Genomic DNA, 57,671 nt, shown 5'->3' with positions numbered 1-57,671 from the left:
TCTGAAGAGCCGGCAGGGGTCACTCTATGAGTGGCTGAACCGTGAATATCCCAGATGGGAAGACACGATCGGGAAGGTGATCGACGAGAAGCAGGTCTTGTTCCATACCGGACTCAGTCCGCAGTTGATGGAAAAGATATCCGCTACACTCTACGGTGTCAAACTTGATTTGTCGGGGATCGGCAAAGTGGTGAAGACCATTGGCGAATATGAAGAGGAACAGCAGGAGTTACGGACACAGTTACAGGAACTGAAAAAGCAGTTCAACGATCTGTCTGTCCGCAAAGAAGAAGAGGCTGTCCGTCTCAAAAAGAAATACCAGCCTTTGATAAAAGCGGACAAGGAAGAAGTGATCCGCCTGGATTACCGCAACGAACAACACCAGAAGAAGTTGCAGCAATTGGCGGCAGCGCTGATCACCTGGCAGCAAAAGGCGGCAGACGAGAAGGCAGTCCTGTTACTACAGGTGGAAGAGCAGGTACGCTGTGTCACCGCTCAACGAATGGAGGCGGAAGAGGAATGGCAGAAATCGATTGCTGTCCTGGATAAACGGATCAAAGCCAAAGAGAAAGAGTTCCGGCAACGGGTCAAAGAGGAAACGGAACAGGTGGAAACTGCCACTGCTTTGTTACATGCCGGAATTGCCGCTGCCGGAATAAAACTGAAAGAAACATTGGTTGCCTTGCAACAAGAGTATGCCAAAGAATTGGCCGGTGAAGGCGCAGATACTTCCCGGATAACGATGGTGACGGATCAGATCGGGAAACTGGAAAACGAACTGCGTTTCATAGAAGATAACCGGACGCTGGTGATCGAATATCGCAAAGATAAACGAGAACTGATCGACCGGATGGATGAGTTTCGTAACGACAAGCAACTGAAAGAAAAGGAATTGGCCGGCGAACAAGAGAAATACGAACAGAAACGTTTGTCACTGGTTCGTGAAGCGGGCGAACAGCGGACTGTCCTGGACGACCTAAACCGTTCGTTGGAGGAACTGAGGGAGGATATCCGCCGGACAAAAGAATTCTGCCAGCAGGAGGACTGCCCGGTCGAACTGCTGTCCGGTGCGGAAAAGGAAACGGGGAAGCGTTGTAAGATACTGGTAGAGGACTTGATCCGTAACCATTACCGTATCATAGAATGGGAAAAAGACTTGCGGGAGGCTGTGAACCGCTTCACCGGCAATTTCTCCGAACAGAACACCTTCCATTTCCGTACCCGCCTGACGACTCAGGATGATTTTATGGATTTCGCTTCTGAACTGACTGACTTTATCGACAACGACAAGATCGCCGAGTTCGAGCAACGTTCCAATAAGGCTTACACCGATATTATTCGGCAGATCGGAAAGGAAGTTTCGGATATGATGTCGCGGGAAGGAGCTATACAGAAGGTGATCAACGATATCAACGACGATTTTGTGGAACGCAACTTTGCCGGAGTAATCAAAAGCATCGCCCTTCGTGCCATGCCGAGTGAGAATAAGATCATGCAGTTGATGCAGACCATACGCGATTTCAATGAGGAGCATCTTTTTAGCCTGGGAAGTTTCGACCTTTTCTCCGGCTCTGCTGAGAAACAGGAGGAGAACAACCGGAAGGCAGTCGGTTATCTGCAATCGCTGGTGAAGGAATTATCACTGACGAGCGAGAAGGAGCTAACCCTGTCCGACACCTTCGACCTGCAATTCCGCATCGTGGAGAACGATAACGACAGCGGATGGGTGGAAAAACTGGCCAATGTGGGTTCCGACGGGACGGATGTGCTAGTCAAGGCGATGATTAATATCATGCTGCTCAATGTGTTCAAAGAAAAGGCCTCCCGCCGTTTCAGCGACTTCCGCCTGCATTGCATGATGGATGAGATCGGCAAGTTGCATCCGAATAACATACAAGGTATCCTCAACTTTGCCAACAGCCGCAATATCCTGCTGGTCAATTGTTCGCCTACTTCCTACCGGGCAACGGATTATCGCTATACCTATATATTAAATAAGGACAGCCAGAATATCACAGTCGTTAAACGCTTGATCCGGAAGGAGGCCGAATCATGAAGCTCTCGTTGGCGGATGCCCGTAAATTGCAGCGGCTGGGGAGGGGAGAAAAGCTTCCTTCCAGCCAGTTTAATAATGCACTGTCTGCTTTGTTGCTGGAAGAAGAGGTGTTGCAAATCCTTCCGAAAGGGAGTCGGAAAACTTATTATGTCAGGAATCAAGCTACGCTCGATGACTTTCTTTACAACCGTTTCAATGTAAGTAACCTATCGCTCTATGTCGAAACACTGGAAAAGGAAGACTTGCTCCGTGCTGATTTAGCACGTCAGGTAGGCGATACAAAGATTCGTCCGGTAAGAAGTTTTAAGGGTTTCTGTGTGAACTGTTACCAGCCACTGCAATCTATGCTTAACGAGAAACCGTTTGTTGTCTCACCTGTTGAGGGTAGTTATTTGTTTATTTCCGATTTTGAAACGTTTGTGCCTGATCCGGGAGTGACAGTTGTAGGTATGGAGAATCCGGAGAACTTTCGTTATATCCGTCAGCAAGCCTATCTGTTCAATAACATAACGCCTCTGTTTGTTTGCCGTTATCCTCAGACACAAAGCAAAGACCTGATTCGTTGGCTGGCTGCTATACCGAATCCGTATCTTCATTTCGGCGATTTTGATCCGGCAGGTTTGAATGTTTTCAGTAATGAATACTTACCTTATCTGGCGGGGAAGGCTCATTATTTTGTACCGGATGATATAGAAGAGTGGTTGGATAGAGGAAGCCGGGAGAGATATGATAAGCAGTCGTTCAACTTATCACCCGAATGTCTGGAGTTGCCGGAAGTTCAAAAGTTGGTAGGACTGATCCATAAGCATAAAAGAGGACTCGACCAGGAGGTTTTTATCCGTTTTGAGTGATTTTATAGGTAAATAGAGACAATCTTAATCGGTAATGAGATGATTTTATTACTGAAAAAAAGAATGCCGGAGTATATTTGCAACTCATTCAATTAACAAATCATGAATAAACGAGTATTAAGTTTAACCTTATTATTAGCCTGTCTGGGATTAATGACCATGCAGGCGGAAGGCCGAAAAGTCGAATCATTTAATTCCGGCTGGTCATTTAAAAAAGCTCCGGCGGAAAAGGAACTGGCCATCAATGCCCCGAAATGGGATAAGGGATGGTCGGAAGTTGAAATCCCTCATACCTGGAATGCAAAAGATATGCAGGTACAGGCCAATAGTTTTTATGAAGGGGCGGCTTATTATAAAAAACAATATTTCTTCCCAGCTGAACTGAAAGATAAGCGTGTCTTTTTACGGTTTGAGGGAGTCGGCTCCTGTGCAGAAGTTTTTGTGAACGGCATGCTGGCAACTTCCCATAAAGGCGGATATTCTGCTTTTGCCTGTGAGATCAGTCCGCTGTTGAAGGCTGGAGAGGAAAATGAGATTATCGTGAAAGCGGATAATAAATCACGCCCCGATGTGATCCCGGTTAATCATAATTTGTTTGGCGTATATGGCGGTATCTATCGTCCGGTGTGGCTGGTTGTCACTGAACCGTATAATATAAGTGTGACCGATTGTGCATCTCCCGGTGTTTATGTCACTCAGAAGAATGTATCGAAGAAACAGGCAGATGTAAAAGTGAAGGTAAAGCTCGACAACGGAACTCTGCAACCCGCTCCTGTTACTTTGCAGAATACGATTTACGATCAGGAAGGAAAGCAGGTGGCTACTCATAGCCAGTCTTTCGAACTGTCGGCACAAGGTGAGCAGGCCTATGAATCTTCTTTTACAATAAAGAAACCGACTTTGTGGCAAGGACGTGAAAATCCTTATCTGTATAAGGTTGTCAGCCGTTTGATTAAAGACGGACAGGTGATTGATGAAATGGTACAGCCGTTGGGGTTGCGTAAATATGAAATTGTTGCCGGCAAAGGTTTCTATCTGAATGGTGAGAAATATCCGATGTATGGTGTTACCCGTCATCAGGACTGGTGGGGGCTGGGAAGTGCCTTGAAGAACGAAAACCATGATTTCGATTTGGCTACGATTATGGATGTCGGTGCGACAACCGTTCGTTTTGCCCACTATCAGCAATCCGATTATCTGTATTCTCGTTGTGACAGCCTGGGGTTGATTATTTGGGCGGAGATACCGTTTGTAAACCGTGTGACCGGACAGGAAGCGGAGAACTGCCGTAACCAGTTGCGTGAAATGATCCGCCAGAGCTTCAATCATCCTTCTATCTATGTGTGGGGATTGCATAATGAGGTATATCAGCCGCACCAATATACAAAAGAACTGACCCAGTCTTTGCATGACCTGGCTAAAACGGAAGACCCAGACCGTTATACGGTTTCGGTGAACGGATACGGACATATGGATCATCCGGTTAACCTGGTTGCCGATATTCAGGGTATGAACCGTTATTTCGGTTGGTATGAAAAGAAAATACAGGATATCAAACCCTGGGTGGAGAATCTGGAGAAAGAATATCCGCATCAGAAACTGATGCTGACCGAATATGGTGCAGATGCCAACCTGAACCATCAGACGGAATATCTGGGAGATGCGTTGAACTGGACGAAAGAGTTCTATCCCGAAACATTCGCTACCAAAACGCACGAATATCAGTGGAGTGTGATCGCTGCCCATCCGTATATCATTGCTTCTTATCTTTGGAATACGTTTGATTTCTGTGCTCCGATGTGGGTGCGCGGCGGTGTTCCGGCACGTAATATGAAAGGTTTGGTAACATTCGACCGTAAAATAAAGAAAGATTCTTATTTCTGGTACAAGGCAAACTGGAGCAAAGAACCTGTACTGTATCTGACGCAACGTCGTAACTGGGATCGTGAGAAAAAGGAAACGTCTGTGACTGTTTATTCAAATATCGGTACGCCGAAAGTGTATCTGAACGGAAAGGAACTGACCGGTATCCGTGAAGGTTATACGCCCGTACATTATATTATAGATAACATTACGCTCGATATGGGTAAAAATATCGTAAAAACGGTTGTTGTGAAAGATGGCAAGACGTACGAAGATGAAATCGAATGGGTATATAATGGCGAGAAGAAACGTGATTCGGACCAGTCGGTGAACAAGGAAGAACATGCCGGATTCTGATCTCTCTCTGAACTAAACAATAAATGAAACTCCCGGTGTTTCCTGTCAGACGGCAGGATAGCACCGGGAGTCTTTTTTACCATCCGTTATAGTGTATTTGTTTCTTATTGAATTTGTCTTTGGGCTTTTCAATGCCTGTCGGATAGCCAACCGGAATGACAGTTAACGGAACGATATGTTCCGGTAAGTGTAAAGCCTCCCGAACTACTTTCATCCGTTCAGGATATGGATAAGCGGCTGTCCAGACGGCTCCCAGTCCCAAAGATTCGGCTGCCAGTAATACGTTTTGTGCGGCAGCGGAACAGTCCAGTTGCCAGGCGTTATTGGACTTCGCTGTATCTCCGCAAACGATAATAGCTTGCTTGGTCTCTTTTAACATACGAGCCAGAGGGAGTCCGTCTCCCATTGTATCCAGAATGTCCCGGTCTGTTACGATGATAAATTCCCACGGACGGCGGTCTCTGGAGGAAGGGGCGGCCATTCCTGCACGGACCAGTGTCTCCAGTTTCTCTTTTTCAACCGGACGTTCAGTGTATTTGCGTACGCTTTTACGATTGAAGATTGTCTCCAATGTTTCATTAACCTCTTTACTGTCTTTAGATTCCGTATTGTTATTACAGGCAATCAAAGCAGATAATAATACGATAAAAGAATATTTCCATTTCATATTGCAAACATACGAATTGATTTGGAAAAAAATCTGGAATCGAATCATATTATTACTACCTTTGTAAATCACGTTAATAGTTCATATTATGTCAATCAATTCAATAAACAGACGTCGGGAAGACCTGATAAAACAGATCAGCCAGATAGAAGATGAGGAGTTGCTGATTTCTTTGGAAGATCAGATTTTTACTTATCAGCAAGGAGCGCGTGAGCCATTATCCTGTCCTGAAAGTATGCAAATTCGTTCGGTAGCCCATTTTCGTAGTTTGATAGATCAGGTGTTGGAAGATGACCGGAACGGAAAGATGCTGGATGCCGATGAGGTTTTTGCTGAATTGGAAAAAGAATGGGGCATTGAAGAGGAGGCTAGAAATAGATGAAAAAGTTGAAACGTATCATCTCTCCGTTGGCTAAAAAGCAATTAAAGGAACTGAAAGATTTTAATCAGATTTTGTATGGAACATCAAGAGCCAATCAAATTTACTTTTCGATAAAAGATTGTCTTCAAGTTTTAACTGATTTTCCAGGTTTAGGATATATAGAACCAACATTGCAGGATTATCCTCAATGTTTCCGTACTTTTGTTCAGCATTCGAATTTAAAAATCGTTTACTGGATAGAAGATGGTGCTATAAAAATAGCCATGTTCTTTGGAACTCACCAGAAACCGGAAAAGTTGCGTTATACAATAGAACATACTTCCGATTGGGTGTGTGAAGATATGGAACCTTACGGCTAACCTTATTTCTGACATTCGAAGCAATAATAAATACTTCCTCCTAAATAATTTTCCTTCCGTATATCTTCTCCGCAGACCGGACATGGTTTTCCGACAGTGTCTTTAGATAAGGTGGGAATATAACCTCCTTTCTTACCGAACAGGTCGGTTTCCGAATTGCGGCCGCCGGCTAGATAAATATCCTGAAGCGTATCTTTAACGCAATGAAACAAAGTGTCTTTCTGTTTATCCGATAATGTGCTGATGCGTGTTTTAGGATGGATACGAGCCCTGAAGAGAATATCCTGTAAAACACCGTTTCCCAGACCTGGGATTGTTTGTTCGGTGGCCAGAAATGCTTTGGCTGTTTTCTTTTGTTTTTCTTCGCTGTTTATCAGGCTCAGGAAATAGGTTTTGTTGAAAGCATCGGAAAGTACCTGCGGTTTGCTTCGTGCCCCATCACGATAGGAGGAAAAATTGCATTCAAAAGAATCTGCGGGGAAACACCAGATTCCGCCGTACATTCGGGCAGAACCCATGATACAACTTTCATCCTCGAAGGCAATCAGTAACTGATGTTTTTCCGGCAACTTTTTTCCGGGAGCATAATAACAAATATTCATCCCGTCTCCGAAAAGTAACCTTACATCCTCGATTTCCACTTCAACCAACCCTCCGTAAGCATGTGCTTCTCCGACAGTTTTATGGAGTAACTTTTCACTGTAACCGGCAGGGTCTCCATAATACCAGACAAATTTATGCGGGGTATATCCGGCACTGACAAAAGAGATTCTCTTTCCTTTAATCGTTTGATTTAATTGTTCCGACAGGATCAGGGCTTCCGGTGCTTCTATCATTTTTAATAGGTTAATTTGTTATATATGATTTTTATAGTGTAAATATACGAATATATCTATAACTATTGCCCCATCTGCCTGTACGTTTCTATTTGGGATTTACAGATTTCTTCGGTAATATCGCGCAACCTTTCCACTTTAGGAAATAATGCTTCTATCTCCTCCTTGGTGACAACGAATTTAGAATTATACCTTGCTTCTACATAGGCCAGGCGGAGTAGTTCAAATAATCGTTTTTCTTCCTTCGGCTTTCGGGGAAAGATTTTCTGTAATTCGGGCGAATATTTATGGGTTGCACCTAACAGTTTTGACAGGTTGTGTTGCTTGCTGTTTTTCAGGGTATGAACTAAACGCAATGCATAGAAATAATTCTCACAGGCTTGATGTAAATCGAAAGAAGCTAAATTGTATCTTCCTTTTTCATAATCAAAAGAAGCATGATCTAGGAAATAACCAGCCTTTTCAAACTTCTCGTCAAAATACTCTTGGGACTGTTGCGTGATCTCTTGAAAGTTCAGCTTTCGGGGACGTTCCAGTTTGTAATTTCCACTGTCGTATAACATAATCCCTTGTTTTTGGATGCTGGTATAGAAATATCTTCCTTCCGACAGGTCGGAGTTCAATTTCTCTATATCATCATTTATAAACTGAATGGGAACTTGGTTATCGGGGCGTTTATAATATTTGTCATCCACAGTGTCCAGTAGATGTCCTACCTCACGAACGTCTTCATTACTGGTAACTACCAATAGATCGTAGTCGCTCATAAAAGAAGTGAGGATGCCGAATTCATCCCGTTCGTCATATTCCACAAATGTTCCCCTGGCGTAACTTCCATACAGGATAATCATTTCGCAATGAGGCACTCTTTCCAGTATTAAGGTGACGATCTGTTGCAAATCGTTTTTTGCATAATCAGGTAAGTGGGAATAAGACGTTTTCATTTAGCATTCCAAGTTTTATGTTATACATCGGTAAAGATACATGATTTTTCCGTTTCTTATTCCTACTACCTATATTTATGTATTTTGTGATGAGGGATTGTTGTGGAACAGTTTTCTCCACCAGAGGAGAAAGCCTCCAGTGAATTTCCACCACCATACAGTGATAAGGTGCGGATTACCGTAACCGAGTGCATTGTAAATGTACCAGTACTGGCAATCGTTGAAAAAATAGAACACGTGTCCGGTTCTCAATACAACACATATCTTTTGACCATTATTATTAATGTAGACAATATCGGAAAACCGGATACTTTTCTCATACAGTTTCTCACAACAGGCACAAACATAAATGGCACGTTGTTGATAGCACAGAGGTTGAGGAAAACAAATTTTGTTTTCCGTAAGAGTTAATCCGAATTGTGTGACAAGAGGCTGTAGTTTGCTACATACTTCAAATTTGGTTGGGCTAGGTTGGCTTTGTAAGCGGTTCCATACCCATTTTCTTTCCAATGCATTCATACCAAACGTTTTTATAGATTAATCAAAGTGCTTCAAGCACCAGCAGCCTGAGTGTCTTGAGTAACCCTGTCAACGTTGGCATAATTGCATGTAATCAAATAGATTTAAAGGTTACAGCATTATTGGTACAAAAGTACAAACTTGTCGGAATTATCCAACTTTTTTGGTGTAAATCCATTTTAAACTCGTTTTTTCCGAAAAGAAGAAAAACAAACGTACCTTTGTTGTGTTATTACTAACGATAACAGCAAAGATTTATGAGAAAAAGAAACAATTGGCAACTTATCAAAGGTCAGCCACTTACCGAATTGGATAAAAAGATTCTCTACCTCCAGAATAAAGGTCATTTGGTACCTTCCCGGAAATTGATTAAAACAGAAGAACAGATTGAAGGTATCCGCAGAAGCGGGGTTGTAAATTCAGGTATTCTCGATTTAGTGGGAAAGGAAATAAAAGCCGGAATGTCGACAGCCGCAATAGACAAACTGGTCTATGACTATACGGTTGACCACGGTGCTATCCCGGCCCCACTGAATTTTGAAGGATTCCCGAAGAGCGTGTGCACTTCCATCAATGAAGTGGTCTGCCACGGTATCCCCAGCGAAAAAGAGATATTAAAGGAGGGTGATATTATCAATGTGGATGTTTCGACAATTCTGGACGGTTATTATTCGGATGCTTCGCGGATGTTTATGATTGGCAAGGTTTCTCCTGAAAAAGAGAAGCTGGTGCGTGTGGCAAAAGAGTGTCTGGAAATAGGAATGAAGGCAGCTAAGCCATTCGGTTTTGTAGGTGACATAGGTCATGCTATCCAGAAACATGCGGAAAAGAACGGTTTTTCCGTTGTCCGTGATTTGTGCGGGCATGGGGTAGGACTGGAATTTCATGAAGAACCCGAAGTAACTCATTTCGGACGTAAGGGTACCGGCATGTTACTGGTCCCAGGAATGGTCTTTACGATTGAACCGATGATTAATATGGGTACATATCGTGTTTATATTGCCGAAGAAGATGGCTGGACGGTAATAACCGACGACGAACTTCCTTCCGCCCAATGGGAACACACATTCGTGATGCGTGAAAACGGACTGGAAATATTATCGGACTAAACACCGGTTCAAAGATAAGGGACTTTTGAAATCAAAATAAGGGACTTTTGTACGCAAAGCATATATGTTTCGTAATCAAAGCATATATGTTTTGTAAGTACTATTTATCCGAATAAAAAAAGCGATACAATTTGTATCGCTTCTGCACGGAAGGAGAGGCTCGAACTCCCGACACCTGGTTTTGGAGACCAGTGCTCTACCAACTGAGCTACTTCCGTATTGCGGGTGCAAAGGTAGGTTTTTATTTTTAATATGCAAGGCTTTTTTAGAAAAAGTGCAATTCTATTTTTACTTACCTGATAAAATCCAACGAAAAGCGAAACAACCGTCATATCTTTTTTTATCTTTGAAACCTTATAGAAAATATAATTAAATCTATATTGTATAAATACAATCAACAAAACATGGAAAACGAATTAGAAATGAATTCGAATCTTTTAGTCGAATTTTTGCAGAAACCTTCATCTGAGTTTACAAAGGCGGATATTATTTCTTTTATCCGCGAAAAAGGAATCAAGATGGTCAATTTTATGTATCCGGCAGGAGACGGCCGTCTGAAAACATTGAATTTTGTTATTAATAATGCAGCCTATCTGAATGCAATCCTTACCTGTGGTGAGCGTGTGGACGGTTCCAGCCTGTTCTCTTTTATTGAAGCCGGCAGTAGCGACCTGTATGTAATTCCCCGCTTCCGGACAGCTTTCGTCGACCCTTTTGCCGAGTTGCCGACAATCACTATGCTTTGTTCCTTCTTCAATAAAGATGGCGAACCGTTGGAAAGTTCTCCCGAATATACCTTGTATAAAGCAAGCAAAGCCTTTACGGAAGTAACAGGCATGGAGTTTCAGGCAATGGGCGAATTGGAGTATTATGTGATAGCGGAAGAGGAAGAATTATTCCCGGCAACCGACCAGCGCGGATATCATGAATCCGGCCCGTTCGCTAAATTCAATGAATTCCGTACCCAGTGCATGCAATATATTGCCCAGGCCGGCGGACAGATTAAATATGGCCATTCCGAAGTCGGTAACTTTACATTGAACGGAAAGATATATGAGCAAAACGAAATCGAGTTTCTACCAACCAAAGTGGAAGAAGCTGCCGACCAGTTAATGATTGCCAAATGGGTAATTCGTAATCTGGCTTATAGCTATGGTCTGGATATCACATTCGCTCCTAAGATTACAGTCGGAAAAGCCGGTTCGGGTTTGCATGTTCATATGCGAATTATGAAAGACGGTAAAAACCAGATGTTGGCCGACGGTGCTTTGTCTGAAACAGCCCGTAAAGCGATTGCCGGAATGATGCAACTGGCTCCTTCGATTACTGCGTTCGGAAATACGAATCCAACCTCTTACTTCCGTTTGGTTCCTCATCAGGAAGCTCCGACAAACGTTTGCTGGGGCGACCGGAACCGTTCGGTATTGGTACGTGTCCCCTTAGGCTGGGCTGCAAAAAAAGACATGTGTGTATTAGCTAACCCCCTGGAATCGGAAAGCCATTATGATACGACACAGAAACAGACGGTTGAGATGCGTTCGCCGGATGGTTCTGCCGATTTGTATCAGTTGTTGGCTGGATTGGCTGTCGCTTGTCGTCATGGTTTTGAGATAGAAAATGCGTTGGAGATAGCAGAAAAGACGTACGTGAATGTGAATATCCACCAGGAAGAAAACAAGGCCCGTCTGGAAACATTGGACCAATTACCCGACAGTTGTGCAGCTTCTGCAGAACGTTTGCAAAAGCAACGGGCTGTCTTTGAGAAATATAATGTGTTTAGCCCGAGCATGATAGACGGTATAATCAAAAAACTGAAGTCTTATAACGACTTTACTCTGAGAGATGATTTGAAAAATGACCCCGAAGGAATGCTTCGGTTGGTAAATACTTATTTCCATTGTGGGTAAATTTTATCCTATGTGGATGGATATTATAAAAGAAAACCATTGCATTTTTTGCAATGGTTTTCTTTTATAATATTCCGAGCTCTTCAAACATCCCTCTGTAAACCGCCGCCTTTTCCTCTAATGGTTTCGGATAGGCTCGTGATGAGGAAGGCATACGATATAACCTGAATATCCGATCCAGTAAGGTGAATGTCGAATAAGTTCCGACTTTCGGCTCTTCTGTCGGAGGCAATACCGATAAAATCGTATCCATCGCTTTCTGCCCTGTAACGACAATCGCTTTACATTCGGGTATTTGCGACAGGACTTCTTCCGGATTTATCGGTTTTATCACTTGCAGGAAATTATCGGAAGCATTATTCTTTAACCGGATTATTTCGACAGCCGTATCGCCGATACCGATACCTTTCTCCCGGCAAAAGGCTTTGGCTTTCTCTTCACTGAACGCCTTCTTTGTTTCAAGGAAATATTCTTTATTGCTATAAAACAATAGTCCGAGGATACGCCACATATCGTTCTGTATATTCGGGTAATAAAAGTTCATCGACCAACGTTGCATCGGAGGAGGAAAGCTTCCCAACATCAGCAATTTAGTCTGCTCCGGTAAAAAGAAACCTAACGGATGTAATTCTGAGACCATCGGGATATATGTTATCGTTTTATTGTCTGTTGTTTTTTTGCGTGCATTTCCCTGGCAAAAGCATCATAGCCGATTGCCTGTATCCTTCTGATACAGGCCGGACGGTCGGAACGGAAGAGGATAGAAAATACTTTTCCGATGAAGTTATTGAACTTCTTGCATTCATCGATAGAACTGATTGTGCAGTCGGCACAACTTTTATAGTTATGCTCGATGTTACATGCCCGTATTTTACACCAGTCCGCTTTTTTATTCTCCCAGCATCCGGGGCATTGTCCTTTTACGAATTTACGACAAGCACCGCAATACAGGCCACAAGCTGCAACGTATGCAGCGTCGGGTTGATATGTAAGGTTTTCCATTCCTTTCATATACTCTTTATTTTACAGATTCTTCCCATTCAGCCGCTTTGAAGCCGACCAATACCTGATTCTCGCTTACCAACAAAGGACGTTTGATTAGTTTGCCATCGGAAGCAAGTAGTTCTATCTGTTCCTTTTCACTCATGGAGGGCAATTTGTCTTTCAACTGCATGGCTTTATATACAAGGCCACTGGTGTTGAAGAAGTTCTTCAGCGGTAATTTGCTGCGTCCTATCCATTCCGTCAACTCTTCAGCCGAAGGATGCTGGTCGATTATATGGCGGTCCTCATAAGCAACTTTATGTTCGTCCAGCCATTTTTTTGCGTTCCGGCAGGTACTGCATTTCGGATATTCTAAAAATAGATATTTCATACCTGTCTGATTTTATTTGTCTTTTTTACGTTGGTTTTTGGCATCTTCCTTGGCAAGAAGGACAATGTTGTAAACGAAATCGGTCATCCATTCTTCCGAATAGCCTAATGTCTCTTTGTATTTGCGGATGCTCCAGGCTGTTTTCTGGACACTGACCTCTTTCCATTCCGAACGGGTTACAATCTCATGGATTGTTTTTGCTGTCTGGTTATATAATAATTTTTTTACCAGCATGGAGAAACGGAACTTCCATTGCATCAGGTTATCCAGCAAGGAGAACAGGTCATTACAAAATCCCTGGAAAAGGAAAAAATATGATTTGATGTCGTTTTGCGACTTACAGTTCTTTTTTACTGAGGCTTCTATTTCCTTGAAGAAACTTTCTTTCATGGCATAGTCCTGCATTAATATCTTGCGGACACGTGCCTTTTCTGCGATACCTGGCTTGTTATTTTGGGTAGGAATTTTTAGCATCCGTTTGAAAAGGGCCATATCCGACAACATATTAATATTGGTAATACCCAACTGTACGGCCATTACCGCCTGATAATATACGCGGATTAATGTTACAAATTCTTCAACGGAGCCTTTTGATGTAGCTTCTGTTTCCTCTTTTTCTTTCTTGAATAGTTTAGAAATTATGTTCATGTGTATCTGTTATAAAATGATTACGGGGACAAAGATACTAAAACTTGTCCCCGTTTTAAGAATTTCTATTCAATTCTCTCAACTGTTACCTCCGGAAATTCTTCCATGAAAAGTAGCAGCTGGTTGTCGTCCGTACTTTTCCTGGCCTTTATAACCAGGGTGACAATGAAAGTATCGACGTTTGAATGACTGACTTTTTCCATTTGGTAGGAGACGAGCAGGTAGCCTTTGTCGTTCAGAACCCGGGTTACCTTTTTTATGATATCTTTCTCATTGGTGGAAAAAATAATCATCGAACTTTTCATTCCCAGGCTTTTAAAGATATAACTTAGCAGTTCAAGTCCCATCAGGGTCAGTACGGTTGCCGCAACACCGATGCCGTACATTCCGGCACCGATTGCCAGGCCGATTCCGGCTGTTGCCCATATTCCTGCGGCAGTCGTCAGTCCGCGAACAAATTGTTTTTGTATGATAATGGTTCCCGCTCCGATAAAGCCGATACCACTAACAACCTGTGCCGCAACACGGCTGGGGTCGAGCGAAACACTACTTTCTTGTATAATCTGCTGAAAACCGTATTGGGATACAATCATGATAAGGGCACTTCCCAGTGAGACAAGGAAATGTGTACGATAGCCGGCTTCTTTCGCCCTGTATTCCCGGTCAAGACCGATTACGGCACCAAGAATACCGGCAATAAATAATCTCAGAATAAAATCCCATAACATAATTGTATGCCTCCCTTGTTTATAATCCTAATACTACATTTTGAAGAATATATACTCCTGCACCGGCCAGATATCCGATCAAGGCCAGCAAGGATATGTTTTTCAGATACCAGATGAAATTGATGCGTTCCAATCCCATCACGACAACTCCGGCAGCCGAACCTATGATCAGCATGCTGCCTCCAACTCCGGCACAATAAGCCAGGAATTGCCAGAATATTCCGTCCTGAACAAAGTTTGCCATATAAGTCGGATCTGTTGCTGTTGCGATGATAGCGTCTGTTGCAACCGGATACATGCCGATAGCTCCGGCTACCAGCGGAACATTATCAACTACGGCCGATAAAGTACCGATGATCAGGTTTACAGCATATACATTTCCGACAGTTTCATCCAGCCAGAAAGCGAAATCTGTCAATACACCACTACACCGCAATGCGTCGACAGCCAAAAGGATTCCGAGGAAGAATAATAGGGTTGCTCCGTCTATACGACGCACTATTTTTGACAGACGAAGTTTAAGGTCTTCATTGACAATATTTCGTTTATACATTAATTCTGTATAGATCCATAAAATACCGACTCCCATCAGGATACCCATAAACGGAGGCAAATGAGTGATCGTTTTAAATATAGGGACGAATATAAGACATAATACGCCGAGTATCAGTATTGAGAGTTTTTCTTTGGTTCTTAATTCTTTGAGTAGTTTGTCATTTTCATTATAGGTAAATGCATCGGGCGGAGTCACTTTCCCATGAAGGAAACGCATCATGATGAGAACGGGTACTATCATTGATACCAGACTGGGCAAAATCAGGTGTGGAATAGTTGAGGATGAGGAAATGTTTCCTCTGACCCAAAGCATGATGGTTGTCACGTCTCCAATTGGTGACCAGGCCCCGCCACTGTTTGCAGCAATGATAATCACGCTGCCGAATACCCACCGTTCTTTGTAGTTCCCCAGTAGTTTCCGCATTAGCATAACCATAACGATGGAAGTTGTCAGGTTATCGAGTATGGCAGACATGAAAAAAGTAATAAATGCGACCAGTAGTAATAATTTTTTTTTCTGGTTGGTTTTGATACGGTTTGTGATAAACATGAAACCGCCGTGAGCGTCTATCAACTCCACGGTAATCATCGCGCCAATCAAAAAAATCAATGTTTCTGCAATTTCTCCGATACTGTCCAGTACCTGGTGTTCAACGACGAAGCGGGTACATTGTTCTACAAAAGGAAGATCTGCTATAGCCGGATAGGCATCCAGAAATTCTTTAAATTCTTCGGCTGATGCGGTCGGGATCAGATCAGGTGCAGCAAATGTGTATAAAACCCAAAGTATTGTTCCGGTCAGTAGGGCTGTTCCGGCTTTGTTCACCTTTAGCGGATGCTCTAAAGCTATACATAAGTATCCAATCAGAAAAACAAAAATCATTACTGTCAACATAGCAAATCTTCTTTTTCTTTTTAAATTCAGTTAATAGTCGCAAATGTAGGAATTATATGGAATTAACACTCCTTTTGGATGAAATGTTTTGAATTATATCTCATCCTGCTTTTTGTTTTCCTTATTCAATCGTAATCCGTTTTTTGCATTCAGAGGTGAAATGACTTGTTTTCCGGTTTTTGCCTCTAATTCAAGTCGGGCATTACGGGCAACTTCTCCTCCTTGCATTGCTACATCTATGTGTTCATTGAACGTATCCGGTTCGGTAGCCTCGGAAATTTGTTTGGTAGATAGTTCTGCCAGCATGTTGAGTACAAGTTCTGTGTTTGTCATATTATCCCGCAGATTTTCCTTTTTAAGACCTTTCAGTTGCTTGTATTCTTTAGTCGTGTTTCCTGACCATGTTTTGGTAATTATATCAGTGAGGGTTGCAAATTGTACTCCCTCCTGTAGACCGTGACGTTTCCATTCATCAGTCAGGTCTTTTCGTATTTCAATACTTTTGAGGCGCTGGTTGATCCAATTATCCGAATAGCCGAGACGTTTATAGTCAGTCATAGCCTGATCAATGGATAATTCCGGGTCCTGTAGTTGGTCAAGCCGCTCTTTTGCTACTTGAGCTATCCAAAGTTTGAACGGCTCTGCTTTAGGTGATGGGATGGACTGGATAAGACGAAAAAGTTGTTCAGTTGTGGCGACATCTGTCATGCGCATCTTTCCGTCAGAAGCAGGCATCTTCAACTGGTGACAATTTGTCACCAGTTCACTACCTTCTTCTTTTAGCCTCTGTTTTAGCTTGTTCCAGTATTTTCGACCATCTATGCTTTCGGTCAGAATAGATATTACATCCACTATAGAAAAATACCACTCTTCAGTTTCATCGTCCCAAAGAGTACGAACTTTTTTTTCTTCAAAAATTTTGATTGCTTCTTTCTTTGTCATGTTTCGATGGGTATATAGAGATTATTATTAAGGTCTTGTTTTTAGGGAGCGGTAAATGGGACTCGAACCCACGACCCTTAGCTTGGGAAGCTAATGCTCTACCAACTGAGCTACTACCGCGTTGACAGGTGCAAAAGTATATAAATCTTTTGTTTTTTTGTACCTTTGACGCAAAAATATTTTATCAGATATGAATAAAGAAAAGCTTACGCTGATCAAGGTCGGCGGAAAGATCGTTGAGGAAGAGGAAACATTGAAAAGTTTGCTTCGGGATTTTTCTCATATAGAAGGTTTTAAAGCATTGGTACATGGCGGAGGACGTTCTGCAACTAAACTGGCGAGCCAGTTAGGCATCGAAAGTAAAATGGTGAATGGCCGCAGGGTGACCGACGTTGAAACACTGAAAGTGGTAACAATGGTATATGGCGGCCTGGTCAATAAAAATATTGTGGCCGGTTTGCAGGCGTTAGATGTGAATGCACTAGGCCTCACTGGAGCAGATATGAATCTAATGCGTTCGGATAAACGTCCGGTAGCTGAAGTCGATTATGGTTTTGTGGGAGATGTGAAAGAAGTGAATGCAGATTTGCTGGCTTCTCTGATCCATCAGGGCATTGTTCCGGTATTGGCTCCGCTGACCCATGACAAACAGGGGCATATGCTGAATACCAATGCTGATACGATTGCTGGTGAAGCTGCAAAAGCACTGGCTAAGCATTTTGATGTAACATTAGTTTTCTGTTTTGAGAAAAAAGGTGTATTGCGGGATGAGAATGATGATGAAAGCGTTATTCCGGAAATAGACCGTACGGTATTTAAACAATTGGTAGAAGAGGGGATTATCCAGGGAGGTATGATCCCTAAACTGGAAAATTCATTTCAGGCAATCGATGCAGGGGTGAAAGAGGTTATTATAACCCAGGCTTCTGAAATCCATCAGGGAAAAGGAACGAAAGTTTATTGATAAAATGAAAAGAGGAAAGAGGAAAGTTATATTCGAACTTTCCTCTTTCCTCTTTCCTCTTTTCATTTATTATTTGATGCTTCTTATTTTTACGTTACGGAACCAGATCAGGGAATCACCATGTTTACCCTGTAATCCGATATATCCTTTTGTTGGAAGTTCTGCAAATGGCTTAGGTAACCAACTGGGGATTTCACTGCCGTCCGGGTTGACTGTTCCCGAAGTCCATTTGCTCATGTCCATTTCCGTTACTTTTTTACCATTCAGGATAACATTAATGCGTTGTCCGACACATCTGATGCGCATATGGTTCCATTCGCCGGGCTTTTTTACTATTTTGTCTTGTTTTGCACCCAGGTGGCCGTAAATGGCTCCGCACTTTTCATAAGGTTTGCCGTTTCCCCATTTTTCACAATGATCATCGGCAATCTGTATTTCAACAGAATTGGGAATCCAATCTTTAGTATCGGTGCAATATACTACAACGCCACTATTAGTTCCTACGTCGGTTTTGAAGTCCAGATCCAGTTCAAAGTTTTCATATTCGGTCTTTGTCCAAATGGATTCATCCTCCACTGCTGCAAGTACACCGCCTGTCATACTCCAAACTTCAGGATTGTAGCTGGCATCGGAAAGGTTTTCTCCGAACAGAGGTTTCCATTTGTTGTCGGAAGCTGAAACACTAAGGGTGCTGATGATGCCTAGAAAGAGAATTGAGAAATAAAAAAATCGTTTCATGTTATTGAATTTTAAGATAAAATAATTAGAAATCCAAAGATAGATAATCCATTTTAATAAGCGAGTGAAAACTGGTTAATTTTATATCTGTCTTTCGAATGGTAGCAAAAAAGGTTGATTTATGCGAAATATGTTGTTTTCTATTGCTAATTTCTTTTATTTTATTATTTTTGTTTCGAAAAGGCTGGCGTCTGATTTCTGGATTAAATGTAATAAAATGTAAATACGATAAAAATAGTAAATAGATACGTTAAGTTGAGTAGGAAAATTACAGGCATTAAAATAACTAATTTGTAAGAATTTCATAGACATACCAGGCCTGTATATATAATAAGGGATTGCTCGGGATGAGTGATCCCTTTCTTTTAATAGTTCCTTTTATTCCGGTATGTTTAATTTTATAAATAAACTCTTTACCTTTGGGGGACAAATTAACAACAATGGAAAAGAGTAAAACAATCGTTAATATAAATAATGTAGTAACCCGTTTACCGGAACTGCGTTTTGCAGAGCCATTCAGCTGGAAAATCAATGAAGGGGAACAATGGGCAATAGTCGGACCTAACGGAGCTGGTAAAACATTGATTGCTGACCTGATGCAGCGCAAGTTTGCATTGAAAGAGGGAGAGGTGACGTTCGGTTATGATGACAAAATCAGTAACCTGATAAAAAGTATAGCATTCAAAGACATTTACTCATTAGCTGATTGCCGGAATTCTTATTACCAACAACGCTGGCACTCGACGGAAACCGATGAAGTGCCGACTGTAGAAGATATTTTGAAAGAATATTCCGGTACAACGGATTTACATCAGATACTCTCATTTTTCGGTATTGAGGACTTGCTGCCTAAAAAACTTATTTTTCTTTCCAGCGGGGAACTACGTAAATTTCTTATCGTCCGTTCTTTATTGAACCATCCGCGTATTTTGATACTGGATAATCCTTTTATCGGTCTGGATGCGGCTTCGCGTGATGTGTTGGTTCATTTACTGCAACAAATGGCGAAGCTGGATAATGTACAGGTTATTCTATTGTTGTCGAATCCGGATGACATACCGGAGATGATAACTCACGTCCTGCCAGTCTATAACCGTACACCTTATCCTCCTCAGACACGTGCTGATTTCATGGCTCGGACAGACTTGTTGGCACATTTGTTTCCCGGTTATTCCAGGGATATTTCATTACCCGCATCGGATAAAGAACCCTCTGCCCATGAAGTGACGTTCCGTATGGAGCATGTCTCCATTAAATATGGTAGGCGCACTATTTTAAAAGAACTGGACTGGGAGGTGAAAAATGGAGAGAAATGGGCGTTATTTGGTCCCAATGGTGCCGGAAAATCAACTTTATTAAGTTTGATTTATGCAGATAACCCTCAATCTTACGCAAATACCTTATATTTGTTTGACCGGAAACGGGGATCGGGTGAGAGTATCTGGGATATAAAAAAGAGGATAGGATATGTTTCTCCGGAGATGCATCTCTTTTATATGGAGAATGTGCCCACTTTAAATATCGTCGGTTCCGGATTTTTTGATTCTATCGGATTGTATCGTAAATGTACGGAAGAACAACAGTCTATAGCTTTGGCTTGGATGCGTGTATTTGGGATTGAAGAATTGAAGGACCGTTCGTTCCTGACATTGTCTTCCGGAGAACAACGATTGGCTTTGCTGGCCCGGGCTTTTGTGAAAGATCCGGATTTAATTATTCTGGACGAGCCGTTGCACGGACTCGATATCAGTAATAAACGGAAGGCTGCCCGTATCATTGAGCAGTTTTGTAAACGGCCGGGAAAGACATTGATTTACGTCACTCATTATCCGCATGAATTACCTTCGTGTGTTGATAAACGTTTTGAATTGATTAAACATGCTTAAAATATAATACCATGAAATTGAAAGTCACAGCTTTCTGGTTGGTTGTATTGGCTGCTTTGTTCATTTTTCTTCAGGAATATAGTAAGTTCCATTTCTTTTTTATCGAACAAAGTCAGTTATTTCAATTTACCGGTGAGTATATTTCAGAGAAACTGGCTATGCCTGGCGGGTTTGCGTTAACCTTATCTGAGTTTTTGGTGCAGTTTTTTATCTATCCCTATGCCGGTGCCGGAATTACTGCGGGACTGTTGCTGTTAACCGGATTAGGAATGAGAGGGATTGTTCGCCGGATCGCTCCGGACACGAATTGTTTCCTGCTTTATCTGATCCCGATTGTTTTGATTATGTTCCTCCATTTTGATTTTAATTATCTGGTTTTTGGAACGATAGCATTCAACATGATGCTTTGTGCTTTGTATTTCTGCCTTTGTATATCGACAGACAAATGGCGGATGATAGCAGAGATCATTATAACACCTTTGCTTTATGGACTGGCCGGGTCTGTAGCATGTTTGTTTGCTTTGTCGGTGGTAGTATATGAGTTCTTTAATAAAACTCCCCGGTTTTACTGGTCGTTATTTTCTGTTGTTCTCGCTCTTCTTTGCGGGGTCTGCAGTGTCTATTTCTCGATGCTGGGGGAATATCGTTTTGCTTTCTTGCCGGATGCTTACTATCATACTGCATTGGAACCGAAAACTGTCATCTATTATTCATGGATTTCGTTACCTCTGATCCTGATTGTCGCTTTTCTGTTGAGGAAAAGGAAGAAAGATACCAGTAAAAAACTCCTGATTGCCGGCGGAATCTTTCAGGTAATCCTTTTATTTGTATTATGCTGGTGGGGAATACCTGAATATGGAGATAAGAAATCAGCCAAAGTGAAAGAACTCGACTATTATGCAAGGACGGAACAATGGGATAAAATAGTGGAAAGCAGTCAAGGCACGTTGACTAATTATCTGAATATGTGTTTTTTGAATCTGGCATTATCTCAAAAAGGAGAGTTGGCAGATCGTTTATTCAGTTTTGACCAGAGAGGACCGCAGGGAATAATGGTCGGATGGAATAAAACAGAGCAGATATCCTCTTTATTGAGTGATATTGCTTTTGCCATGGGAAATCCGGCGATGGCTCAGGAAATGGCTTTTGAAGCATATGCAACAGCCATAGGAGAGGGGAATCCCCGTATGTTAAAGAGACTTGTTCAGACAAATATTATTTATGGGGAATATCCGGTGGCGGAGAAGTATCTGAATATATTGGAGAATACATTTTATTATAAAAAATGGGCCGGTGAACATCGTAAATTTTTATACAATGATGCTGCTGTAGAGCAGGATCCGGTGCTGGGACCAAGGCGCAAATGTTTACCGAAAGAGAACTATCTTTCAGAGATAAACTATATCGAAAAAGACATGCGTATGATCGCTGAAGCCAATCCGGAAAATAAAGCGGCCATCGAATATCTGGGAGCCTTTCTTTTATTGGCAAAGAATATGGATGGTTTCAAAGGACTGGTCGAAACTTATTATGGAACGGAGGTGCTCCCTGTGTTGCCGAAGTCTTTCCAGGAAGCAGTGATCACGTTGTCGGAAGCGGAACCGGATTATTGGAAACGTTTTGATATCTCTCCCTCCGTCATGCAACGTTTTGCAGAATACAAGAAACAGGTTCTGGCGAACCGGAATAATAAGAGTGCCCTTCCCGGACTGTTGCGCAGGGCTTACGGAGATACTTACTGGTTTTATTTTATGTTTAAATAAAGGAATGGGATATGAATGGAAATTATAAATATATAGCATTGCTGGCCTTGTTTTTTTCTTGTTCGGATTCGGTTCAGGTGAGTGATACGTTAAGCGAAAGACCTGCTATCTTCCCGGATTACACCGATATAACGATACCGGCAAATATCGCTCCGCTGAATTTCTCTTTGGAGACTCCTGTTGAAGATGCACGTGCTGTTCTGTCATTCTCGGATCAGCAGATAAGAGTGAAGGCGAAGGATAACCAGTTCGTTTTTCCTGTTTCTAAATGGAAAAAACTATTATCGTCTGCGGCAGGAAATGAGGTAAAGGTTGTTGTTCAGGTGAAAGATAAAGGGAAATGGGTGGAATATGCTCCTGTTAAATGGAATGTGGCGGCAGAACCGGTCGATCCTTATATAGCTTACCGTCTGATTGCACCGGGATACACTTTATGGAATAAAATGGGACTTTATCAGCGTAACCTGGAGAATTATACCGAGATGCCTATTATCGAGAATAAGATGAGTGGCAGGAACTGTGTGAATTGTCATTCATTTTGCATGCAGAATCCGGATAAGATGCTTTTCCATATGCGTGAAACATATCCGGGAACTCTTCTGATAGATGGCGATAAGATAGAAAAACTGAACACGAAAACCGAGCAGACAATATCCTCTTTGGTCTATCCTTCCTGGCATCCTTCCGGAAAATATGTGGCATTTTCTGTAAACAACACCAAACAGGGTTTCCATGCCAACGACAGGAACCGTATAGAAGTGTTTGATGAGGCGTCGGACGTTGTTGTCTATGATGTGAAAAAACATGAGATTGTAACTACGGCTAAGTTGTTTTCCAAAGATGCTTTTGAAACTTTTCCGACATTCTCTCCGGATGGAAAAACTCTTTATTTCTGTACGGCTCCGGCACGTCCTATTCCGGAAGAGTTTTCAGAGATTAAATATAATTTATGTGCTATCGGATTCGATCCTGACAGCCGGAGTTTCGGTTCAAAGGTAGATACTTTATATAATGCAGCAGTTTCAGGTCAGAGTGCTTCTTTCCCCCGGGTATCTCCGGACGGGAAATATTTAATGTATACAGTCTCGGGTTATGGAAACTTCTCAATCTGGCATAAAGATGCGGATTTGCAGATGGCGGATTTGTCAACAGGAGAAAGCATACCATTAGATATATTGAATAGCAATGATGTGGAAAGTTTTCATTCCTGGAGTAGCAATAGCCGTTGGGTTATATTCAGCAGTCGCCGGATGGATGGATTATATACACGTCCTTATATCGCTTATATAGATGAAAAAGGAAATGCATGCAAACCGTTTTTATTGCCTCAGAAAGATACCGGCTTTTATGACCGTTTTATGATGTCATATAATATTCCGGAGTTTATTACCGGAAAGGTGAAAGTCGGTGGCAGGGTGTTAGGACTGAAAGCGAAAGAGGATAAAGGGATAGATGTGAAGTTCGCTAAATAAAAAAGCCGCTTTTAAGCGGCTTTTTTATTAGTAATATTAGTTGATTTTCTGTTATTTGGAAGAAAAAAGTTTGTTCTTATTTATCCGAATGACTTTTCCGTATTTCGATAACTCATCCAGATTAATTCGTTTGGGGTCGCCTATTATACCGATAGCAACCGGGCGGCCTTTTACGTTTTGTTGATAGAATTTTACAACATCCTCAAATGATAAATTCTGGATTTTAGGTAATTGTGTTTTGGCAGGATCTTCGGTATAACCCAAACGCTTCCATGCTTCATACACTTGGCTTCTTGAACGGAAATCCGGTTTAGCCGTTTGAAGACCTTCCCTCAAATAATCTTTTATGCCACTGATGCGGTCTGCATATTCAGGCATTTCTGTCAATAGATTCATAAAGACATCAATTGCGTCTATCGTTTTATCTGCCTGGGTACCGATATATCCTTCGAAGTAGGCATTTTTATTAGCCAGAGGTGGCGTGATTTCTCCACCATCTGCGGTATAAGCCATAGAACGGTATTCACGAACTTCCTGCATAACCAATCCGCCGAATCCGCTTCCAAAATATTTGTTGAAAGCTTTGTAATAAACGTCATCTTCAACCTTAAAAGGATTACCTTCGACATAAAAATAAATCTTGCTTTGCAATGCATCGTTATCGGATACGAAATAGATCGTATTTTCTTTATATTGAACACGATCCTTTACAACAGGTGAGTTACTTGTCTTTTCTGTAGCTTTCAAAGGAAGGTTCTTGCTTAAAACATCGTAAACATCATTGAAAGGCATTGAACCCACATAATGAATTTCTGCTTCATAATCTGTGGCCCGATTGAATTCTCCTGTAAGACTGCTGATTGTTAGATTGATAATATCTTCCAATGGCATACGATCCAGATATTCGGATTTGTTTTGATACAGTAAATAGTCATGTAAGGCTCCTTCCAACAAATTTTCATTTTTTTCTTCGATAGCGCGCATCTGATAAGCAGAACCAATCATATTATTTAATTGTTTCTCATCAAGTTTGGGCATAAGGATCTGACGAGTCAGCAAATTACAGGAAGCTTCAAGATTTTCTTCGTAACCAGACATAGAGACATAAAGGTAATTGTCATCTACACCAAAATTACAAACTGCGCCTAGGGCATTGAACTCCTGCTTTAACGCTTGCGGTTCATAAGCTCCCATAATACCGGCATTGTTCATCAAATCGACGGCATATTGCAACTGTGGCATTTCATGAGTTCCGACTCCATATTTCAAAGTCAGTGTAAAAATAGCATTTTCTTTATTTTGTGTATAGAATAGCCGAGAGCGTTCATTGACTTTCTTGACCTGGACAGCATCGAACTTTTCATAAACCGGATCAACTTTACGAACCGGTAGCTTACGGAATTTTTCAGCATATTGTGATATCACTCCGCGTTCCGGATTGATCGGGTCATATTTGGGCTTGGATAACTTTTCAGCTTTAGGTGCTTTTCCCGGTTGATAGTTCAAGGCAATATAATTTTTATTGAAATATTTATTCGCAATCGCCTTTACCTGATCTATACTGATTGTTTTTACTTTTTCCTTATAATTCAATACATTACTAATGTCTTCATTGCAAATGAATGTAGATAATATTTTTTGCGCTTTATTATAGGAAGATTCGAAAGAAAGATCAAAATCACGAATGAGAGTAGCTTTGACAGAGTTAAATAATTCTTCATCAAATTCTCCTTTCTGTATTTTAGAGATTTCTGCAAGCAACATTTTCTCGAGTGATTTTATTGATTCAAAACGACGCTGGTTCACATCGTAATAAGGGATTCCGAGTATTAATATACGACCTTGTTCTTTAAAATTGATCAGGCCTGCATCTGCTCCCAGAACATCTCCGGACAAAGATAATTTATCCAGTAGCCCGGTACGATTGCGGTTGGATAACATATTTACGCAAATAGTAAGAGCCAGTTCGTCTGTATGTCCTGTCGGAACACCTTTAAAAGCTAATCTTAAAGTTGGAAAATCTCCCATTTTAGCACTATATTCAGTGCGACCTTTGATCTCCATCTCCGGATAGCTTTTTCGTTCCGGACTTTTTTGAGCTTCTAAACGGCCGAAACGATCATTGATTAATCCCATTGCTTCTTTAAGTTTGACATTTCCGACCAGAATTAAAACCATATTTTCCGGGACATACCAATTATTATAGAAGTCTACCAAACCTCCTAAACGAGGATTCTTTAAGTGTTCCTGTAAACCTAATACTGACCTGGAATAGGGATGACCGGGAAAAATATGTTTCAACATAAAATCCTGCTGTAATGATCCTTGCATATCCTGACTTCTGTTAAATTCTTCATAAACGGTTTCCAATTCTGGCTGGAATGCACGGAAAACCGGATTGATAAAACGTTCTGAATTCAGATCGAGCCACTTATATAGTTGTGAGGGAGGAAACGAACTAAAATACATTGTCTCATCATATCCGGTCATTGCATTCAGCATCTTACCTCCCATATTTTCAGTCAGTCCTGCAAATTCATTTGGGGCCGTATATTGGGCAGCTTCTACTGTCAGTTTATTAATCTCAAGTGAGATAGCTTCTTTTTTTACAGGATCTGGCTCATTGGCCATTTCATCATATTTGGTAATGATTTGCTCATATAAAGGTTTTTCTTTTTCCCAATTCAAAGAACTGATCGATTGGGTGCCTTTAAACATCATGTGTTCCAGGTAATGTGCCAGTCCTGTTAAGTCTTCCGGATCATTTACCGTACCAACTTTTACTCCGACTAAACCAAACACATCATTTTTCGTACTATCTTCCCATATATATACAGAAAGTCCGTTTTTAAGTTTAAAACCTTTCAAACCTTGTGCTGAAACCGTGAGAGAAGAGGCTACAGCGATTATCAGTAAAACTAATGAATAGAATTTTCTCATTTGTATCAAGTTTATAAATGTTGTTGATTCAATAGAAAACAAAAAAGATACTGTCTTACTTAAGTAGAATAAAACAGTATCTTTTTCATATTAATGTATGTTATATGTTATTCCGGAAATTCCAGTATTTCAACAGCTTCATTGGTATATTGAGCTAACTTTCCATTTAAGTAGACAACAAAGAATGCCGAAATATTATATTTATTTCCAACTTTTTCTGTACCGGTACAATACAAAGAAGTCATACCGTAAGTATCATCTTTATATCCTGTTTCTTGTATTGCAATATTATCTATTTCTCCATTTGCATCTGTTGAGAAGATGATGGGATAACCTTCCACATAACAATCCGGTAACCGATATACATCTGCTTCAGCAGCTTTCTCAATAACTTGTGGCCAGGATTCTCCGAAAATATTGGATGTGAACGTTCCTGTACCTATTGAATTAAAGGTTAACTTGCGTTGAGCTTTTACCGTGATAGAATTAACGTTAGTAGGAGAGGCTTTAGCTTCATCAAATCCTAAAGTTAAAACATATTGGTCTGTTACTCCCAATAAATTGATATCTTTATAAGTAATAACTGCTTCTGCAACAGATTTTCCATCTTCGAACGTCAGAGTTGGATTTTCCAATGTAAACAACTCTTCAATTCCTTCGGCAGGAGTAAAGGTCAGTTCAAGAGTAGAAGTTCCCTGTGTTGTTCCGCGATAGACAGGAACAACGATCTTGTTTCCATCCGTTGCTAACATTTCGACTTTCTGTGTAGCTCCGGCAAAAGCATAAACTGCACTGTCTCCACTGTAAACGACACCATCATGCTCTGAACAACCAACGAATGCCATTGCCATTAGAATCAGCAAGGATAACGATTTGAATATATTTGATTTCATATTTCTATTGCTTAATTATTAAACATGTCATTAGAATGGATTCTGATCGGATGCGTTGATATTGGCATTACCGTCTATTTCCGATTGGGGTAATGTCATTATGAATGCATTGGAACCGGCATTTGTATCTACATTCTTAACCAATTCGGTATGATTAGAACCGCTATAATCACGATCGAAGCCCAGTTTTAAACGTTGCAAATCGAATATACGTCCTACTTCGCCCCATAATTCCACACGCCGCTGGAATAAGATTTCATCCATAAGAGTCTGCAGCGGAGCTACTGTATTCTGATTATAAGAATTAGAATCGGAGAATTTTGCCAAACGAACCGCATAATTGCTGTCGCGTACGCTTCCTAATTGTGAAATTAACTTCCGTGCTTCAGCATAATGTCCTAAGTGACATTCTGCTTCTGCGGCGATAAGCACCATTTCTTCTCCGCGCATATAAATATAATCACCGGTACGGCTGGTTACATTTGCAAACTTGAATTTTACCTGACAATAAGGCAACATGGATGTACCACTCACTATTTCGTCTTCACTCAGGTCACCTCTCCACCAAGATTTCCGTTCATCTGTCTCGGGCATATTGTTGTATAACCAACTGGAAACACATTTTTCTGCACCTGAAGCATACATTCCTTCAGCATCAGCATCCATGTGACTGAACAAGGAGGCGAAATGTTGACTTTGATCTGCTATAACTTCTACACCCCACAATACATCGGCATTTTTTACACTATTAAATCCGGTTAATGAACTAACAGGAAGAACAGCTTGCAATCCCGGCTTTTTCAAAGCCTCTTTGGCAGCAGCTAGTGCGCCTTCATAATTTTGTTGAACGAGGCAAACACGTGCCTTGATTCCGTTCGCTGCATAATAGTCGATATGAGATGGATGTTTTTGTTCAACACCACAATCTTTCAATAGCGAGATGGCTGTTTCCAAATCTGAATTGATCTGTTTATAGACATCTTCCACAGTACCACGCGGTTTACCTTCAGATGAGCTTGTAGTCGGTTCCGTATATAAAGGTACTCCGGGAGCCGATTCATTTCCTTTATAAGTCTGTTGATACAACTGGATCAATTGGAAATAAGAGAGTGCTCTCATGGCATAGGCTTGTCCTACAACGCTGTTTAAAAGATTCTGATCACCTCCGGCATCCGGTGCTTGGGCGATAATGTAATTGGCATTTGAGATCAGCGTATAATGAAGATTCCAGAACTGATATGGACGTCCTTGCTTATGTGTATAATCCTGACGAACATTAAAACGGTAATCTTCATAAAACCAGCCTTGTCCTTGTCCAAGCATCAGGTGGTCTTCTCCCATCAAATCGCCAGCTAAATAGACACCGACAAATCCGGGATTTTCGTCAGCCCAACCTGTACCCCAACCAGCTACATAAGTAGCACGATAAATACCATTCATCGCCGTTTCAGCACCATTGGCATCGCTAAATATAATTGTTCCGCTGACTTTATCGGTCGGATTTGTTTCCAATTGGTCGTTACATGCTCCCAAAGTAAGTAATCCGACAGCAGATAATATATATATTACTTTTTTCATTTTTTTTCGTATTTATATTTTACTGGTTCTGCTTAAAATTTAACATCTACACCGAAAGAAATAGTTCTTGAAGGTGTATAAACAAATGTAGTACCACCGCTGAAGTTATATTGCGGGTCCATACCTTTCAAATGAGAGAATAACACCAGATTATCGGCTGTAGCCGTGAAGCGTATCTCTTTCATGAACATTCCCTTTGTCAATCTGGTCGGCAAAGAATAACCTAATGTGATATTTTTAATCGCCAAATAAGAAGCATTGATCAAATCGGCGTCTGTGATAGGATACGCTTTACCAATTTCAATTTTAGGTATGTCGGTAATATCTCCCGGCTGTTTCCATGCCCTTTCCAGGTTTTTATGTTTGGCTTGTCCGACATAGTTTCCATACATAAAGGTATTATATACGCTATCCAACACTTTACCACCGATCGAATAAGTACACATGATGCTTAAATCGAAACCTTTATATTTGAAATCGTTTGTGAATGATCCGTACAAATTCGGAATACGGCTACCCATAATCTGTTTAGAAGCTGTAGCTTTGTTTATATTGGAAGAGATGTAAGGTTCTCCCGGATTGCCATTTTCATCCGTATCCCAAACCCAATACAATTGGCTACCTGTCGCGGGATCTACTCCGGCAGATTTTGCTGTATAGAATGAGTTAATCGTTTTACCTTCCTTTATGATATAGTTTCCGCTAATGATTTCTGGTTTATCAGCCAAATGCAATACTTTATTCTTGATAGTCGATCCCATCAAGGTCAGGTCCCAGGTAAAATCATTCGTGTTGACCAAACGACCGTTTAACGTAATATCCCAACCAGTGTTGCGCATGCTACCGATATTTTTCAAATAACTGTCGAAACCTAAAGAAGAAGCCATCGGGTAATCGAGCAACATATCCGTTGTTTTACGGTTGTACCATTCGATAGATGCTGAGAAACGATCGAATACTTTAGCTTCGACACCCACGTTCAGATTACCGTTTTGTTCCCACTTCAAATTCGTGTTTTCAAGAGAAGATACTAATGCACCACTCATGGAGGCATTAGGCCAACCTAAATCATAGAAAGATTGCCAAGCATATAATGTACCGACGTTGTCATTACCCTGAACACCATAGCTAGCCTTCACTGACAGATTATTCAACCAGTCCACATCGCTTAGGAATGCTTCGTTATTCATGCGCCAGTTTGCACCGACCGACCAGAATTTACCCCAACGATAATCTTTGTTGAAACGAGAAGAACCATCTGTACGGAAGCTGGCCGACAAATAATATTTGTCCATATAATCATAGTTTGCTCTGAACAAATAAGATTCGATCGTATAAGAATCCTTTAGAGAACTAGCGTCTGTGATAGTAGTAGCACCAGCTAATTCATAGATACCTCCGAATGGGAAACCGGACTTGGTTGCACTCAAAGAACTCACTTCGTAATCATAATATTCGTGACCGGCTAAAAAGTCAATGTGATGTTTGTCATTGAACTTTCTATCATAAGTCAGTAATTGGTTGAATGTGTAACTGAAATAACGATAGTTAGACTTGGCCAGCATACCTTTTACACTGGCTGCATTTCCGAAATAAGGATTATAATAAGTAAAGTTATTTCGGTTCACATAATCAAAACCGAAGTTCGCTGTCAATTTCAATCCTTGAAGAGGACCGTCTTTCAAATCACCCAAACTGATATAAGTACGTCCACTTACGTTATCGTCGTTTGTTCCGTATTTGTCATCAAACAAAGTTGCAATGCTATTAAAATTGGCATTTGCTCCTGCGGGACGAGTTGAACCATAATCAAACATAGGTGCACCATCGGCGCCATACATAATTTGTCCATTTTCATCCAATTGATGTACAGGGAAAATAGGAGCCATCAATTGAGCCGAGTAGAAAATATTTGATGAAGCAGAAGTAGATGTTTGAGAAGTGTTACTCTTCGTATGGGCAAAGTTTGTACTCAAACCAGCGGTCAGCCAATTTTTATATTCTGTATCCACATTGATACGACCCGTGTAACGTTGAAAGTTAGTAGTCTTCAACAAACCGTCTTCATTCAGGTAGCCTAAAGAAAACATGTATTTTGTTTTATTCTGAGAACCGGACATGTTCAATACATATTCCTGACGTAACGGATTGTTTGCTGTAGCTTCATCCATCCAATCTTCATGATAACGTAATGTTGCATCAGAACGGACCTTACCTGTAACCGGATCAATTAGTTCTGCAATAGGAAAGTTAAACGGATTATACATCTGGTTAGTACCAAAGATAGCTTTAGCTCCGCTTCCCATAGCTGTTAATGCAGCAACACCTGCTGCTTCAGGAGATAATCCGTTACTTGCAATCTGATCATTTTTATATGATTGGAAAATCGTTTCCAGATAACCTCTTTCATCCATTGTCTCATATCTGGGGATAGCACGTGAAGCAATACCCCAATTTGCTTTCAAATTGACAAGTAAAGCACCATCCTTACCTTTTTTAGTTGTAATCATCACAACCCCGTTTGCACCACGAGATCCATACAACGCACCGGCAGATGCATCCTTCAATACAGTCATCGACTCGATATCGTTTGGATTGATTGCATTGATATTACCGTCATAAGGAATACCATCTACCACATACAACGGGTTTTGAGAAGCTTTGATAGAACCGAAACCACGAATTACGACAGAAGAACCAGACCCCGGCTGTCCGGAACCCGATGTTGTCTGTACACCGGCCACTAGTCCATCTAATGCTTTACTAACATTAGCAACGGTTCTCTTTTCGATCTTTTCATTTTTGATGATTTCGGCAGAACCAGTAAATGATTCTTTCTTCGCAGTACCATATGCAACTACAACAACCTCATCAAGAGATTGATTATCAGTCTGCATTAGGATTCTTAAATTAGATTTTACTTCGATCTCCTGAGTCTTCATACCCACGTAAGAAACTACCAGAGTCTTTGCAGAACTTAGTCAGTTGTAATACACTGATTAATAGCTATTTACAAATAGTAGACAATTCGGTTATTTTTGCTATAATAAGCTTATTCAATCTCTTTTTATCAAACAAACATATTATAAAATATCTGATTACCAGTTGTTTAATATTTTTTATATACAAAAACAGGTAGAATTTGATATTATAAAACTAATACTCAAATTCTACCTAAAAAAGATAGGAATATCTAATTCCTGTATATAAATCGATAGAAAAAATTACTTGAATTCTCGTAAAAACTTCCGTATTGGAATTTGTTTTATTCCTTCATAAGAACTACCCTCCAGTTCATCCATTGTAATAACCATTTTGGGATAATTGTCTTTAATAGCCAATAGATTTCCGAATTCTCTTTCATGAGTTTTTGGGTCCATAACAGAGTAGGCTACCTGAACGTATATTTTTTCACCATCTTTCTCACCGACAAAATCAATTTCTCTATCTCCATCTCTTCCGACCGAAAGATTATAACCATTGACAAGAAGGTGATGGCAAACGATATTCTCCAATACTTGTCCTATATCGTTAGGTCTGAAAGGACGTATTGCGTGTCGTATGCCCAAATCTTCAAAATAATACTTTTCTCCGATTTGGAACTGGCGTTTTCCTTGAATATCAGCAGGTCGTAATCTTTTTACAAAATAAGCATTGTTTAAATAGGTTAGATATTCTAATATCGTCTTTGGAGGTAAATCAACACGTTGGGATTTAAGATATTCACTTATTTTATTTGCAGAAAACAGATTTCCTATCGTATCAGCCAGATATATGGTTAAGTCTTGCAATTGTCTGACATTTCTGATGTTGTACCTATTTACTACATCTTTAAGAATAATCGTATCATAAATACTTCTGAGATAATCTGATACTAATAACTCATTGAAAGGGAGATTGATCAGATAGGGTAATCCTCCAAATTTGTAGAACTTCGTAAAAGAGTCAGAACTATCTTCCAGTTTGTGGAACTGTAAAAACTCGTTATAAGTAAGGCTGTATACTTTAAATTCAATATAACGGCCACTTAAATAAGTAGCCAACTCACCGGAAAGCATGTTCGCATTACTACCGGTACAATATACATCATAACTACCTTCCGCAAAAAAATGCCGTAGTGCTTTCTCAAAGTTTGTGATATCCTGCACTTCATCAATAAATAGGAAACATTTATCATTCAGATTATTACGTTTTTGAGTTACATAATTTACCAGATCAGAATAATCTTTTAAACCATCAAACTCGAATAATTCCTTATTGATATAAATAAGGTCTGAAGAAGGATATGACAAGCGTATATAGTCCATTAATTGGAATATAAGAAAACTCTTCCCGACACGACGTTGTCCGGTCAGCACCTTTATCATCTGCGTATTTACAAATGGCTTGATACGATCAAGATATAACTCTCTTTTATAAAACTCCGGGATCTTCATAACCCATTACTTATAAGTAAAACTTTTTGCAAAAATAGTGATTTTATTTCGTATAAGGAATAAAAAGATTTCTTTTGAACAGAAAATAAAAAAGCGAGAATGTCATATAGTCATCCTCGCTTTTTATTAAATTATAATATAGATTATTTATCAAACCACATCGCATCCCATATTTTAGGTGAATCTTTTGGAGCATTCGGATTTGTGCTTAATTCGTCTGGAGAATATTCCCAACGACGAATCAAATCTTTAGATGATGCTTCTGCTGGTACAGTCAGAGCAGGAACTTCATTGCCTTGTGTACCGGAACGACGCCATTGAACAAACGCTTCAAGAGGTCTGTCCATCAAATCAATCCACTGTTGCATATGAATTTCGTAAAGAGCTTCACTTTCTGATAATTTAGACAAATCTGGTAATTTAGATAAAAATGTTTTTGTTGCTTCTGTATCTGCTTTATAATAGTTACATGCCGCCTGCACACCAGCCTGGAATAATTCATTCGCTTTAGCCAAATCTTTAGTTACACCGATACCACGGGCATACACTTCTGATTCCAAAAGTAATTGTTCCTGATAGGAATAAAGAACATCCGGACAATCTTTTCTATATAGATAGGAACTGATAGCTGATGAGTAAATATTTCCGTCTTCGTCATCTTCTGCATCCTGACGGGTGTCAAGAGCTCTGAATACACCATCATGTCCCGGATCGAAATAGCGTGGAATACGTGAGTCTGCGTATTTTTCCATTGGTTTAAATACATTGTTATGTGCAAAAAACATAGTATTGATACCTCCGGTATACTTTGCCAGAATTCCATATTTAGGATTTTCATTTCCTGCTGTTTCGGAATATTGGAATTCCATATTTCCTGCTGCAGAAGTGATCATTTTCTTTTCATCCATCATCTTTTTGATATCATCGGCTTTGCTGGGATCTGCATCCACCATAACCATTAATGTACGGAATTTAAAAGAATTAGCAATCGCTATCCATTTGGACATATCTCCCTTAAAATAAGGGTCATATTCGTCAATGCAGTTTTTATCATTGATATCAATCATTGCCAGTGCCTGGTCCAGCATATCAATAACACCATTTAAGACATCTTTCTGATCATCGAATTTCGGATATTTAATTTCTTTCTTCCATGCTTCAGAGAAAGGTACATCTCCATATATCATAGTTGTTTCATAAACCTGCATAGCTAACAGTATTAAACACTGTGCTTCTGCATTTTTATTTTCCGGAACACTATTTTGTGCTTGTTGTATGGCCAATTGAAGGTTGTTACCACATACGGAATAGTAACTAACCCATGTGTTTCCTAAGCTATACGTGCTGATAACATAATAAGCTTCGCCCCAACCACCATAATTGTCACCTCCGTCAGCTTGCGACTGAATGGATTGTGAGAAAGGAATGTAAGAGTCACCTCCAATACGATTACCGGACCAGTTAACAGCAGCATAGTTGAACAAATACCCTGCTTCCACTTTCTCTGCTGTATTCGGATTATTGTTTACATCTAACCAATCACTGCAACTGCTGAGTGTACTGCAAACAACCAGCAATAGAAGTATATATATATTTATTAGATTTTTCATTTTATTTACTGTTTAATTTTAGTTGAAATAATGAATTAATTACAACGTCAGTTTCAAATTAAATCCGAAGCTACGTGTTGCAGGAATACTGTTGAATTCTACACCTTCACCAATTTCAGCCGTACCAAAGAAGTTCGCTTCCGGATCAATATGGGGAACATGAGATTTGATCAACCATAAATTACGACCTTCAAATCCTAGATCCAAAGATTTGATAAAGAAATCCTTAAACCATTTTCTGGGTAATGAATAGGAGAACGTTAACTCTCTCAGTTTTACATAAGAAGCATCAAAAACACAGCCTTCTGTATTAGATGTTTTTGCCATATGACTCCAATAGTCCTGCATATTTTTAACAGGGACATCATTTGGACGGCTAGTTCCATCCGCATTCATAATAACTCCTGATTCAATGTATTGATCTTCACGTCCTACAGCTGTTTCAGCAGAGAGACCGAGTGATCTTAAAGAAGAAACTGTTCCTGAATAAAGACTTCCACCCTGGCGAATATCAATTAGGAAGCTAAGGTTGAATCCTTTATAAGAAAGACTATTATTGATACCCATTGTAAAATCAGGATAGATATCACCTAAACGAACATTGTTTTCTGTTTCACGTAAACCTGTTTTTTCGTTGATAATAAAGTTTCCCTGGTCATCACGTTTCCATCCTGTTCCATACAATCCGAATGACTCGCCAACCTGTGCCTTTACTTGTAAACCACTCCATCCGGAAGTCAATGTATAGTTTGTCATTCCTTCAGCCAACTCATTTACAGTTTGTTTATTAGATGCAAAGTTTATGTCCAAATCCCATTTCCAGTCACGTGTACGGACTGGGGTTAATCCAAGACTGATTTCAACACCATTGTTCGTTAATTTACCAGCATTGATATTATTTGTAAAATAACCGGTGGAACGAGGTACATCTATAGAAACAATCTGATCTGTTGTTACATTACGGTAATAAGTAGCATCTAAACGTACACGATTGTCAAAAAATCGTAGATCGGCACCAATTTCAAATGCAGATTGATTTTGAGGCTTCAGATCTTCCAGAGGGAAAATACGCGGTCCGGTAAAACCAACTAAACCATTATGTGGCAAAGTGTTTACAATACTATACTGCAAAAAATATGTGTTTACAGCTTTATACTGGAATGCCAACTGATAAGGTTTTTCATCGCTACCAACGTTTGCATAGTTTATACGGAATTTACCAAAGTTCAGGATGTCTTTATTTTCCATTAACTCTGTAAAAACAAAAGCGGCACTTACTGAAGGATAGAAATAAGAACGATTGTTGACAGGTAAAGTAGACGACCAGTCGTTACGTCCTGTTACATTTAGGAATGCCATACTTTTGTAACTGAAGCCCAAATCGAAATAAATACCCATAAGGCGTTTGATTTCGTAGTAGTTTACGGGACTTGTTGCTTTTGCATTTGTATAAGTATAAAGACCATCGACGATCAAACCATTTGCCAATGTATTGTTATTAGTCCATTCGCGCTGATTGATATTATGTCCGAAAATACCTTTGATTCCGAAATCATCAAATGTCTTTTCGTATGTAACCATCAAGTCGTTATTAACAATTCTATTAGCCAAGTCCCATGTTTGGAATTTACCTTCCATTTCGCCAACAGTTCCTTTTGCATATATTTTACGTCTGGTTTCGTTATAGAAGTCAGTTCCGGCATTGTTTGAGATAGTCAATCCTTCGAAAGGCTTATATGTCAAAATGATATTGCCGATGACACGATCCATTCTTGTCGTATATTTATTTTTGTTGATAATCCAATAAGGGTTATTACTTTTTCCGTCAGGATCCAGAGTAATTTGTTTTCCGTATTCGTCCACCCAATTGTTTTTAATATCGCGTGTATCAACAGTTCTTGGCAATCCATTTACTAGAGGCACTAACAAGTTCGGGTCGTTTGAACCTTGTGCGGCACGTCCTTTGGAATCATTACGTACGTATTGTGCAGAGACACGGGCTGAAAATTTTGAGTTGAAATCCATTCCGGCATTTACAGAAAAACTATATTTATTATAATCAGACTCCGGTATAATACCTTTCTGGTTAACAGAAGAGAAGCTGGTTCTAAAATCTGCTTTTTCACCACCACCGGCAACAGATACGTTATTGATATAACTCATACCTGTTTGGTAAAAGTCTTTTACATTATCCGGATATGCTTGTAAAGTTACTTTTTCTCCTTTATAGTTATTATATTGCATACCGTCGGCAGCAGCTTTAGCAATGTTCGGTCCCCAACCGTTCAAACTCTTAACGTTGTATTCTCCGTAGTTACCTTGAGCATATTCATTTTGGAATTCAGGTAATTTAGCTACGTTCTCAAATCGCGTAGAAGAATTTACGGTAATGAATGTCTTCATGTTCTTGCTACCTTTTTTAGTTGTGATAACAATTGCACCATCTTTTGCACGTGCTCCATACAACGCTGTTGCAGCTGCCCCTTTCAGGACATTGATAGACTCAACATCATCTGAACTGATGTCGCTGGCACGGTTACCGGCATCGACGTTTCCTGTGATATCATCAGGATTATAAGCGCCATTATCAATAGGTAAACCATCAACAACAAACAAAGGTGAAGAGTTCGTACCAATAGAGGAAGCTCCGCGAATTTGAATTTTTGCAGCTCCGCCCGCAGTACCAGAGGACTGTCCGATACGTACACCTGCAACTTTTCCGGATAAAGCATTTACTACATTACTTTCACGCGCTTTGGTAATCTCTTCTCCTCCTACGCTCGACACAGCATAACCCAATGATTTTTCAGAACGTTTAATACCGATAGCTGTTACAACAACTTCGTCTATATTTTGAGTATCAGAATTTAATCTGATATTCAAAACAGCCTGAACAGCGACTTCCTGAGTTTTCATACCTACGTAAGAAATTACCAGAGTCTTTGCAGAACTCAGTTACTCACAATTATCTGACTATCAATGTATTAGTTTTAAATGAAATGTTTATTTTTCTGACAGTAAACTCCGATTTCAACAATGAAATAAATTGCACAACCAATACATATATCTATAATACAGATTCTTACAGCTCCTGTATATTCAAAAGGTAGAATTTGATATTATAAAATATAATACTCAAATTCTACCTTCTAAATAATGAATTTAACTAAACTAACTAATGTTTTACAAGTCGTTCTTTATCCTTTAAATAGGTATTTTATTATCGTGAGGTTGTATAAATATTTTTCAACCAATACTCAAAAACAGGGTCCTGTATTTCTATTACGTTACCCGGAAGAATATCGATTAAATCTTTTTCCAAGGTGGCTTTTTTTAAGTTTTTGATATTTGCTGAAGTACCTAATTTATATTTTGCTAATACTTCTTTGGATGAAAAGTTGACAACACCGTCTGCCACAGCTAATAAAAAGTTTATCTGTTTAGAACTCAACGTGTCTATTATATTTGCAAATAGCAGACTTAATTGACCTGTCAAACTTGAAAAAGATTCACTGATGATAGCTTCAGTACATATTTGGGGAGTTCTGAGCCAAACCTGCTGGCTTAGCTGCTGGACATAATAGGGATGGTCTTTTACCTTGGCTGCTATGCTGTTACATAAATCTTCAGATATGCTTTTACCCGTATCTGTAAAGCGTGTAGAAATAAACGAAACCCAATCGGCTCTACCTATTTTGTGCAAAAACAGAATATCTCCGAATTTGTAAAAAGGCATGCTGTAATCATTAAAAATATCCAGCAACATATGCCGTTTGCTTCCATAGAGGCAATAGCAGACAGATGTCTGTTTTTGCCAATGAGCGCGTAACTTGCGCTGAAAAGCCAAAGGATCTTCATATTCGTTGATATTCTGGAATTCATCAATACATACGATTATTTTTTTTCCAGAGTCATTAGCTATGGCTTGCGGCAAATCCAGTATTTCATCATAAGTTAATTTATTATCCTTGAAAGTTATGCCAAATGAAAGTTCATAAGTCTGACTGGTATCTGATAATGAAATGATTGGAGCCAACTTTCCCAGATATCTTTTGACACCGGATACAAATTCTTCCCAAGCGGAAGTCGATACCTTTAACAGCGCATTTGCATAAGCAAGATAAAATTCTTCCTCCGTCCGACAATTGAAAATATCGACATGACAGATATAATAATCCTTACTTGAATTCAGTAACAACTGTGCTGTTTTATTGACTAAAGAAGTTTTTCCCCAACGACGGGGAGATATAATGACGGTATTAACCAGGCTGTTAAAATTCTGAGTAAGCAGTTTGACTTCTTGTTCCCTGTCTGTAAAATTTTCTTTGTCTGCTATGCGACCGTAAACAAATGGAGTATTCATATTGCTTCTGTTTTTGTGAACAGAACAAAAGTAATAGAAAAACATCTAATTAACTAATTTGAAATCGATCTATTTCAAATCAATTGATTAGATGCGGACTTTCTTCTCAAAAGTATCCTGTCTATTGGTCAATTTATCCCTATGTCTTTTTGATTACTATGCATACTAATTTAAATTACATCGGCAGGTAATCAATGGTTGATAACCATCAACCGATTGGTTCATAATTATCGGCCGATTGGCTCACAATTATCAACCATACGGCCGATAATTATCAGCCGCTGATTTCGTCAGCTTCCAATATAAGAAATAAAGCAATAAGTTGTTCATAAGCAAAGGAATAAATAATAATGTGTTACAATAAAAAAATAGGGCGTATCGTAATCGCCGATACACCCTATTCCTGTCTTTATTACTTTCTATTCTCAACGGTTTCCGCCTGCCCACCAAACGGGTTCAGTGTAAACATATTGTCCGTCACCAAAAGCTGTTTTTATAGCCGGGTTGGCAAGAACATCGTCTGCACCGTATCCGAAGCGATACGGGAATCTGTTGGTATTTAACGGGTTCTTCAGTTCAACGAATTCTTCACCGGCGCCTTTCATACGGCGGTAATCGCAATATGCTTCGGTAGACTCGCCTGACGCACCGAAGAATGACAGGTATTTCTGAATCATTGTTTCTTTCAGAGGATTGACTGCGAACAGAGGTTTTACGCTTTTTTCGAAATAATCTTCTGCAACATCTGCGCCCAGGTTTACTTCGCCGCCTACCCAATTCTCAGTAGCATCTATCAGCATGTTTTCTGTATTTGCAAATCCGGCAATTACTGCTTCTTTCAATGCTGCTTCCGCTTCGTTTTTTCTTCCTAAGCGGCAAAGTGCCTCTGCTTCAAGGAATTTCACTTCGTGATAACTGATTAACTGCGTAGGAGTAGTGATTGCCCATAAGGCCATAGACATACCATAAATATTCTGTACTTCATCCGGAGTCCCGTTGGGTGCGAAATTGATACTTTCAATATCAGTAGCCTGGTCTCCACCGTATCCGTAAACAATATATCCTGTCGGGTCCGGTTCGATAAATGCCTGAGGTGCTCTCGGGTCATTTCTTTCTACGAACTTGTCTATCAGGCTTTCGCTGGCTGCAAAACTGTTACGGCTATAGCTGAAACCCCATAATGGGTTTACCTGAGAATCTCCATCGTAAATAGTTAATTTACATTCTTCGGCAGCAGACTTGAATGAGTTGTTTACATAAGTAAGAATATCTTCCAAATCTTTTGTCTTATTACTGCTCTTGTTAAGCAGACGCATTGTATAACGTGCTTTCAACGCATTTGCGGCCTTGTACCATGCACTGGCTTTACCGGAATAAATATAGTCTTTTGAACCGACTGCACCTGACAGACCTTCATCTTTGGCATTACCGCCGTCCAGAAGAGTGATGGCTTCGTCCAGATTCTTATGAATTTCAGTGTAAATAAACTCCTGTGTATCTATTTTCGGCTGCATATAAGCCGGAGTTCCGTCAGGATTCAAGATACCGGTTTCGGTGAAAGGTGTATCACCGAAGAAGTCCGTAACAATGGCTGCATTGTAGGCCAGATAAATTTTAGCAATAGCTTCAGTCACCACATTTCCTTGTTCGGAAGGGTCTTCCTGGCATTTCTGAATGGCTATTTTAGCATTTTTAATATTGGAATAAACTGTTCCCCAGACATTGTTATAGGTCGTTGCGATAGTCGGTTCCCCTGTGCGTACTTCCGCTCTGTACATCTGATTGCTGATGCCTGTTTCATGTTCCATGTAAACAGACGAGTAAAGAGAGAAGTCTCCGCCAACTACACCAAATCCGGTACTGACTCCCAGGTCTGTAATCAGAAACTTAGCAGGAGCATCTGTCGGGTTATTCGGGTTGTTATTAACCTTGTCCATCGCATCTTCCGTACAGGAAGTAATGCTGAATGCAGTCAGGAATGAAAAAGCTAACAGCTTTCCTATTTTATTTATTTTCATTTTGCGTACGAATTAAAATTTAACATTGACTCCAAAACCGTAACTGGCTGTTTGAGGCATTGAATAGTCTTCAAATGCACCAGACATGTTGTTGTTACCCTGACTGGCCTCCGGGTCCAAATCAGGAACCTGTGCCCAGATAAGGACATTTCTTGCAAAAACATTCAGAGTAACCTGCATCCAATTGCTTTTGAATACCGGATAACTTACTGCTACTTCGCGAAGTTTAATGAATGAATTATCATAAATTGAAGATTCATCAATATTATTCAGGATACTATAATATTCTTGCTGCGCATTTGCACCTGTAATGCCAATATCATTTTTTGTACCGTCTTCTTTATAACCATCAAAAATGATAGTTCCTTCACGATTTTCAGTTCTCTTGCTTACACCGTAGTAGTCTGCCAGACCGGATGTTCTGCTATACATTTGTCCGCCTTGCTTCCAGTCAAGTACTGCACTGATTGTACAATCCCACAGACGTAATGTCGTGTTGAAGCCCATAATAAAGTCAGGCGATACTTTACCGATAACCTGTGCTTCACCGGCAATAGGAAGACCGTTTTCATCAACCAGACGATTGCCGTTAGCATCTCTCTTATAACCGACACCGTATATTACCGGATATTTTTCGCCGGCAGCAGCACGTACCTGCGGAGTTACATAACCACCCAGGCTGATATTTTCCACTCCCGGAGCAAGTTCGTCAACGTAGTTGTCCATTTTGGTCCAGTTGAAACCGAAGTCCCAGTTTATGTCTCTCGTTCTGATCGGATTAAAAGACAAAGTGATTTCATGTACGTTCGTATGAAGTTTACCACCATTTGTCACTAGCTTGCCGGCTCCGGTCGATGAAGCCAAAGGCACATCGAATATCTGGTCTTTTACATTCTGACGGGAGAATGTATAATTTAATGTTACCAGGTTGTCGAAGAAACTCAGGTCTGTCCCCAGTTCATAAGAACGTGTATTCTGAGGTTTTAGATTCGGATCGTAAATTTTGTAATAAGGCGTATAACCATTACTGCCGTTAATCGGATACAGGATTGGAGTTAAAGAATAGAAACCACCTCCGTATGTCGGTACAGAATAAAAGTTTTCACGGAAATCACCGGCCTGTCCCACTTCTGCATAAGAAGCTCTAATCTTTGCGTGGTTAACGACATCGTTTTTCAACGCATCCAGTTCTGTCAGGATAAAACCTGCAGAAACAGAAGGGTAGAAGAATGCACGGTTTCCGCGCGGCATGCTTGAAACATAGTCCTGACGCCCTGTCACGGTTAAATAAAGCATGTTTTTATAAGAAGCGGATACGTTTCCGAAGAATCCGACAGTTCTTTTCTTCCAGTGTTCGGATGAAGTGGACTGAGTCGTTGCATTGTCGATATGATTCCATCCCGGGAAGTTGTAACCTGTTCCGTATTCATAATATTTACCTCTGTTGCTCTGGATTACTTCGTTACCGGCAACTACATTCAATCCCCAGTCTTCGTTGATATTCCAGTCATAATTAATTGTCAGCAACGAGTTGTAGGTCGCATTGGTCCAACCGTAATTTTCGATTTGGCCTTTACCGCCTCCGGTGTTACTTCCGTAACCGTAGCTATCGACATAGTCTGTTGTATATGAATCGACACCGAACATATATCTTACATTCAATGTATGGTCTGTCGTACCAAACTTCGTTTTGTAGTTTGCATACGCATTACCAAAGAAACGGTTTGTATTTTCAGTAAATTTGTTATTATCCATCGCCCAATATGCCTGGTCGAATGCACCACGGAATGAGTTTTGTGTATAAGGGTCGCCTGCGATATGGCTAGGGATTCCTGCCAGGTCGTAGCTTGGAGGTGCGGAATAAACAGTTCTCAGCAAACCGTTACCCGAAGTAACTGCCTTATCGATTGCCGTAGTAATGTAATTACCGATGAATCCGGTAGTCCAATTGTCATGCAGTTTTGTTTCTGCACTTACTTTTACATTATATCTGTCCATTCCTGTACTAGGAATGATACCATCCTGGTGAGTATTACCCAAAGAAACGGAATAAGAGCTCTTATCCAAAGCCTGAGCGACATTTATAGAATTACTCCAGGTTACGCCGGTATCGAAGAAATCTTTGGCGTTGTCGTATGCCTGCGGTGTAGTCCAAGGGTCTAAACCTGCTGCGGCACGTTGAGGTTGATAATACATACCTTCATGATTTCCATATTCTTTAGTATATGCATTACTTGTATTTCCGCCATAAGTCGGATCATTAGGAAGGTCTGTAATTTTAGGTCCCCATGACAAACTGTTAGTAGGACTGTATTTTCCTGAAGCTCCCTGCGCATACGTTTTCTGGAATTCAGGGAGGCGTCCGATTACATCGAAACTCAGGTTAGAAGAAAAGCTAATCTGAGGTTTGCCTTTAGCCAGACCTTTACCACTTTTAGTCGTAATAACGATTACACCATTAGAAGCACGGATACCATACAAAGCAGAAGCTGCCTGACCTTTCAGGATATTGATGCTTTCAATATCGTTTGGGTCGATATCCACCGCACGATTTGCGAAGTCGGCACCGCTCACACTACCATTGTTCTGCAAATCCGTATCAACGTCAGGTGTACTTGTTACAGGCATACCATCAATTACATACAGCGGAGTATTGTCACCGGAGAAAGAACGTGCACCACGGATCGTGATTTGAGAAGACGCACCAGGCATACCGGAAGACGGTTTGATATCCAAACCTGAAACTTTACCCTGCAATGCGCCGGCTAAGTTTGAATTGGCGGCCTGAGTCAATTTTTCTCCCTTTACATCCTGGACAGCATAACCCAATGCTTTCTTTTCTTTAGAGATACCCATCGCTGTAACAACAACTTCATCCAGATTCTGAGTATCTGATTTTAAAACTACTCTTACATTCGGGGAAACGGGTACTTCTTGTGTAAGCATACCGACGTAAGAAACTATCAGTACTTTACCGTTAGAAGGAACTTCCAACGTGAAGTTACCATCATAGTCTGTCACTGTACCGACCATTGTACCTTTCACAACAATCGACGCCCCAATAACCGGCAGCCCATCATCAGCGGAAATAACAGAACCTGCTACTTTCGTGTTCTGAGCAACCACAGTGCTTATACCTATTACGAGGCACAGCAGAATAAAAGTGAACTTTTTCATCATAAACACACATTATTTATTAAACTAATAGAATTTACCATATATATACAAGTGCAATATAATTAGATAGTTAAGTGACAAAATAAGACTTGTTAAGATTTTATTTAGTCTTTGCAGAACTTGGTATAAAATGCGTAAACGAATCTAAAATCAAGGGCGAAAGATTTAAAAGAAGTAACAGGATATACATGTGGGTATCTTTTCAATGTATTTTCTATCTAGCTAGAACAGAAATAGAAATGACTTTATTTACTACTCATTTTCAAAAAAAGAGGGATTTGACTGACTATATTTTTTCACAGAAAATTAGTAGCCGATATTTTTTGACTTGCTTTGCGTTTCAATCCATCATCTTTATTTGGGGGCAAATGAAACGAAAAAATCGCGAGGCTTTTCTACCGGGGTGGTCCCCAGCGGTTTTTAGGTCAAATAAATCTTAGCCTGAAGTGTAAAAGGCAAGGGGTTAAAAATAGATAATTTTAAATCGTCTGTTTGTCGGAAATCTTAAAATAACAGCAGCTGTTTCACTTCCGGAATACCCGATTTACTTGCTATTTTGTTAATTAACAGTCCTTTTTTTGTAAAAAGTTATTAGAATTTAGTTGTTATAATAAATTTATTATTACATTTGCGGTCTCTCAGGTATGTTTTATAATAGGTTTTTGGCAAAGTATTCACAAATATAGTGCAAATTAGTTATTTATAAGTTAAATAAAAAAGTGTGTCTATGAAAAAGTTGACTTATCTTTTGTTTTGCCTAATTTTAGGTATTGGGATGGCGACTGCTCAGACGACGAAGGTAACAGGTACTGTTATCTCGGCGGATGATAATGAGCCAATTATTGGTGCATCGATTGTCGTAAAGGGTACGATGGTCGGTACAGTGACTGATTTTGATGGTGCGTTCTCTTTGGATGTACCAAGTTCTGCAAAGACTCTGGTGATTTCGTATGTCGGTATGAAAAGCCAAGAGGTTGTAATTAAGCCAATATTAAAAATTGTATTGGAAAGTGATAACCAACAGCTTGATGAAGTGATGGTGGTTGCGTATGGTACTACGAAAAAGGCTTCTTTTACCGGATCTGCTTCTGTTGTCAAATCTGAGGATTTGTCAGCACAAAAAGAGTCTTTTGTAAAATCTTTACAAGGGAAAGTGGCAGGTATTCGTGTCGGAGGATCAACCGGTGATCCTGGTGCTGACCAAAGAATCCAAATCCGTGGTATCAGTTCGATCAGTGCTTCCAGCCAGCCTCTGTATGTCATTGATGGGGTTGCCATTGTAAACAATGATGTGACTTCCGGGTTGAAATCTCAATCCGTATTATCATCCATCAATCCGGATGATATTGAAAACTTAACGGTACTGAAAGATGCCGCTGCTGCTTCTTTGTATGGATCCCGTGCTGCCAACGGAGTAATAATCATTACAACTAAACAGGGTAAACAAGGTAAAACAAAAATTACCTACAATATGGAAACCGGCTGGACCAATATGGCAGTAAAAAATCAATACAACCTGATGAATGCAGCCGAATTAAAAGAATACTATTGGGAAGGCATCAAGAACTATGCAATATTCAGAGGCGGCATGAACGAAGCAGACGCTAATGCCTTTTCTGACGAAAATACGCCTGATTTCTTTTGGAATTATGATTCCGATATTGATACAGATTGGAAAAAAGAAGTATATAGAAACGGCATGATCACAGACCACCAAGTTGCTATTAGTGGTGGTAATGAGAAAACAAAATTCTACACCGGTTTCGGATACAATAAGACGAAAGGTATCGTTGCCGGCAGTGATTTTGAACGTTATAGCGGACGTATCAATATTGACCACCAGGCTTTCGATTGGCTACGCGTTAACGCCCGTCAAATGTTATCATTCACAAATACCAATGGTTTTCGCGACCAAAATGACCAGGAGCAAGGAATGGGAACAAGCTCTCCTCTTTCTATCTTGTATTCTATGGATCCAACAGCTGTAAACAAATTGGAAGACGGTTCATATAATCCGAATGCTGGTTTGAAATCAAATATTTCAAATCCCAACCTGATGTTAGGCGAATCAACTGGTCCTAACGCAGAAACGGTTACTTCTGAAATGTTACGAAGTATGACAAATTTTGAAGCGGAAGTTTCTCTTCCTTATGGAATCTCTGCCAAGACTATCTTTGGTTATGACTATATTGATAATAAGGAACGTGAATTTTGGGCGCCGAGTAGTGTAAATGGGGCTTCTTTGAATGGTTTAGGATACCGAACAGACTATACGAATAAGACAATGACATCCTCTACCACTTTAAATTACAATGGCAACTTCGACAAACACAACATCCGTGCATTGGTTGGTTACGAAATTGAAGACCGTAGTCTGTTGCTGACCGTGGCTTCAGCCAAATCATATTCGACAGACAAACTTCCGGAATTGGCAAACGGACAACCTTATAACGTATCAAGTTCGACATACGGTTCGTCTATCATGTCTGTACTAGCCAATGTAAATTATGATTTCGACAATAAATATTATCTGTCTGGAAGTTTCCGTCGTGACGGTTCTTCTCGCTTAGGAAAGAATAACCGTTGGGCTAACTTTTGGTCTGTTTCTGGTGCATGGCGAATTAGTGGAGAAGACTTTTTGTCTGACAATCCTCTATTCAGTGATTTGAAACTACGTGCCTCTTTTGGTACAAATGGTAACTTACCCAGCGACTATTATGCCAATTTGGCTACTTACTCTTTTGGTGGCGGTTATGGTGATGCCAGTGCTATTTATTGGGGTAGTGCAGGTAACTCTAATCTAGGTTGGGAAAAATCCAAAAACTTCAATATCGGCATTGACTGGAACTTATATAATCGTGTCAATGTGTCTCTTGAATATTATGACAAGACAACAACCGATTTGCTCTTTAGAGTACCGACTTCATATATTACCGGTTTCAGTACTAACTGGCAAAATCTTGGTAAAATCAAAAATAACGGTGTAGAACTTACAATTGGTTCTACCAATATCCAGACAAAAGATTTTACTTGGACTACCGATTTCAACGTAACTAAACAAAATAATAAAATAAAGTCGCTGCCAGAAGGTAATGACATCATGTATGGTGATGGTAACATGTATCTGCTCCGCGAAGGAGAATCTATGCACACATTCTATCTGCCACAGTGGTTAGGTGTTAATCCGGAAACTGGTTTAGGAGAATTCTACATTGATCCTTCATTAAACAGCCGTGATGCGGTAGTAGACGGTCAGGTTGTAAAAGATGGCAATGTGACGAACTATTATACAAAAGCCGGAAATACGATTGTTGGGAAAGCTATTCCGGACTGGATTGGTGGTATGACAAATACGTTTGTCTATAAGAATTTTGATTTATCTTTTATGATTTCATTCCAAACCGGTGCGAGCTTGTTTGATTATCCGGCTTATTTCTTGTCACAGAGTGATGGTATGCGTATCGGAAACTTCAGTGTGTCAAAAGAGGTTGCAGGAAACTATTGGAAAGCTCCTGGTGATGTAGTAGACAACCCGAGACCGATATATAACAACCCATATCGGTCAGACCGCTTCTCTTCGCGTACAATTAAATCAACAAACAATATTCGTATGCGTGATATCACATTCGGTTATAAGGTTCCTGTTTCCAAGAAATACATCAATAACCTACGTGTATTCTTTAAAGCCAACAATCCATTCTTGATTTATTGTGCAAGCGATTATATTGACCCGGATGTAGATGTGAATGGTTATCGGCAAGTCGATACACCGCCGACAAGATCATTTATGTTTGGCTTGAACTTTGAATTATAATTAAAAAGAAAGAAATGTATATGAAAAAGATATTATTAATAGGTGCTTTCATCAGTAGTATATTTACATCTTGCAGCGACTTCTTGGAGAAAAACCCATCAACATCTCTACCTGTTGAAGAGGCAATTACTTCATTAGATGATTTTGGCAATGCTGTAAATGGAATTTATTATTTGATGTCAGAAGACCGTATGACATACAGTGCCGATTTTGCGATCTATGCCGATTTGAGAGGTTCGGATTTTAAAGCATTAAGTAATAACAATCAAGCCGGTCCGTTATCTCGTTACACGATTACTCAAAAAGATGATATTCCTGATTGGGCTTATTATTATTTTTACAAAGCAATCGCTAATGTAAATAAGGCTTTAGCTGCAGCCGATGCTTTAGTCGTGGCAGAAGAAGATGAGGCTACATTCAATGATTATAAAGGTCAGTTGTATGCTTGGCGCGCATTACTTCATTTTGATCTGGCTCGTATGTTTTGCCAGATTCCGACAATATCCGATGATATTAATGCAGGTAATACGGGGCTTGTGTTGTCTCTTGAAGTGTATGAACCTGGATATGTTGCTCCACGTACAACATTGAAAGAAACATACGACCAGATTTTGAAAGATTTTGATACGGCTATTCCTTTGTTGACAAAAGAAGCAAACAACGGGCATATCAACTATTGGGCTGCGCTGGCTCTTCGTGCTCGTGCAAATCTTTATTATGGAAACAACGAAGCGGCATTGAAAGATGCAAACGAGGTTATCGCTTGTAAAGAATACTCTCTTTATACAATTGATAATTATTTGAAATCATGGGGATTGACTTACACTACCGAATCATTGTTTGAAATGACTATCACTACCAACTATAATGCACAGCGTAATGCTGTTGGTTATTATTGTTCTTCTGATGGTTATGGAGAATGTGCCTTTGAAGAATCCAGCGATTTGTATAAATATTTGATTGCGAATCCTAAAGATATTCGTTCTGGTTTGATCGATAATCAAGAAGAGGGTGCAAACCCTGGAGTATATCCAGCCAAATATCCGGGACGTGACAATAATATTTATGTAAACAATCCCAAGATCATACGTTTATCCGAGGTTTACCTGATTGCAGCAGAGGCGGCATTGAAAACCAACGGGGATGCAGTTTCGTATGTAAATACATTGCGTAAAAATCGTATTTCAGATTATGTAGAAGTAAAAAGTGTAACATTGGATGATATATTGTTCGAACGTCGTATTGAATTAATGGCAGAAAATAGTATGTCATTCGATTATTGGAGAAATAAAAAGTCTGTCGTCAATCCATATGTCGGAGAAATCAAATATAATGATTATCGTACAATATTACCGATTCCGCAAGCAGAGATAGACTTAGCTCCTTCTATTTTGATTCAGAATCCGCAATATTAATCCGATAAAGGATTCTCTTTGGATATTATGAATATGATAGAATATACAGAATCGGTTTTTTGAAGATTGAACGGTAAAAATGAATCATAAGTAAATAAAATTACTGGTAACAAATTATAAGAGGCTGTGTCGTAATTATGTTTTACGGTACAGCCTTTCTTTTTACATTCATCTCTCAATCTGTCCGGGGTAATGGTATTGACACTACTACGCTAGCAAGATGACATAGTAGTACTGGCATGATAGCGCAGCTAAGTCTGGGAAAAAGCCGTACGTATTCTTGGAAAAAAACATACGCTTATCTTCCAACGGATAGGCAAGGTATGGCGAACGGATGCCTACCAGTTTCTCATTTCCTGCTTATTCATACAAATTTATGTTTTATGAATTTAGGTGTCATTCTTCATCTTTTGACTCTTACTCTTTGATTATCCTCTGTATAGAGGAGTGGTTCTACCTCTTTTTCTTCAATACTTCACTCACGGCTGTCAACTTGGCTAAAACTGTTTTCTTTAATGGGGATATTGGTAAACGCTACACTTTTTATTTTTTCTTTCAATCATCAAAAAAATAGATTCTTTGTGTTTCACTTTCTGAACAGATTAAGTAAAAAAGGCTTTTTTGTATCCATTTCGGAAAGCTTCTTCTTGTTTTTTGTTTTTTATGATTAGTAAGTCTCTTTTATCTTTGCAGACTCATAGTAGAAATGAGTTATTCGGATCAATTGTTTTTTAAGGCAAGTCTAGGTGGGGATTTTGTCTCTTTGGAACTCCGGTAAATAAGTAATAACAAATTTTTAATTTGTCTTAGACATAAGAAAGAACTAATTATTGTTCCTTCGTGTTTCATTCAGAAAATAAATATATATCATGGAAAAAGTAATTTATAACTTGGTATTTAACCGCAAAAAGCAGTTAAACTCAGAAGGTAAAGCTTTGGTTCAGGTAGAAGCGTACTTGAATAAGCAGAAAAAGTATTTTTCGACAAAGGTCTATGTCAAGCCTTTTCAGTGGGATGCAAAGAGAAAAGCAGTGAAGAACCATCCTAATATGGACTCTTTAAATCAGTATCTGGCTAATTTTATTGCAGAATTAGAACAGCTGGAACTGGAAATTGTACATACCGGTAAGGAATTTTCGTTGAATGATCTGAAAGAGAAACCTGAAGCAGGTCAGACTTCTTTTTCTCTGTTTATGAAAAATGAGATTACTCAAAGTAATCTGAAACCGTCAACGTTGAAGAATCATTTTTCGACATTGCAGGTTCTTTCCTCATTTAAAACAGATGTGAGTTTTAATGATCTGAGTTTTAATTTCCTTTGCGATCTTGAGCATTATATGTTGGTGAATAAATATCACCGGAATACGATTGCCAAACATATGAAGCATTTGAAGCGTTACATCAATCTGGCAATCAATAAAGATCTGTTTGATTTGCACCGCTATCCTTTCCGTAAGTACAAGATCAAGTATATGGAAAGCAAGCGAACTCATCTTACACCGGAAGAATTGGAACAGCTGGAAAGCCTTAACCTGAGAGGCCGCCGTACGCTGCAACGAACATTGGATATGTTCTTGTTCAGTTGCTATACCGGACTTCGTTTTTCGGATATAGTCAGTATCACGAGAGAGAACTTCCTCATTATTGATGATAAGGTTTGGTTGATCTATTCATCCATCAAAACGGATGTTAATGTTCGTTTGCCCTTATTCTTATTGTTTGACGGAAAATCTCTTCCGATTTATGAACGTTATAAGAATAATCCGTGGACCTTGTTCGATATGCCGGCTTCTTCAAATTCGAATGTGAACAAGCAGCTCCGTCGAATTTGTAAGATGGCGAATATAGACAAAAAAGTCTCTTTTCATACTGCCCGTCATACGAATGCTACATTATTATTATATAATGGCGCGAATATAACAACAGTGCAGAAACTTTTAGGGCATAAAAGTGTACGTACGACGGAGATATACAGTAATATTATGGATATGACAGTAGTACGTGATCTTTCGAGTTTGTCAAGTATTAAATGATATAGGATAATGGCATTAGGGAACGTGGGGATATTATGGGGAATTTTCTGGGTTCTCTAATGTTTTATTGACAAAATGTTAGCCTGTATGGGGCGTCGCTCTGGTTTTGACTCCCTGTGGCTTTCCTTTTGTTGTGAAATTCTGTTCTCAAACATTTATTTGTAAGTGAATTTTTCAGCTGGTTATACTTTGAAAAGTAAATAAAATATCCGACTTTTGTCTGCATGATGAATCAACCTTTAGCAGAAAGATTACGTCCGAAAACACTGGATGATTATATCGGACAGAAGCACCTTGTAGGGCAAGGAGCCGTGTTAAGGAAAATGATAGATGCAGGTCGTGTCCCTTCTTTTATTCTGTGGGGACCGCCGGGTGTGGGTAAGACTACACTGGCACAGATCATTTCCAATAAACTGGAGGCACCTTTTTATACATTGAGCGCTATCAGTTCGGGAGTGAAGGATGTGCGTGATGTGATTGAAAAGGCAAAAAGTAATCGCTTTTTCAATACGGTATCTCCTATTTTGTTTATTGATGAAATACATCGTTTCAGCAAATCCCAGCAAGATTCCTTGCTGAATGCAGTGGAAACGGGTGTGGTGACGTTGATTGGAGCTACAACGGAAAACCCTTCTTTCGAAGTGATCCGTCCGCTCTTGTCCAGGTGCCAGGTATATGTACTGAAATCATTGGATAAAAATGATTTGCTTACATTATTAAATAAGGCGATCAAAGAGGACATCGTACTGAAGGATAAAGATATTGTCCTGAAAGAGACAGATGCCATGCTGCGTTATTCCGGCGGAGATGCCCGGAAGCTGCTCAACATATTGGAGCTGGTTATTTCGGCAGAAGAAACGGATAAGATCGAGATAACGGATCAAAAAGTCGTTGACCGGTTACAGGAAAATCCGGCAGCTTATGATAAAGGCGGAGAGATGCATTATGATATTATTTCAGCTTTTATCAAATCGATCAGGGGGAGCGATCCGGATGGAGCTATTTACTGGCTGGCCCGTATGGTGGCAGGAGGGGAGGACCCTGAATTTATTGCCCGCCGGTTGGTTATCTCTGCTTCGGAAGATGTAGGATTGGCTAATCCGAATGCGTTATTGCTGGCGAATGCCTGTTTTGATGCCCTGAAGAAGATCGGTTGGCCGGAAGGACGGATTATATTGGCGGAAACTACGGTTTATCTGGCTTGCAGCCCTAAAAGTAATTCGGCTTATATGGCCATAAATGATGCATTGGCATTGGTTGAACGTACGGGAAACCTCCCGGTTCCGCTTCATTTGCGGAATGCTCCGACGACTTTGATGAAGGAGTTGGACTATGGGAAAGAATATAAGTACGCACATGATTATAAGAACAACTTTGTTGAACAGGTCTATTTGCCTAAGGAAGTACAGGATCAGCACTTTTGGAAAGGGCAAAATAATCCGGCTGAGCAAAAACTGGTCGAACATATGAAGAAATTATGGGGAGACCGGTTTTGATTATTGACAATTAATAATTGAAAATTGATGATTAACTGGAATAAAGTTGTCGGATGGGTGGAAAAAGTGGCTTTTTGCTAATAATTTTCACTATTCAGTTTTCAAATTTCAATTAAATTCGTACATTAGTCGCCTGTTTTCGAAAAACACGTTACTTAAATAATATATAACATTAAAAAGAAATTGATATGAAGAAGCACAATTTTTCTGCAGGACCTTCTATTCTGAGCGAATACACGATTAAGAATGCAGCAGCAGCTGTTGAAAATTTCGCAGGTACAGGGTTATCAATTCTTGAAGTATCTCATAGAGGTAAAGAATTTGTTGCAGTAAACGACGAGGCCAGAGCTTTGATCAAAGAGTTACTGGATGTGCCGGCTGGTTACGAGGTTGTATTTCTGGGTGGTGGTGCCAGCATGCAGTTTTGTATGGTTCCTTTCAACTTGTTGAACAAAAAAGCTTCTTATCTGGATACGGGGACATGGGCCTCTAATGCGATCAAAGAAGCTAAATTATTCGGAGAAGTTGATGTTGTAGCATCTTCAAAAGAGGCTAATTATACTTATATTCCGAAAGGTTATACAGTCGCAGAAGATTCAGACTATTTCCATTTTACATCTAATAATACGATCTATGGTACGGAGATGCGTTATGATCCTGATCTGAATGTACGTCTGGTATCCGATATGTCTTCTGATATTTTCTCCCGTCCGATCGATATCTCTAAATATGATGTAATTTATGCCGGTGCACAGAAAAATCTGGCTCCTGCTGGTGTAACATTGGCTATTGTCCGTACAGATGCTTTGGGACATGTAGACCGTGCTATTCCTACAATGTTGAATTACAATACACATATCAAGAAGGACTCTATGTTCAACACGCCTCCTGTGTTCCCGATCTTTGCCGCTTTGCAGACATTGAAATGGTATAAGGAGTTAGGTGGTGTTGCTGTTATTGAAAAGATGAATCTTGAAAAAGCAGCTATCCTGTATGATGAAATCGACCGTAACAAATTGTTCAAAGGTACTGCCGCCGTAGAAGACCGTTCTATCATGAACGTTTGCTTTGTAATGAACGATGAATATAAGGAGTTGGAAGACGAATTCAATAAATTTGCTTCTGCTGCCGGTATGGTAGGTATCAAAGGTCACCGTTCAGTAGGCGGATTCCGTGCTTCTCTTTATAATGCAATGCCGAAGAGCAGTGTGGAAGCGTTGGTTGCTACAATGAAAGAATTTGAAAAACAGCATTGATTATGACAAAAGTATTAGTTGCTACCGATAAACCTTTCGCTGCGATAGCAGTGAAAGGTATCCGTGAAGTTGTTGAAGGTGCAGGTTACGAACTGGCTCTTCTGGAAAAATATACGGACAAAGCTCAATTGCTGGATGCTGTGAAAGATGCCAATGCGGTGATTATCCGTAGTGATATCATTGATGCTCCGGTGTTGGATGCTGCCAAGGAATTAAAGATTGTGGTTCGTGCCGGTGCCGGTTATGACAATGTGGATCTGGCTGCTGCCACTGCCCACAATGTGTGTGTAATGAATACGCCGGGACAGAATTCCAATGCGGTTGCCGAACTTGTTTTCGGTATGTTGGTATATGCTGTCAGAAACTTCTATAACGGAACTTCCGGAACAGAATTGATGGGCAAGAAGCTGGGTATCCTGGCTTATGGTAATGTGGGACGTAATGTAGCCCGTATTGCAAAAGGTTTCGGTATGGATGTATATGCTTATGATGCATTCTGTCCGGCAGAAGTGATTGAAAAGGATGGTGTAAAAGCGGTTGCTTCCACTGCCGACCTGTTCAAGGCTTGCCAGATCGTATCTCTTCATATTCCGGCTACAGCCGAAACAAAAGGTTCTATCAATTTTGAATTGATGAACTCTATGCCTAAAGGTGCTATCGTAGTAAACACGGCCCGTAAGGAGGTGATCGACGAAGCCGGTCTGGCAAAGATGCTGGAAGAACGTCCTGACTTTAAATATATCACGGATATCAAGCCGGCTATCGATGCAGATCTGGCTGCCAAATATCCGGACCGCTATTTCGGTACACCGAAAAAGATGGGTGCCCAGACTGCTGAAGCGAATATCAATGCAGGTATCGCAGCTGCCAAACAGATTGTTGATTTCCTGCAGAACGGTAACGAGAAGTTTAGAGTTAATAAATAAGTTTCTTATAAGATAGGAGTATAACACACCCCCTGCCCCCTCTCGAGAGGGGAATGGTTACCACCAGATTGTATAAACAAAGAGTAACTAATTCCCCTCTTGAGAGGGGGTAGGGGGTGTGTCATTCACTACTATATGAATGTATAATAACCAAATAGATTTACTACCATGGCAAAAATAAAACCATTCAAAGGTATACGTCCCCCTAAAGATTTAATAAAAGAAGTCGCTTCACGTCCTTATGATGTGTTGAACTCTGAAGAAGCACGTGAAGAAGCGAAAGGCAACGAAAAGTCTTTATACCATATCATCAAGCCGGAAATAGATTTCCCGGTGGGAACAGACGAACATGATCCGGCCGTTTACGAAAAGGCTGCCGAGAACTTTCAGATGTTCCAGGATAAAGGTTGGTTGGTTCAGGATCAGAAAGAACAATATTATGTGTATGCACAAACTATGAATGGACATACACAATACGGCCTGGTCGTATGCGCTTATGTGGATGATTATCTGAAAGGCAACATCAAGAAGCACGAGTTGACACGCCGTGATAAGGAAGAGGATCGTATGAAGCATGTTCGTGTGAACAATGCCAATATCGAACCGGTATTTTTTGCTTATCCTGACAATTCCGAACTGGATGCTATCGTAAAGAAATATACGGCTAATGCACCGGAATATGACTTCGTGGCAGAATTGGACGGTTTCGGTCATACTTTCTGGATCATCGATGAAGAGAAAGATATTGCCCGCATCACCGAACTATTCGAAGAAATGCCTTCATTATATATAGCAGACGGTCACCACCGTTCGGCAGCGGCAGCTTTGGTAGGAGCGGAGAAGGCTAAACAAAACCCGAACCATCGCGGGGATGAAGAATATAACTTTTTTATGGCTGTCTGCTTCCCGGCTAATCAGTTGACGATTATCGACTATAACCGTGTTGTAAAAGACCTGAACGGACTGACGGAGGAAGAGTTCCTCTCCAAAGTGGCAACGAACTTTACTGTAGAAGAAAAAGGTACGGATATATATAAACCAACGGGACTGCATAACTTTTCCCTCTACCTGAATGGTAAGTGGTATTCATTGACAGCTAAACCTGGTACGTACAACGATAATGACCCTATCGGTGTACTAGATGTGACGATCTCTTCCAACCTGATCTTGGACGAAGTTTTGGGTATTAAAGACCTGCGTTCGGATAAACGTATAGACTTCGTCGGAGGTATCCGTGGATTGGGCGAATTGAAGCGCCGTGTAGACAGTGGAGAAATGAAAGTGGCTCTGGCCCTGTATCCTGTCACCATGAAGCAGTTGATGGATATAGCCGATACCGGAAATATCATGCCTCCTAAGACAACCTGGTTTGAACCTAAATTGCGGTCAGGACTGGTTATTCATAAATTGGTATAAGAACGATCTATTTATTAATAGAAAAGCCCCGGAACTTTTGCTCTGGGGCTTTTTTTATAGGTTTGTCTTTTATTATAAAACAACTTTCACACACTGATTCGTTACCCGTATCAGGTAAATACCCTTCGGCAATGCTATCTGTTCTTTATTGCCGGAAGTCCGGAAAGCTTTCAGCAGGCGTCCGTCGGGGGTGAAGATGTGGACCTGTTCCGGCTGAGGAGCCTGTATGTGTAGATAGCCGTTGGCGGTATAAATCTTGATACCGCCGGTATCGACTGTCTCGTTGGCAACCGGATCAGGATTTTTCACCACACCGTCGATGAAGATTTCGACATCGCTACGGATATACTTCACGATATAGGCTCCGTCACTGCTCCGCGGTGTAATCGTTTCTCCCCGGTCGGTCGTGACAATTGGTTCGGATTGGTTATAATCTTCATCCAATGTCAGGTAAAAACGGAAGTTCTCCCACGATTCAACCTCA

40 protein-coding genes and 2 tRNA genes (2 of these 42 only partly in view) are annotated in these 57,671 nt (G+C 40.2%); 18 read left to right on the top strand and 24 right to left on the bottom strand.

From position 1 onward, the window contains the following. From DWW91_RS10010 to DWW91_RS10000, 3 genes are all read left to right on the top strand, one after another. Positions 1 to 2,056 carry the 3' portion of an ATP-binding protein gene (locus DWW91_RS10010; protein WP_122327607.1) on the top strand. It extends 1,610 nt beyond the left edge of the window, so only the last 2,056 of its 3,666 coding nucleotides appear in the window; its start codon lies beyond the left edge, outside the window; its stop codon occupies positions 2,054 to 2,056. Beyond that, a complete protein-coding gene (locus tag DWW91_RS10005) occupies positions 2,053 to 2,907 on the top strand; it encodes a hypothetical protein (protein ID WP_010800019.1) in 855 nt (284 codons plus the stop codon). Before DWW91_RS10010 ends, DWW91_RS10005 begins: the two co-directional genes overlap by 4 nt. A gap of 159 nt (positions 2,908 to 3,066) precedes the next feature. Beyond that, entirely contained in the window at positions 3,067 to 5,127 is a 2,061-nt protein-coding gene (locus DWW91_RS10000) for a glycoside hydrolase family 2 protein (protein WP_370449572.1), read from the top strand. A gap of 76 nt (positions 5,128 to 5,203) precedes the next feature. On the opposite strand, the gene DWW91_RS09995 is transcribed toward DWW91_RS10000, so the two are convergent. Further along, a complete protein-coding gene (locus tag DWW91_RS09995) occupies positions 5,204 to 5,794 on the bottom strand; it encodes a nitroreductase family protein (RefSeq protein ID WP_199722567.1) in 591 nt (196 codons plus the stop codon). Between the two features lie 88 nt (positions 5,795 to 5,882). On the opposite strand from DWW91_RS09995, the gene DWW91_RS09990 reads away from it, so the two are divergent. Then, positions 5,883 to 6,176, top strand: a complete 294-nt coding sequence (locus tag DWW91_RS09990; RefSeq protein WP_007652597.1) for a hypothetical protein — start codon at positions 5,883 to 5,885, stop codon at positions 6,174 to 6,176. Continuing rightward, positions 6,173 to 6,535, top strand: coding sequence for a hypothetical protein (locus DWW91_RS28025; RefSeq protein ID WP_233584456.1), 363 nt, complete (start codon positions 6,173 to 6,175; stop codon positions 6,533 to 6,535). Before DWW91_RS09990 ends, DWW91_RS28025 begins: the two co-directional genes overlap by 4 nt. Before the next feature lie 2 nt (positions 6,536 to 6,537). Here the strand turns inward: DWW91_RS28025 and DWW91_RS09980 are convergent, their stop codons facing one another. Together DWW91_RS09980 and DWW91_RS09975 are read right to left on the bottom strand one after the other, a co-directional pair. Continuing rightward, a complete protein-coding gene (locus DWW91_RS09980) occupies positions 6,538 to 7,371 on the bottom strand; it encodes an endonuclease VIII (RefSeq protein ID WP_122327604.1) in 834 nt (277 codons plus the stop codon). 62 nt (positions 7,372 to 7,433) lie between these two features. Further along, entirely contained in the window at positions 7,434 to 8,315 is an 882-nt protein-coding gene (locus tag DWW91_RS09975; RefSeq protein WP_122327603.1) for a HEPN domain-containing protein, read from the bottom strand. Between the two features lie 776 nt (positions 8,316 to 9,091). Here DWW91_RS09975 and map point away from each other — a divergent pair. Further along, a complete protein-coding gene (map, locus tag DWW91_RS09965; RefSeq protein WP_010800013.1) occupies positions 9,092 to 9,943 on the top strand; it encodes a type I methionyl aminopeptidase in 852 nt (283 codons plus the stop codon). A gap of 145 nt (positions 9,944 to 10,088) precedes the next feature. Here map and DWW91_RS09960 read toward each other — a convergent pair. Then, positions 10,089 to 10,161: transfer RNA gene (locus DWW91_RS09960), tRNA-Trp, on the bottom strand. A 186-nt stretch (positions 10,162 to 10,347) separates the two neighbouring features. Here DWW91_RS09960 and DWW91_RS09955 point away from each other — a divergent pair. Further along, entirely contained in the window at positions 10,348 to 11,850 is a 1,503-nt protein-coding gene (locus DWW91_RS09955) for a glutamine synthetase family protein (RefSeq protein ID WP_007652603.1), read from the top strand. Between the two features lie 64 nt (positions 11,851 to 11,914). Here DWW91_RS09955 and DWW91_RS09950 read toward each other — a convergent pair whose 3' ends face one another. The 8 genes from DWW91_RS09950 to DWW91_RS09915 all read right to left on the bottom strand — a co-directional run bounded on the left by DWW91_RS09950 (position 11,915) and on the right by DWW91_RS09915 (position 17,113). Then, positions 11,915 to 12,490, bottom strand: coding sequence for a uracil-DNA glycosylase family protein (locus DWW91_RS09950; RefSeq protein WP_007652604.1), 576 nt, complete (start codon positions 12,488 to 12,490; stop codon positions 11,915 to 11,917). Between the two features lie 11 nt (positions 12,491 to 12,501). Further along, on the bottom strand, positions 12,502 to 12,861 hold the full coding sequence (locus tag DWW91_RS09945) for a DUF3795 domain-containing protein (RefSeq protein WP_007652606.1): 360 nt from the start codon (positions 12,859 to 12,861) through the stop codon (positions 12,502 to 12,504). Positions 12,862 to 12,868: 7 nt separating this feature from the next. Continuing rightward, positions 12,869 to 13,225 carry an arsenate reductase family protein gene (locus tag DWW91_RS09940; RefSeq protein ID WP_007652607.1) on the bottom strand — a complete coding sequence of 119 codons (357 nt, stop codon included), beginning with the start codon at positions 13,223 to 13,225 and terminating at the stop codon, positions 12,869 to 12,871. A 12-nt stretch (positions 13,226 to 13,237) separates the two neighbouring features. After that, the gene (locus DWW91_RS09935; protein ID WP_007652608.1) at positions 13,238 to 13,873 is read right to left on the bottom strand and encodes a hypothetical protein; all 636 of its coding nucleotides are present in this window, start codon (positions 13,871 to 13,873) and stop codon (positions 13,238 to 13,240) included. A gap of 65 nt (positions 13,874 to 13,938) precedes the next feature. Then, complete coding sequence (locus tag DWW91_RS09930; protein ID WP_007652609.1) at positions 13,939 to 14,601, bottom strand: MgtC/SapB family protein; 663 nt, start codon at positions 14,599 to 14,601, stop codon at positions 13,939 to 13,941. Positions 14,602 to 14,620: 19 nt separating this feature from the next. Continuing rightward, positions 14,621 to 16,051 carry a sodium:proton antiporter NhaD gene (gene nhaD, locus DWW91_RS09925; protein ID WP_010800010.1) on the bottom strand — a complete coding sequence of 477 codons (1,431 nt, stop codon included), beginning with the start codon at positions 16,049 to 16,051 and terminating at the stop codon, positions 14,621 to 14,623. Between the two features lie 93 nt (positions 16,052 to 16,144). Next, positions 16,145 to 16,993 (bottom strand): Bro-N domain-containing protein, encoded by an 849-nt coding sequence (locus tag DWW91_RS09920; protein WP_010800009.1) that lies wholly within the window; start codon positions 16,991 to 16,993, stop codon positions 16,145 to 16,147. Between the two features lie 47 nt (positions 16,994 to 17,040). Further along, positions 17,041 to 17,113: transfer RNA gene (locus tag DWW91_RS09915), tRNA-Gly, on the bottom strand. Between the two features lie 70 nt (positions 17,114 to 17,183). Between DWW91_RS09915 and argB the strand changes: the two genes are divergently transcribed. After that, entirely contained in the window at positions 17,184 to 17,957 is a 774-nt protein-coding gene (gene argB, locus DWW91_RS09910) for an acetylglutamate kinase (RefSeq protein WP_007652612.1), read from the top strand. Between the two features lie 69 nt (positions 17,958 to 18,026). On the opposite strand, the gene DWW91_RS09905 is transcribed toward argB, so the two are convergent. Then, complete coding sequence (locus tag DWW91_RS09905; RefSeq protein WP_010800008.1) at positions 18,027 to 18,695, bottom strand: DUF1080 domain-containing protein; 669 nt, start codon at positions 18,693 to 18,695, stop codon at positions 18,027 to 18,029. 440 nt (positions 18,696 to 19,135) lie between these two features. Here DWW91_RS09905 and DWW91_RS09900 point away from each other — a divergent pair, with 440 nt between their 5' ends. From DWW91_RS09900 to DWW91_RS09890, 3 genes are read left to right on the top strand one after another with little or no spacing between them, the layout of a single operon-like run. Beyond that, a complete protein-coding gene (locus DWW91_RS09900; RefSeq protein WP_122327602.1) occupies positions 19,136 to 20,581 on the top strand; it encodes an ATP-binding cassette domain-containing protein in 1,446 nt (481 codons plus the stop codon). An 11-nt stretch (positions 20,582 to 20,592) separates the two neighbouring features. After that, a complete protein-coding gene (locus DWW91_RS09895; RefSeq protein WP_010800006.1) occupies positions 20,593 to 22,344 on the top strand; it encodes a DUF6057 family protein in 1,752 nt (583 codons plus the stop codon). A gap of 11 nt (positions 22,345 to 22,355) precedes the next feature. After that, on the top strand, positions 22,356 to 23,816 hold the full coding sequence (locus DWW91_RS09890; RefSeq protein ID WP_122327601.1) for a PD40 domain-containing protein: 1,461 nt from the start codon (positions 22,356 to 22,358) through the stop codon (positions 23,814 to 23,816). A gap of 51 nt (positions 23,817 to 23,867) precedes the next feature. On the opposite strand, the gene DWW91_RS09885 is transcribed toward DWW91_RS09890, so the two are convergent. The 10 genes from DWW91_RS09885 to DWW91_RS09840 form a co-directional block, all read right to left on the bottom strand. Further along, on the bottom strand, positions 23,868 to 26,756 hold the full coding sequence (locus DWW91_RS09885; RefSeq protein ID WP_122327600.1) for a pitrilysin family protein: 2,889 nt from the start codon (positions 26,754 to 26,756) through the stop codon (positions 23,868 to 23,870). Positions 26,757 to 26,863: 107 nt separating this feature from the next. After that, positions 26,864 to 27,649, bottom strand: coding sequence for a hypothetical protein (locus DWW91_RS09880; RefSeq protein WP_122327599.1), 786 nt, complete (start codon positions 27,647 to 27,649; stop codon positions 26,864 to 26,866). A 30-nt stretch (positions 27,650 to 27,679) separates the two neighbouring features. Beyond that, positions 27,680 to 29,227 (bottom strand): RagB/SusD family nutrient uptake outer membrane protein, encoded by a 1,548-nt coding sequence (locus DWW91_RS09875; RefSeq protein ID WP_122327598.1) that lies wholly within the window; start codon positions 29,225 to 29,227, stop codon positions 27,680 to 27,682. Between the two features lie 32 nt (positions 29,228 to 29,259). Beyond that, the gene (locus DWW91_RS09870) at positions 29,260 to 32,190 is read right to left on the bottom strand and encodes a SusC/RagA family TonB-linked outer membrane protein (RefSeq protein WP_255420028.1); all 2,931 of its coding nucleotides are present in this window, start codon (positions 32,188 to 32,190) and stop codon (positions 29,260 to 29,262) included. Between the two features lie 261 nt (positions 32,191 to 32,451). After that, complete coding sequence (locus DWW91_RS09865; protein WP_122327596.1) at positions 32,452 to 33,663, bottom strand: ATP-binding protein; 1,212 nt, start codon at positions 33,661 to 33,663, stop codon at positions 32,452 to 32,454. Between the two features lie 143 nt (positions 33,664 to 33,806). After that, the gene (locus DWW91_RS09860; protein ID WP_010799999.1) at positions 33,807 to 35,273 is read right to left on the bottom strand and encodes a SusD/RagB family nutrient-binding outer membrane lipoprotein; all 1,467 of its coding nucleotides are present in this window, start codon (positions 35,271 to 35,273) and stop codon (positions 33,807 to 33,809) included. A gap of 39 nt (positions 35,274 to 35,312) precedes the next feature. Next, positions 35,313 to 38,210 (bottom strand): SusC/RagA family TonB-linked outer membrane protein, encoded by a 2,898-nt coding sequence (locus DWW91_RS09855; RefSeq protein WP_082150488.1) that lies wholly within the window; start codon positions 38,208 to 38,210, stop codon positions 35,313 to 35,315. A 283-nt stretch (positions 38,211 to 38,493) separates the two neighbouring features. Then, complete coding sequence (locus DWW91_RS09850; protein ID WP_122327595.1) at positions 38,494 to 39,636, bottom strand: ATP-binding protein; 1,143 nt, start codon at positions 39,634 to 39,636, stop codon at positions 38,494 to 38,496. A 425-nt stretch (positions 39,637 to 40,061) separates the two neighbouring features. Continuing rightward, entirely contained in the window at positions 40,062 to 41,654 is a 1,593-nt protein-coding gene (locus DWW91_RS09845) for a SusD/RagB family nutrient-binding outer membrane lipoprotein (protein WP_122327594.1), read from the bottom strand. Between the two features lie 12 nt (positions 41,655 to 41,666). Next, complete coding sequence (locus tag DWW91_RS09840) at positions 41,667 to 44,834, bottom strand: SusC/RagA family TonB-linked outer membrane protein (RefSeq protein ID WP_122327593.1); 3,168 nt, start codon at positions 44,832 to 44,834, stop codon at positions 41,667 to 41,669. A gap of 724 nt (positions 44,835 to 45,558) precedes the next feature. Here DWW91_RS09840 and DWW91_RS09830 point away from each other — a divergent pair. The 7 genes from DWW91_RS09830 (at position 45,559) to DWW91_RS09800 (ending at position 57,187) form a co-directional block, all read left to right on the top strand. Further along, the gene (locus DWW91_RS09830) at positions 45,559 to 48,645 is read left to right on the top strand and encodes a TonB-dependent receptor (RefSeq protein WP_229102444.1); all 3,087 of its coding nucleotides are present in this window, start codon (positions 45,559 to 45,561) and stop codon (positions 48,643 to 48,645) included. A 20-nt stretch (positions 48,646 to 48,665) separates the two neighbouring features. Next, on the top strand, positions 48,666 to 50,060 hold the full coding sequence (locus DWW91_RS09825) for a RagB/SusD family nutrient uptake outer membrane protein (protein ID WP_010799993.1): 1,395 nt from the start codon (positions 48,666 to 48,668) through the stop codon (positions 50,058 to 50,060). A gap of 869 nt (positions 50,061 to 50,929) precedes the next feature. Next, the gene (locus DWW91_RS09820; protein WP_007652640.1) at positions 50,930 to 52,093 is read left to right on the top strand and encodes a site-specific integrase; all 1,164 of its coding nucleotides are present in this window, start codon (positions 50,930 to 50,932) and stop codon (positions 52,091 to 52,093) included. A gap of 224 nt (positions 52,094 to 52,317) precedes the next feature. Beyond that, a complete protein-coding gene (locus DWW91_RS09815; RefSeq protein ID WP_122327591.1) occupies positions 52,318 to 53,589 on the top strand; it encodes a replication-associated recombination protein A in 1,272 nt (423 codons plus the stop codon). Between the two features lie 188 nt (positions 53,590 to 53,777). Further along, a complete protein-coding gene (gene serC / locus DWW91_RS09810) occupies positions 53,778 to 54,845 on the top strand; it encodes a 3-phosphoserine/phosphohydroxythreonine transaminase (RefSeq protein ID WP_122327590.1) in 1,068 nt (355 codons plus the stop codon). Positions 54,846 to 54,847: 2 nt separating this feature from the next. After that, positions 54,848 to 55,771, top strand: coding sequence for an NAD(P)-dependent oxidoreductase (locus tag DWW91_RS09805; protein WP_007652647.1), 924 nt, complete (start codon positions 54,848 to 54,850; stop codon positions 55,769 to 55,771). A gap of 168 nt (positions 55,772 to 55,939) precedes the next feature. Beyond that, positions 55,940 to 57,187 carry a DUF1015 domain-containing protein gene (locus DWW91_RS09800; RefSeq protein WP_122327589.1) on the top strand — a complete coding sequence of 416 codons (1,248 nt, stop codon included), beginning with the start codon at positions 55,940 to 55,942 and terminating at the stop codon, positions 57,185 to 57,187. 72 nt (positions 57,188 to 57,259) lie between these two features. Here the strand turns inward: DWW91_RS09800 and DWW91_RS09795 are convergent, their stop codons facing one another. Beyond that, a protein-coding gene (locus DWW91_RS09795; protein WP_233584455.1) for a DUF6383 domain-containing protein crosses the window boundary here: on the bottom strand, positions 57,260 to 57,671 show its 3' end. Its footprint extends 3,167 nt past the window's final position; only the last 412 of its 3,579 coding nucleotides appear in the window; its start codon lies off the right edge, out of view — the gene reads right to left on this strand; the stop codon is at positions 57,260 to 57,262.

The organism is Parabacteroides sp. AF17-3 (genome assembly GCF_003635445.1).
GTDB lineage: Bacteria > Bacteroidota > Bacteroidia > Bacteroidales > Tannerellaceae > Parabacteroides > Parabacteroides goldsteinii.
This window is presented reverse-complemented; position numbering and strand designations above follow the sequence as displayed.

Bases quoted from the DNA above. Each gene is read 5' to 3' on its own strand.
- DWW91_RS10005 (WP_010800019.1), top strand. From the start codon at position 2,053: ATGAAGCTCTCGTTGGCGGATGCCCGTAAATTGCAGCGGCTGGGGAGG.
- DWW91_RS10000 (WP_370449572.1), top strand. From the start codon at position 3,067: ATGCAGGCGGAAGGCCGAAAAGTCGAATCATTTAATTCCGGCTGGTCA.
- DWW91_RS09995 (WP_199722567.1), bottom strand. From the start codon at position 5,794: ATGAAATGGAAATATTCTTTTATCGTATTATTATCTGCTTTGATTGCC.
- DWW91_RS09990 (WP_007652597.1), top strand. From the start codon at position 5,883: ATGTCAATCAATTCAATAAACAGACGTCGGGAAGACCTGATAAAACAG.
- DWW91_RS28025 (WP_233584456.1), top strand. From the start codon at position 6,173: ATGAAAAAGTTGAAACGTATCATCTCTCCGTTGGCTAAAAAGCAATTA.
- DWW91_RS09980 (WP_122327604.1), bottom strand. From the start codon at position 7,371: ATGATAGAAGCACCGGAAGCCCTGATCCTGTCGGAACAATTAAATCAA.
- DWW91_RS09975 (WP_122327603.1), bottom strand. From the start codon at position 8,315: ATGAAAACGTCTTATTCCCACTTACCTGATTATGCAAAAAACGATTTG.
- map (WP_010800013.1), top strand. From the start codon at position 9,092: ATGAGAAAAAGAAACAATTGGCAACTTATCAAAGGTCAGCCACTTACC.
- DWW91_RS09955 (WP_007652603.1), top strand. From the start codon at position 10,348: ATGGAAAACGAATTAGAAATGAATTCGAATCTTTTAGTCGAATTTTTG.
- DWW91_RS09950 (WP_007652604.1), bottom strand. From the start codon at position 12,490: ATGGTCTCAGAATTACATCCGTTAGGTTTCTTTTTACCGGAGCAGACT.
- DWW91_RS09945 (WP_007652606.1), bottom strand. From the start codon at position 12,861: ATGAAAGGAATGGAAAACCTTACATATCAACCCGACGCTGCATACGTT.
- DWW91_RS09940 (WP_007652607.1), bottom strand. From the start codon at position 13,225: ATGAAATATCTATTTTTAGAATATCCGAAATGCAGTACCTGCCGGAAC.
- DWW91_RS09935 (WP_007652608.1), bottom strand. From the start codon at position 13,873: ATGAACATAATTTCTAAACTATTCAAGAAAGAAAAAGAGGAAACAGAA.
- DWW91_RS09930 (WP_007652609.1), bottom strand. From the start codon at position 14,601: ATGTTATGGGATTTTATTCTGAGATTATTTATTGCCGGTATTCTTGGT.
- nhaD (WP_010800010.1), bottom strand. From the start codon at position 16,051: ATGTTGACAGTAATGATTTTTGTTTTTCTGATTGGATACTTATGTATA.
- DWW91_RS09920 (WP_010800009.1), bottom strand. From the start codon at position 16,993: ATGACAAAGAAAGAAGCAATCAAAATTTTTGAAGAAAAAAAAGTTCGT.
- argB (WP_007652612.1), top strand. From the start codon at position 17,184: ATGAATAAAGAAAAGCTTACGCTGATCAAGGTCGGCGGAAAGATCGTT.
- DWW91_RS09905 (WP_010800008.1), bottom strand. From the start codon at position 18,695: ATGAAACGATTTTTTTATTTCTCAATTCTCTTTCTAGGCATCATCAGC.
- DWW91_RS09900 (WP_122327602.1), top strand. From the start codon at position 19,136: ATGGAAAAGAGTAAAACAATCGTTAATATAAATAATGTAGTAACCCGT.
- DWW91_RS09895 (WP_010800006.1), top strand. From the start codon at position 20,593: ATGAAATTGAAAGTCACAGCTTTCTGGTTGGTTGTATTGGCTGCTTTG.
- DWW91_RS09890 (WP_122327601.1), top strand. From the start codon at position 22,356: ATGAATGGAAATTATAAATATATAGCATTGCTGGCCTTGTTTTTTTCT.
- DWW91_RS09885 (WP_122327600.1), bottom strand. From the start codon at position 26,756: ATGAGAAAATTCTATTCATTAGTTTTACTGATAATCGCTGTAGCCTCT.
- DWW91_RS09880 (WP_122327599.1), bottom strand. From the start codon at position 27,649: ATGAAATCAAATATATTCAAATCGTTATCCTTGCTGATTCTAATGGCA.
- DWW91_RS09875 (WP_122327598.1), bottom strand. From the start codon at position 29,227: ATGAAAAAAGTAATATATATATTATCTGCTGTCGGATTACTTACTTTG.
- DWW91_RS09865 (WP_122327596.1), bottom strand. From the start codon at position 33,663: ATGAAGATCCCGGAGTTTTATAAAAGAGAGTTATATCTTGATCGTATC.
- DWW91_RS09860 (WP_010799999.1), bottom strand. From the start codon at position 35,273: ATGAAAAATCTAATAAATATATATATACTTCTATTGCTGGTTGTTTGC.
- DWW91_RS09850 (WP_122327595.1), bottom strand. From the start codon at position 39,636: ATGAATACTCCATTTGTTTACGGTCGCATAGCAGACAAAGAAAATTTT.
- DWW91_RS09845 (WP_122327594.1), bottom strand. From the start codon at position 41,654: ATGAAAATAAATAAAATAGGAAAGCTGTTAGCTTTTTCATTCCTGACT.
- DWW91_RS09840 (WP_122327593.1), bottom strand. From the start codon at position 44,834: ATGATGAAAAAGTTCACTTTTATTCTGCTGTGCCTCGTAATAGGTATA.
- DWW91_RS09830 (WP_229102444.1), top strand. From the start codon at position 45,559: ATGAAAAAGTTGACTTATCTTTTGTTTTGCCTAATTTTAGGTATTGGG.
- DWW91_RS09825 (WP_010799993.1), top strand. From the start codon at position 48,666: ATGAAAAAGATATTATTAATAGGTGCTTTCATCAGTAGTATATTTACA.
- DWW91_RS09820 (WP_007652640.1), top strand. From the start codon at position 50,930: ATGGAAAAAGTAATTTATAACTTGGTATTTAACCGCAAAAAGCAGTTA.
- DWW91_RS09815 (WP_122327591.1), top strand. From the start codon at position 52,318: ATGATGAATCAACCTTTAGCAGAAAGATTACGTCCGAAAACACTGGAT.
- serC (WP_122327590.1), top strand. From the start codon at position 53,778: ATGAAGAAGCACAATTTTTCTGCAGGACCTTCTATTCTGAGCGAATAC.
- DWW91_RS09805 (WP_007652647.1), top strand. From the start codon at position 54,848: ATGACAAAAGTATTAGTTGCTACCGATAAACCTTTCGCTGCGATAGCA.
- DWW91_RS09800 (WP_122327589.1), top strand. From the start codon at position 55,940: ATGGCAAAAATAAAACCATTCAAAGGTATACGTCCCCCTAAAGATTTA.